Consider the following 56755-nt stretch of genomic DNA (forward strand, 5'->3'; position numbering starts at 1 on the left):
CGGGCCGTGCGGAGTCCTTCCAGGCGGTTGCCGATGCGACGCTGGCATTCCACAAAAAGGGCAGCATTGAGTACATTCCTTTCCCGGAAAAACTCAAAGGCCGCTACCAGGCATTCACCCAGGCCGATATGACCAACCTGCGTGCTGCCGGCTACGACAAGCCATTTAAAACCGTTGCCGAAGGCGTAACGGAATATATGGCCTGGCTTAACCGTGACGCATAAGCAGGTAGACTGACGCATGAAAATACTGGTGATTGGCCCGTCATGGGTGGGCGACATGATGATGTCGCAAAGTCTCTACCGCACGCTCAAGGCGCGCTATCCCCAGGCGATAATTGATGTGATGGCACCGGCCTGGTGTCGTCCATTGCTGTCGCGCATGCCCGAAGTCAACGAAGCGCTCTCTATGCCGCTGGGCCATGGCGCTCTGCAAATCGGCGAACGCCGCCGCCTTGGCCACAGCCTGCGGGAAAGGCGCTACGATCGGGCCTATGTTTTGCCCAACTCCTTTAAATCCGCTTTAGTGCCTTTCTTTGCCAGCGTGCCCCAGCGAACCGGCTGGCGCGGCGAGATGCGCTACGGCCTGCTTAACGATGCCCGCGTTCTGGATAAACAGGCCTGGCCACTGATGGTCGAGCGCTATGTCGCCCTGGCGTATGACAAAGGTGTCATGGCGTCGGCAAAAGACCTGCCCCAGCCGCTGATGTGGCCGAAGCTGCAGGTCAACGAGAGCGAAAAAGCTCAGGCCTGCATGGCGTTTAACCTCGATGCCGAACGGCCGATTATCGGTTTCTGTCCCGGCGCTGAATTCGGCCCGGCAAAGCGCTGGCCGCACTATCACTACGCTACGCTTGCCGGAAAACTTATCGATGAGGGCTATCAGGTCGTCCTGTTTGGCTCTGCAAAGGATAAAGAGGCCGGGAGCGATATTGTCGCTGCGTTAACTACCGCTCAGCAGGCGCACTGCCGGAATCTGGCAGGCGACACCGCACTGGAACAGGCCGTAATCCTTATCGCCGCGTGTAAAGCGGTGGTGAGCAATGATTCTGGCCTGATGCACGTTGCTGCCGCGCTGGACAGACCGCTGGTCGCCCTTTACGGTCCCAGCAGCCCTGACTTCACGCCTCCACTGTCGCATAAAGCCAAAGTCATTCGCCTGATTAGCGGCTATCACAAAGTCCGTAAGGGCGACGCTGCTGAAGGATATCACCAGAGTTTGATTGATATCGCTCCGGAGCGGGTTATGACTGAATTGAATGAACTTCTGCAAGCCGGGACGGAAGCATAATGCGGGTGCTGATCGTCAAAACCTCCTCAATGGGCGATGTGCTTCACACTTTGCCTGCGTTAACAGATGCGATGCACGCGATCCCAGGCATCCGCTTTGACTGGGTGGTTGAAGAGGGTTTTGCCCAGATCCCCACGTGGCATCCGGCAGTCGACAAAGTCCTGCCCGTGGCGATACGCCGCTGGCGTAAAAACTGGTTTTCTGCGCCGATAAAGGCCGAACGTAAATCCTTTTATCAGGCGCTACGCTCCCGGCAGTATGACCTTGTTATTGACGCCCAGGGGCTGATAAAAAGCGCAGCGCTGGTGACTCGAAAGGCCCGGGGCATCAAGCATGGCATGAACTGGGGCAGCGCGCGCGAGCCGCTGGCCAGCCTGTTCTATAACAAGCGACACGCCATCGCAAAACGGCAACACGCCGTGGAACGAACCCGGGAACTTTTCGCGAAAAGCATTGGATACCTAAAGCCAAATCAGCAGGGCGATTATGCTATCGCCCTGCATTTTCTTGCGGTTGCGCCTGCCGATGCGAATCAGTATGTCGTTTTTCTTCATGCCACCACGCGGGACGAGAAGCACTGGCCGGAAGCGCACTGGCGAGATCTTATTCACCTGATGCATAATTCTGGCTTACGTATTAAACTCCCGTGGGGCGCTACGCATGAGCATGAACGTGCCGCTCGCCTGGCTGAAGGGTTTGACTATGTTGACGTGTTGCCACGTTTATCTCTGCAAGAAGTGGCAAAGCAGCTTGCTGGCGCTCGGGCTGTTATCTCAGTCGATACAGGATTGAGTCATCTCACCGCCGCATTAGACAGGCCAAATATCACGCTGTATGGCCCAACCGACCCGGGCCTGATTGGTGGCTACGGACAAAATCAGCATGAGATCACTGGTGCAGGAAACAATATGGCAAACATCAGCGCAGCGGATGTGTTTTCCGCGCTTCAGAAAATTAATCACCTGGCCACAGAATAACGATTAATGAGCTATCTACTTCTCTTTATACTTTTTTTACCCTGCAAGCTTGTGGGGAAACTTTTCTATAAGAAAAACGGTCGTAACCTGCTGATCCAGACGGCAAAGATTGGCGATTTTGTTAACGTCACGCCGCTGCTGGCCCATCTCAATAAAAGCGATGTTTTAATCAGCAAGTCTGTACTGCCTTTGGCCCGCCACGATGAAACAATCGACAAGATTTATCTTATCGAAGAGCACAAAAAGAATTTCTGGAGCAAGATGCTTTTTGCGTTCATGTTGATGAACCGTTACGAGAACGTTTACCTCCTGCAGCCAAACAGCACCAATCTCTTCTTTGCCGCCGCCTGCAACGCGGCCAATAAACAGTTCCTGTCGACCTATAATCGCCGCTGGTATCAATATCTGTTTTATCAGACGGCGACGGGCGTGGTAGAACATGGTAAGTGCACGCTAAGCGTCGATAATTACCTTAAGCTGGCGGATCGCAACCTGACCTGGCGAGACCATCCTAAACACGCCACCAGACCATTAAAAGTACCGGTGAACTATCCCCAGGCACTTGATAAAAAAGATGTCATCAAAATTGGCTTAAGCATCTCCGCTGGAAATAAAGCAAAAACCATTCCACCGGTAATATGGCAGCGGCTGTTCGACTCGCTACAGGATTTGCCCTGCCTGTATTACATCTTCGGCTCAAAGAACGAACAGGTCTGGCTGGATGACTTACTTAAGGTCACGGGGGAACGTGATGACCTGGTAGATATGATCGGTAAGTTTCCACTCGAAGATTTGCCCCACGCCATCAGTAAAATGGACTTTTATATCGCATCCGATTCAGGAAATATTTATATAGCTGATGCCGTGGGCGTGCCAATAATCCTGATTTATGGCCCATGCTGTGTAAAAGAGCAGCGACCATTAGGCAATGTTTTGCTAATTGGGGACGATGCGAATACCAACTCTTATGTCTTTGAGACAAGGTACTACTTTGATAAACCTAAGGAAGAGCTGTTTGAGCTGAGTGGGAATGATTTAGCAACCATTAAAACGTTTATTAACGCCAATCTACAATATAATAATAATCGACTCGACAATTGATATGAGCTCCCAGATGACTGATAGCAAAGTTTTTCTAAGTATCATAATTGCGGCACATAATAGTGAAGGCACACTAGCAGCCACCCTACAAAGTCTGACTGCTGCTTGTAATCATGATCTTTCAGGTACAGAGATCATATTAATCAATGACAGTTCAACAGATAAAACTCAAGATATAATTCAAGATTTCTCTAATTTGCATGCTCAGGTTAAGGCTTATCAAGTTGATTATCGTAACATTGGTCAAGTCAGACAATTTGCAGTAGAGAAATCATCAGGTGATTATATCACCATGCTTGATAGTGATGATTTATTAAAAAAAAGTGCTCTTACCGAAATCATTAAATTTCTTAAAGAGAACAAACCTGATCTGCTTCTGACAAAGCTCGAAGAAGTATGGAATAGAGAAAAAATAAATTACCAGTGGTCCGGCTTAACCCCTGAAAAAATTACCCGGAACGAAGCAATCAGGCGATTTCTTATTCATAAAGATCTTCAGGCGCATTTAATTGGGCAGTTTATTAAACGTGAATTGTATCTGGCTCATAAATTTCCGCCAATGACCTGTTATGAAGACTTTTATATTTTTCCTGGCATGCTTAATAATGCGCATGAAATTTACTTTCAACATCATAGCCTTTATTATTACATTAAACACAGGGGAAGTTTATCATCGTTATTAAACGAGGATAAAATAAGTAACTTAATTATTTGCACAGCAAAAATGGAAAGTATACTTCCAGCTAAATTCAAACAACTCATCCTTTGTCATTGGTTAGATATTTATATTAAACATCGTAAAAAGTTGAATAATGCTGAACAACTGAACCTGGTACAACAGCATGTTCTGATGACGCATACCCCAGCATTCTTTTTTAACAGGTTTGTCCGTTTTAGTTACAAAAAAAAGGCATTGAGTACATTATGGAAAAAATAAAATCGAGGTTATATTTTACCGTTTTCTTTTTTGCAGCACTTTCAATAGCCTTTGCTTTGTTAAGTAACGGACGACAAAAAGATTTTTATTATATTGCTGTCTATGGAAGCATTCTGGGTCTGATCCTGGAAAGGAAAAACGTTGAGTTCAAATTATTTGATATTGCCTACCCTGTAATATTGCTTGGGGCAGTTAAGCTCATCTGGTTCTTTTTACTGGAGCATGAACCTGGTGGTTATAACTTCTATAGCGATCAGTTCAATGGTGGAAAAAAACTCGTCCTGGGTGGGGTAATGATTTTCTATCTCAAACAATTTACAGATTATCTTCGCCCGCTCAATTACAGAAAAATTATATTATATGTTTTAGGGTTTGGTTTTATAGCTGCAACATGCTACGCCTCATGGCAGTCGCTACATGGAATGCAGAGAGTCGAAATGGCTATAAATCGTGCAACAGTGGCAGCCTATGTTTATTCAACTTTAAGCATAATTGTGATTTATCTACTTTATAAACAAGACAAAACCCTATATTACTGTGCCGCAGCCATAGTCATTATAATTTCATTCGTAATACTAATTCTATCAGGAACACGAGCCGCTATTATTTGTCATTTGTTTATTCTGGCTTGCATGACCATTTACCACTTCAGAAAAATACATTTTAAATCTATATTCATAGTTTGTGCTATTTCTGCTATTGCATTTGGCCTGCTATACAACCGCTATATTCATCCTAAAATCGTTCAGACATATAATGAAGTTTCTCTTTATCAAGAGGGTAGAGATAATACTTCGCTGGGCGCTCGATTTTCAATGTGGTCCGTTGGTTTAAAGAATTTCGAAAATGCGCCGTTAGGGCAATCATTTGAGGCGAGAAGAGATTTTACTGAAGCTTATGTTAAGGAGCGTCCGCAATATGTCTCCTCGATGGATTTTATTTCTGTCCACCTTCATGATGAATTAATAGAAACATTATCATTGCAGGGCATTTTTGGTGGTCTGACTTTGTTATGGTTCTACTTCAGCCTCGCGTGGGTTGCGCTCAAAAAAAGAAATATCCCTTTGTTGTTCACCATAAATTGTATGGTCATCTACGGCCTCAGCGATGTAATTCTGCTAAGCTCGGAAGCAATCCTTTTTTACATGTCGCTGATAGGAATCAGCGGCGTTATGCTTAACGAGAAAAGAAAAACGAACTGACACGTAAAGCCGGGCTAAACACCCGGCTGTTTTTTCTTCATCTCGTAATATTCCGCCAGCGTCATACCCACCGTTCGACCCGCAAGCCATGTAAACAGCTTCTCGAGATCCGCGAAAAGACGCTCAATATCTCCCTCGTCCTTAAACGTTGGGCTGCCGCCGGGCATAAACTCCGAAGAGTGAAGCATAAATTCGACGTAATCATTGCCCTGAGCCAGCGTTTTTTCTGCGACGGCAATCATCTGCGCGGAGTTGCCCCCGGATGGGCGTAACCAGTTGACTGAAGGGCTACGGTATTTGCCCCGCAGCCTGTCGTAGCCTTGCTTGAAGCCATTCATTAGCGCGCCGTGTTTGTACTGGATGCTCATAGGCACCTCCAGCAGCGGAGAAACGCCTGGCTGACTAATAGTGTCCAGATCCATAAAGTAAGACTGCGACGGGAACTGCTGATAATTCGTCCCGCCGGTTCCCGCGGGCGATCCTTTCGCATTGCGCCAGTTCACCCGCGGCGTCACCGAACAATCAACTTTATAGCCCAGTTCCACCAGCAAACGGGCGTAGCGGCTGTCGAAAGCCCATCGTCCTGCCCGGTGGCTCAGCATTTTGGTGTTGAAGGTCTCCTCAAGCAGCTCTGTCATAAAGACAACCTTCTTACGGAGGATCTCATCAGGGTATTCGATAAGATAAGGCTGCCAGCGCCAGTCATCCCCGGTTAAATCATAATCAGGGGGGCTGTTCCACGCATGAAGATGCATTCCCACCTCGCCCTGCCCCCGCGCAATAACATCTTTAGCGAAAGCAATGAAAGTGGGATCTGTCGCCATCTCATAGTTGGTTAACCAGACGGGTTTGAAAGCGTACTTCTCACATAAGGTCTGAAAACGGGGCAGAAAGCGTGCGTTTTCCGTCTTAATCTGCCGGTGGTTTTGCCACAGATTATCGCCTTCGGTATCAATGGTGATGATAAATGCGGGAGTAGTCATTACCGTCTCTGCGCTCAGGATGTTTACGCCATGTTACGCAGCCCGTTACCTAAGGGCAAACGTGATTCCAGGAAAACGCCGACTCCACCGGCGAACGGTAGCAACCATACTCAAGGTCTATTAGAATCAGGCATTGGCTAATCACCTAAAGATGATAATGAATAACGCCTTGAATACGCCCGCAGCCGGGCAGCAAACCCGCATACTGGTCATCAAGTTGCGCCATCACGGCGACATGTTGCTTACCACTCCGGTTATCAATGCCCTGCATCAGGCCTGGCCAGAGGCGCAGATCGACGTCCTGCTATATGAAGAAACCCGCGACATGCTGTCCGCAAACCCTTTCATTCATCACATTTATGGTATTGATCGGAAATGGCGCAAGCTGGGCACCCGGCAGCATTTATGCAAAGAGTGGCAGCTGCTCAAAGCGTTACGCCAGCAGAACTATAGCCTGGTGGTTAACCTTGCCGATCAGTGGCGCAGCGCTATAGTCACCCGTTTTACGGGCGCACCGGCGCGCATCGGTTTTGATTTCAATAAGCGCCGGGGATGGTTCTGGAACCAGTGCCACACCCAGCTTGCCTCGGTTGCCGATCATCAAAAACTGCATACCGTTGAGCAAAACCTTTCCGTTCTCTCCCCCCTGGCCATTTCCCCGGTGAACGATGTCACCATGAGCTATCGCCCGGAAGACTGGCAGAAGGTGCAGGAGAAACTGCAGAGTAAAAATGTTGATGCAGCGTTTATCGTCGTTCAGCCAACCTCACGCTGGTTCTTCAAATGCTGGGATGAGAGTAAAATGGCCGCGACATTAACCGCACTTCAGCAGGACGGGCATACCCTGATACTCACCTCCGGACCGGATAAAAACGAAAAAGCGATGATCGACAAAATCCGCGCCTTATGCCCGTCAGAACGCATTCATTCCCTTGCCGGCGAACTTAGCCTGCGGCAGCTTGCCGCGTTAATCGATCATGCAAAACTATTTATCGGCGTTGATTCCGTTCCCATGCATATGGCAGCCGCGCTGCAAACCCCATGCATTGCTCTGTTTGGCCCGTCTAAGCTGACGTTCTGGAGCCCCTGGCAGGTCAGGGGAGAAGTTATCTGGGCTGGCAGCTACGGCCCGCTTCCGGACCCCGACCAAATTAACACCAGTACCAGTGAACGCTACCTCAACGCGATACCTGTGGATGACGTGGTTGCCGCAGCCCGGAGACAATTATTATGAAACGTTGCCGTCTGGCTATCGTTCGTCAAAAATACCGCCCTGATGGCGGGGCTGAACGCTTTGTCTCCCGTGCGCTGGAGGCGCTTAGCGCCCACGATCTTGAGCTGAATGTCATCACCCGCCAGTGGCAGGGTGAGAAGCAGGAAAACTGGCACATCCATCTCTGCGATCCCATGAAATGGGGCCGCATTAGTCGTGAAAAAGGGTTTGCCGACGCGGCCCGCTCGCTGTGGCAGCGCGAGCAGTTCGATCTGGTTCAAAGCCATGAGCGCATCGCAGGATGCGATATCTATCGGGCCGGGGACGGCGTCCATCGCCGCTGGCTGTTGCAGCGCGCCCGTATTCTTCCCGCATGGCGTCAGCAGTGGTTGCTTCGCGACCGCTATCACCGCTATGTTATGGAAGCCGAACGGGCTATGTACCATGCGCCCGAGCTGAAAGCCGTTATCTGCAACGCCGAAATGGTGAAGCGGGAAATAATCGAAGATTTTGCTATACCTGCTAATAAGATACATGTCATCTATAATGCAATTGACTCCTCCCGCTTCGTTCCGGCAACGCCGGAGCAACGGGCAAAATGGCGCAGCGAGATGAATATCCCCCAGCAGGCCGTAGCGCTGGTCTATGTGGGGTCAGGTTTTGAGCGTAAAGGCCTGGCCAGCGCTATTCGCGCCATAGCCAGTACAGATCGTTACCTGATTGTGGTTGGGCAGGATAAAGCAGAAAAGAACTACCGGGCGCTGGCGCAAACTCTGGGGTGTCAGGACCGGGTGGTTTTCACGGGAATGCAGAAAAATACGCTGCCATTTTATCAGGCCGCTGATGGACTATTGCTGCCAACGCTTTATGATCCCTTTCCGAATGTGATCCTTGAAGCTATGGCCTGTGGTTTACCGGTTATTACGTCGCCGACCTGCGGTGGGTCGGAATTTATAACAACCGGACAAAACGGATATGTTTGCGATGCGCTGGATATCAAGGCGTTGGCCGAGGCGGTGATGGCTGTACCCGCCCGTCACCTGAACGACGCCATGGGAGTGCATGCACGTGAACGAGTCAGGGATGCCACACCGGAAAAACTTTCGCAGCAACTTATTTCGCTGTATCAAAACATACTGGATTAGATAATGCGCATCCTGATGATTATTGATGGACTCCCCGGTGGCGGGGCTGAAAAAACCGTACTGACCCTTTCCGAAGGGTTGGTCGGTATGGGCCATCAGGTATCCGTGTTCTCGCTGCGGCGCGTTTGCGACTATGAGATCCCCGAGGGGGTCGATTATCAAATCATTCAGGATCGCTGTAAAAAACCCTGGCGCAAGCTCACCGAGCTTTCGCGTCGTGCCGCATTGCTCGATAAGGCCATCGAACAGGCGCAGAAAAATGGGCACTACGATCTCATTTTCTCCCACCTGCACAAAACTGACCGCATCGTCGCCCATACCCGCACCATACCGCGCGAAAAGCTCTGGTATTGCGTACATGGGATGTTCTCATTTTCTTATCTGCTGCACCGCCACGGCGTCTCACGCTGGATCAAAAGACAGAAAATCAAACGCCTGTATCAGGACAGCAACGTAGTAGCCGTCTCAAAGGCCGTGCTGCGCGATATTACCGGCCGCTTTGATATCTCCCTATCCAGAAGCGCGGTCATTCATAATCCTTTTGATATCGCAGGCATCCAGCTTCGCGCTAAAGAGCCTTGTGAAATGGCAGGCCAGGATTATCTGATCCACGTTGGTCGCTTCCACGAGCACAAACGCCACGACCGTTTGATAAAGGCCTACGCGCTAAGCGGCATTCAGGCGCCGCTGGTGCTTATGGGTAATGGTTCTGAAGAGCGAATCGCAGAGATCAAAGCGATGGCTCATGCCGCCGGCGTCGCGGAGCGGGTGATTCTGAAATCCTTCGTACCGAATCCTTATCCCTGGATTGCTAACGCACGCATGCTTCTGTTGAGCTCCGATTGCGAAGGATTTGGTAACGTACTGGTTGAGGCCTTAATTTGTCAGACTCCCGCCGTTAGTACGCACTGCCCAGGCGGCCCGGAAGAGATCCTCACCGGCCCCCTGGCCCGTGGCCTTTCCGGCATGAGCGATCAAGAACTGGCGGACAAGATGAAAGAGATTTATCAAAATCCTCCGCATATTGATGCCGACACAATTGAGTCCTACAGCATCAGCGCCATTTGCCAGCAGTACTTGTCCCTGGCAACAGAAAAAAGATAACAGCGATTTCAGGTAACTTTATGCACCAGACCCAGCAGCCCTTACTTAGCGTTGTCGTTGCCGTTTATAACGGCGAGCTCTTCCTGGATAAATTCTTTGCCTGCCTGCAGGCCCAGGCCATTGATGAAATGGAAATCATCATGGTGAACGACGGTTCTACCGACGGTTCGATGGCAATCATCGAAAACTGGCGCGAGACGTTTCCAGAGATGCGCGTGATTGAACAGGAAAACCAGGGTGTATCCGTTGCCCGCAACACAGGGCTGGCCGTAGCGACCGGCAAATACCTGTCTTTCCCGGACATTGACGACGATTTCAAACCCGGCATGTACCGTCGGCTGCTCGACCTGGCGCTGGCTGGCGATCTGGATGTAGTGACCTGCAATGGTAACTACGTCTACGAGAACAACAAAAAGCCCACTCGCCCTATCTTCCCGGAAGATAAACTGCGCTCAACCGGCGTGCTGAGCGGCCCGGCCTGGCTGAAAATGGCGCTCGACTCGCGTAAATTTTTGCATGTCACCTGGCTGAACCTGTACCGCCACGATTTCATTCGCGAGCACGGCTTCTCCTTCGAACCAGGCCTGCGTCATCAGGATATTCCCTGGACCACTGAATTGCTGCTGGCGGCCAGACGCGTCCAGTACACCAGCGAAAAATTTTACGATTACTACATCCATTCGGCTTCGGTTTCACACAAGCCGGATACCGACGACACGCTTATTCGCTCGGCGCGCCACTACATCCGCATCCTCGAAATGCTTGAAGAGATAAACCAGCGCTACCCGGAACAGGTCAAAAATATTCCGGCCTGCCAGTGGCAGATTGCAAAAGAAGGGCTGGGTATTCTGCACACTTTCAATAACATGAAAGACCCGCAGAAAAAAAAGATGATTATTCAGGAGTTTTTCGACCGCGGCATCTGGCGGCTGATCTGGAAGAACGCACGCGGCTTCCGTCTGCGCTGGCGCTTAGGCAGAAGGTACTTTAAGCTTAAAAAAGCGACGCGCGTGCCTGGTTAAGCAGATCTCATGCGGGCGGCATCCGCTCTGCCCGCAATCAGCTGAATTCGTTGTCTGCTTACCCGAACCCGCGTTAAAGGCCGTCTAAAGTCACCAAAACAATAGCTTTACGCCCTGCGAATGCTTAGAATTTGCCCGCCGATAAAAAAATACGGAAAATTCGCTTGGAATCGTTGTATACCGCCCTGCTCTATCTCATTCAGCCCTTTGTGTGGCTGCGACTTTTGCTCCGTAGCCGCAAAGCTCCTGCGTATCGTAAACGCTGGGCGGAACGCTATGGCTTTTGTCATGGGAAAGTAGCGCCGGACGGTATCATGCTGCACTCCGTTTCCGTCGGGGAAACGCTTGCGGCTATTCCGCTGGTCCGCGCCCTGCGCCATCGTTATCCGACGATCCCTATTATCGTTACTACGATGACGCCAACCGGCTCCGAGCGAGTTCAGTCAGCCTTTGGTAAAAACGTCCATCACGTCTATCTGCCTTACGATCTGCCCGGCTCAATGAACCGTTTCCTCGACACCGTTCGGCCTAAACTTGTGATCGTCATGGAAACAGAGCTGTGGCCAAACATGATCGCCGCGCTGCACAAACGCAAAATCCCGCTGGTCATCGCCAACGCTCGCCTGTCCGAACGCTCGGCTAAAGGCTACAAGAAGCTCGGCAACTTCACGCGCCGCCTGATGAGCCACATCACGCTGATTGCCGCACAGAACGAAGAAGATGCGGGACGATTCCTGGAGCTGGGCCTTAAACGCTCGCAGCTTACCGTCACCGGCAGCCTGAAATTTGATATCTCCGTGACGCCAGAGCTTGCCGCCCGTGCGATTACCCTGCGCCGCCAGTGGGCTCCTCGTCGTAAGGTCTGGATTGCAACCAGCACCCATGACGGAGAAGAAAGCATTATTCTCGACGCGCATCGCCAGCTGCTGGCGAAGTTCCCGGATTTACTGCTGATCCTGGTGCCGCGCCATCCGGAACGCTTTAAGGATGCCAAAGTTCTGGTGCAGAAAGGCGGCTTTAGCTTCACCCTGCGCAGCAGCGGCGAAATCCCATCCAACAGTACTCAGGTCGTCATTGGTGATTCGATGGGCGAACTGATGCTGCTCTACGGCATTGCCGACCTGGCCTTCGTTGGCGGCAGCCTGGTTGAACGCGGCGGCCATAATCCGCTGGAGCCAGCGGCTCACGCTATTCCGGTGCTGATGGGCCCGCACATCTTCAACTTCAAAGATATCTGCGCCAGGCTTCAGCAGGCGGACGGGCTAATCACCGTCACCGACGCTGAATCGCTGGTCAGCGAAATCACCACCCTGCTGACGGATGAAGACTATCGTCTTTACTATGGCCGTCACGCCGTGGAAGTTCTGCATCAGAACCAGGGCGCACTCCAGCGTTTGCTACAGTTACTGCAACCTTATCTGCCCCAGCGGAGCCACTAATGCCCAACCGTTTATCCGTGGTGATGATTGCCAAAAACGCGGCGGACATCCTGCCGGATTGTCTGGCCTCGGTTGCCTGGGCGGATGAAGTGGTGCTGCTCGACTCGGGCAGTACCGATGCTACCGTTACCATCGCGCAGCAGGCCGGCGTGAAGGTCTTCACTGATGAGAACTGGCAGGGGTTTGGCAAGCAGCGCCAGCGCGCGCAGAGCTATGCTACCGGCGATTACGTTTTGATGATCGATACCGACGAGCGCGTTTCCACGGAGCTGGCCGCATCGGTTAAAGCAGTACTCGCTAATCCACAGCCAGATACCGTCTACAGCATTGCCCGCCGCAACCTGTTCCTTGGCCGCTTTATGCGGCACAGCGGCTGGTACCCGGATCGCGTAACGCGTCTCTATGCACGCAACAGCTATCGCTATAATGACAACCTTGTGCATGAGTCACTTGATGCCCCAGGGGCGAAGGTTATCCAACTCAACGGAGACCTGTTGCACTTAACCTGCCGGGACTTCTCAGGCTTCCAGCGCAAGCAGCTGAGCTACGCGACGGCCTGGGCGCAGGAGCGGCATCTTCGCGGCAAAAAAGTTTCGCTGGCGGGTATTTTCGGCCACACTTTTGGAGCCTTCTGCAAAACACTGCTGCTGCGCGCGGGCTTTCTGGACGGTAAACAAGGCTGGCTATTGGCGGTCGTTAACGCACAGTACACCTTCAACAAGTACACTGAACTCTGGGCCTTAAACCACGGTTACACGGAAAGAGAGCAGCTATGAGCACCCGAGCGATTTACCCCGGTACTTTTGATCCGATCACCAACGGCCATCTGGATATCGTGACGCGCGGCGCCATGATGTTCGATACCGTTATTCTGGCCATCGCCAATAGCCCGCATAAGAAAACCATGTTCTCTCTGGACGAGCGAGTGGCGCTGGCAGAAGAGGTAACGGCACATCTGCCGAACGTAGAAGTGGTGGGATTCAGCGATCTGATGGCTAACTTTGCAAAAGCGCAGCAGGCGAATGTGCTGGTGCGCGGCCTGCGTACGGCGGCAGATTTCGAATATGAAATGCAGCTTGCGCATATGAACCGCCACCTGATGCCGGAGCTGGAAAGCGTGTTTCTGATGCCGTCGAAAGAGTGGTCTTTCGTCTCCTCCTCGTTAGTGAAGGAAGTCGCGCGCCACCACGGCGACGTCGAGCATTTTCTGCCGCAAAAAGTTTGTCAGGCCCTGCTCGAAAAGCTCAACGCTTAACGCTGGCACTTTCGGCAATAAAACGTGCTGCGCTGGGCGTGCTTACCGGCAACGATCGGCGCACCGCACACCCGGCACGGTTCCCCTTCACGGCCATAAACCTGTAGCTCCTGAGCGAAGTAGCCCGGCTTCCCGTCCGACTGCAAAAAGTCTTTCAGCGTTGTGCCGCCCTGCTCAATCGATCGAATCAGTACCGCTTTGATCACTTTTACCAGCAGCGCATATTCCGCACTGGAAAGCGAATTCGCGGCGCGATCGGGATGGATCCCAGCGGCGAACAAAGATTCACTCGCATAGATATTCCCCACCCCCACTACCAGCTTGTTATCCATCAGCCATGGCTTGATAGCGATCTTCTTTTTCGCGGACTTTTCACGCAGGTAGCTGGCGTTAAATTCTTCGCTGAGCGGCTCCGGTCCCAGATGTGCCAGCACGTTGCTGCCCTCCAGCTCTTTAGCCCATAGCCAGGCACCAAAGCGGCGCGGGTCCGTATAGCGCAGCACTTTGCCGTTGCTCATCACCAGATCGACGTGGTCATGCTTCTGAGGCGGCGTTTCTTCGCTGAGTATCCGTAAACTGCCCGACATTCCCAGGTGGATAATTATCCAGCCGTCAGGGAGTTCCAGCAGCAGGTATTTGGCACGGCGCTGCACGCTGAGCACCGGCTTGTCGCTCAGGGCATGGATTTCGTCAGAAACCGGCCAGCGCAAACGGCCGTTACGAACAATAGCGTGCAGAATAGTTTCACCGACCAGATGCGGTTCAATGCCGCGGCGGCTGGTTTCTACTTCAGGTAACTCTGGCATTTCTCCTCCGGGCAGGCTTAAAACAAAAAAACCCCGCCGAAGCGAGGTTTTTCATCAAAGTCACTGAAATTATTTAATTTTAGCTTCTTTGTACAGTACGTGTTGACGGACAACTGGATCGAATTTTTTCAGTTCCAGTTTTTCCGGCTTAGTACGCTTGTTCTTCGTGGTGGTATAGAAGTGACCAGTACCAGCAGAAGAAACCAGCTTGATCTTCTCGCGAACACCTTTAGCCATGACTTAGTTCCTCTTAGTACTTCTCGCCACGGGTACGAAGATCGGCCAGAACCGTTTCGATACCCTTCTTATCAATTACACGCATACCTTTAGCAGATACACGCAGTGTGACAAAACGCTTCTCGCTCTCAACCCAGAAACGGTGAGAGTGCAGGTTCGGCAGGAAACGGCGTTTGGTCGCGTTCATTGCGTGGGAACGGTTATTACCGGTCACCGGACGCTTGCCAGTAACTTGGCAGACTCGGGACATGTCTATTCTCCAAAAATCAAATTAGCTCGAGCTTCGTATAGGGTTATGGCGCCTCGTCAGGCTGCAAGCCTGGTCCCTGGCGGTTCAATGTGAACCACAGTGCCAGGCGCATAATGCCAAACCCGAGATTCTCAAAGGTGGCGTAGTATACGCTGCATAACGCATGTGCTCAAGTCCCGAACAGACAAAGATCCCCAAGGATCGCGCAATTCGGCCTAAATCCACCCACGTTCTGCAAAAGAAACGTACTCTCCGCGACCGATAACCAGATGGTCAAGCACGCGAATTTCCATAAAAAGGCAGGCACTCACGATACGCTCGGTAATCGCCCGGTCAGCTTTACTGGGTTCGGCCCTGCCCGACGGGTGATTATGCGCAAGAATGACCGCCGCTGCATTAGATTTCATTGCTTCACGGACAATTTCTCTCGGATGAACCTCAACATGGTTCAGGGTTCCGGAAAACATGGGGGTGCATTTGATAATGCGATGCTGGTTATCAAGAAAGATAACCATGAAGATCTCACGCTCTTCGGTCGTCAGCTGGCTTTGAATAAATTCCCGCACGGCATCCGGATTTTTGAGCGTCAGCTCTTCCACACCGCGAGAGATGTAATAACGCCTGGCGAGCTCAGCCACAGCATTCAGCTGCGTATATTTTGCCTTGCCGATGCCTTTAATCTCTTTAAATTGTGAATAGTCGGCAGACAATAAACGACTTAGCGAGCCGAACTTGTCTATCAACAGTTTCGCCAGCGTCAGCACGTTCATTTCCCTTGATCCTGTCCTTAAGAAGAGCGCCAGCAGTTCAATATCGGTGAGAGAACCCACGCCGAACTCAAGCAGCTTTTCTCTTGGTAAGCTTTTATTATTGCTGCTAATTATGGCTTCCATCAGACCCTCCATTCCCTTGTGCCGCCCATTCTGCCCCACTCTTTCGCAACCTGCGACTGAGAGATATCCACGCTGCGGCGCGCCTCGCAAACTGCAAAAAGTCCTTCTCTGAGGAGTGTGATAAAATAGACGCAAGATTAAGACTTCCGAATGGGAAAATCATGATGGGGCTTTCCGGCAAAAAAATTGTTCTGTGTGTGAGCGGCGGCATCGCAGCTTATAAAACGCCTGAACTGGTACGTCGCCTGCGCGATCGTGGAGCAGACGTACGCGTGGCGATGACCGAGGCGGCAAAAGCCTTCATTACGCCATTGAGCCTGCAGGCCGTATCTGGTTACCCGGTGTCGGACAGCCTGCTCGACCCCGCAGCAGAAGCCGCAATGGGGCATATTGAGCTGGGAAAATGGGCTGATTTAGTGATACTTGCCCCCGCCACCGCCGATCTCATCGCGCGGGTGGCGGCGGGGATGGCCAACGATCTGGTCAGTACGATTTGCCTTGCCACATCTTCTCCGGTTGCGGTTGTTCCCGCCATGAACCAGCAGATGTATCGCGCGGCGGCAACCCAGCATAATCTTGATGTCCTGTCCTCTCGTGGCCTGCTGATGTGGGGCCCGGACAGCGGCAGTCAGGCCTGTGGCGACGTTGGGCCTGGCCGCATGCTTGACCCGTTAGCCATCGTGGAAATGGCCTTGCAGCATTTTAGCGTCGTCAAAGATCTGCAACATCTTAACGTCATGATTACCGCCGGGCCGACGCGCGAACGCCTTGACCCGGTACGCTACATCACCAACGACAGCTCCGGGAAAATGGGTTATGCCATTGCCGAAGCGGCAGCAGCTCGCGGTGCGAGCGTCACGCTGGTTTCTGGCCCGGTCTCTTTACCCACCCCGCCGTGGGTAAAACGTATTGATGTGACCTCCGCGCTCGAGATGGAAGCTGCCGTTGGGCAAAATGTGGCAGGCCAGCATATTTTTATCGGCTGTGCGGCCGTGGCAGATTACCGGGCAGCAAGCGTCGCTGATGAAAAAATCAAAAAGCAAGGCGATGAAATCACACTAAAAATGGTGAAAAACCCGGATATTGTCGCCGGGGTCGCCGCACTTTCGGTCAACAGACCCTACGTCGTTGGGTTTGCCGCCGAAACAACTAATGTGGAAGAATACGCCCGGCAAAAGCGTATCAAAAAGAACCTTGACCTGATTTGTGCAAACGACGTTTCACATGCAGGGCAGGGTTTTAATAGCGATAACAACGCATTGCACCTTTTCTGGCAGGAAGGAGACAAAGTCTTACCGCTCGAGCGTAAGTCACTCCTTGGCCATCTCTTATTGGATGAGATCGTTACCCGTTATGATGAAAAAAATCGACGTTAAGATTCTGGACCCGCGTGTAGGCCAGCAATTCCCGCTACCGACCTATGCCACCTCTGGCTCCGCTGGCCTCGACCTGCGTGCTTGCCTGGACGACGCCGTTGAACTTGCGCCTGGTGTCACCACCCTGGTGCCAACGGGTCTGGCGATTCATATCGGCGATCCCGGCCTTGCCGCCGTTATTCTGCCGCGCTCTGGCCTGGGTCATAAACATGGCGTCGTGCTGGGTAACCTGGTCGGGCTGATAGATTCTGATTATCAGGGCCAGCTTATGGTATCCGTCTGGAATCGCGGGCAAGATAGCTTCACGATCCAACCAGGCGAGCGCATTGCTCAGATGGTGTTTGTGCCTGTTGTGCAGGCCGAATTTAATCTGGTCGAAGATTTTGATGCAAGCGTACGCGGTGAAGGCGGTTTTGGTCACTCCGGTCGTCAGTAAGCTCACTTTATAAACGTAACCACATAGCGTTCATAACGTTAAAACAGACCGCAGGCGGCATGCCTGCGGGCGCCGTGTGGCTGCTTGCCTGGCAAGTGCTTTATTTCAGGGGTATTTTAGAACATGGCAGAAAAACAGACAGCGAAACGGAACCGTCGCGAAGAAATACTTCAGTCGCTGGCCCAGATGCTTGAATCCAGCGATGGAAGCCAGCGCATTACCACCGCAAAGCTTGCAGCCACCGTGGGCGTTTCTGAAGCGGCACTCTATCGTCATTTTCCCAGCAAAACGAAAATGTTCGACAGCCTTATCGAATTTATAGAAGACAGCCTGATCACCCGCATCAATCTCATTCTCAAAGACGAGAAAGACACTTTTGCTCGTCTGCGGCTGATGGTATTGCTGATTCTGGGTTTTGGGGAAAAGAATCCGGGGCTGACCCGCATTCTGACCGGACACGCGCTGATGTTTGAACAGGATAAGCTGCAGGGGCGCATCAATCAGCTGTTTGAGCGCATTGAGGTCCAGCTGCGTCAGGTCATGCGTGAGAAGAAAATGCGCGATGGGGAAGGCTTCAGTACCGATGAGGCGCTGCTTGCCAGCCAGCTGCTGGCTTTCTGCGAAGGCATGCTTTCTCGCTTCGTGCGGAGCGAATTCCGCTATTCGCCTACGGATGATTTTGATACCCGCTGGCCGCTTATTGCCGCACAGCTTCGCTGAAAAAAGGGCCTGTTTTCAGGCCCTTCAGACTGATGACAAACCTAAACCGAATGGAATTCGAAAAGATCTCACCGAATAAATAACAAGGAAAATCAATTCATTGATTTTCGGCTGCCAACCACAAAGAAGGAAAAACCACGCTTTTTCCTTCTTTGTCAGCAATCTAAGGGCCTGTTTTCAGGCCCTTTTTACTACACGCCGTATTGCGTCCGGTATTCCTTCACGGCCTTCAGGCTTTCCGCCATCTCCGGCTTCTCTTCCAGGTAAGCAATCAGATCTTTAAGCGTGATGATCGAGATCACCTGACACTGATAATCGCGTTCCACTTCCTGAATAGCAGATATTTCTCCGCGTCCACGCTCCTGGCGGTCCAGAGAAATCAGCACGCCGGCCAGTGTCGCATCGTTTGCCGCAATAATTTCCATAGACTCACGAATTGCCGTGCCTGCCGTAATAACGTCATCCACCAGCATAACGCGGCCTTCTAAAGCGCTTCCTACCAGATTACCGCCTTCGCCATGATCTTTGGCTTCTTTACGGTTAAAGCAGTAAGGCACATCGCGTTCGTGATGTTCCGCCAGCGCCACCGCCGTTGTAGTGGCGATAGGGATCCCTTTGTAAGCAGGCCCAAACAGCAAATCAAACTCAATGCCGGAATCCATCAGCGCGGCGGCATAAAAGCGGCCGAGCAGTGCCAGATCGCGCCCGGTATTGAACAGCCCGGCGTTGAAGAAATAGGGACTGGTACGTCCGGATTTCAGCGTAAACTCGCCAAACTTAAGTACCTGCTTGCTAAGCGCAAACTCAATAAACTGGCGCTGATACGGTTTCATGGATTCGCTCCTGTAATGTACGGACATAAAAAAGGCGACTGCTAAAGTCGCCTTATAAATCAGTTTACCAGCGCCGCCTTCTGCGACGCGACAATGGATTCAATTCCCCCTCGCGCCAGCGCCAGCAGCGCCAACAGCTCTTCATGGGAGAACGGCTCACCTTCGGCGGTGCCCTGGATCTCAATCATACGACCGTCTTCCATCATCACGACGTTCATATCGGTTTCAGCCGCGGAATCTTCAACGTATTCCAGATCGCAAACCGCTTCGCCTTTCACAATCCCGACAGAAACTGCGGCAACCATGCCCTTCATCGGGTTGGTCTTAAGCTTACCGATCGCCACCAGCTTGTTCAGCGCATCTGCCAGCGCTACGCAAGCGCCGGTGATGGAGGCGGTACGGGTGCCGCCGTCGGCCTGGAGCACATCGCAGTCCAGGGTAATGGTATATTCACCAAGCACTTTAAGATCGACCGCCGCGCGCAGCGAGCGGGCGATCAGGCGCTGGATCTCCAGAGTACGGCCGCCCTGCTTGCCTTTCGCCGCTTCACGGGCGTTACGGGTATGAGTGGAACGCGGCAGCATGCCGTATTCTGCGGTGATCCAGCCCTGGCCCTGACCTTTCAGGAAGCGCGGAACGCCTTCTTCAACGGTGGCGGTGCACAGCACTTTGGTATCGCCAAACTCGACCAGCACGGAACCTTCAGCGTGTTTGGTGTAATTACGGGTCAGGGTGACTGGGCGCACTTGTTCGGCGCTACGACCTGATGGACGCATGGGTATTCTCCGGCTAAAACGAATGTGGCTGCGCATTATACGGGCTTCGCGCGCTTATTCCTATCCTGCCCGGCCAGGCATGGCTATAATCCTCCCATCGATTGCACAACACGGTTACGAATTATGATCCGCAGTATGACCGCCTATGCCCGGCGTGAAGTAAAAGGCGAATGGGGCAGCGCCTCCTGGGAGTTACGTTCAGTCAACCAGCGTTATCTCGAAACTTATATTCGCATGCCGGAGCAGTTCCGCAGCCTGGAGCCCGTGGCGCGCGAACGCATTCGTACCCGCTTAACGCGCGGCAAGATTGAATGCAACCTGCGTTTTGAACCCGACGCCAGCGCGCAAAGCTCGCTTCTGCTGAACGAAAAGCTGGCAAAACAGCTCGTTGAAGCAGCGAACTGGGTAAAAATGCAAAGCGACGAAGGCGAAATCAACCCGGTTGATATTCTGCGCTGGCCGGGCGTCATGTCCGCTCAGGAGCAGGATCTGGATGCTATCACCGCTGAAATTCTGGCGGCGCTGGACGGCGCGCTGGATGACTTTATCGTCGCCCGCGAAACAGAAGGCCAGGCCCTGAAGGCGCTTATCGAGCAGCGTCTTGAAGGCGTCAGCACCGAAGTCACCAAAGTCCGCGCGCAAATGCCGGAAGTGATGAAGTGGCAGCGCGACCGCCTGGTGGGCAAGCTGGAAGAGGCACAGGTTCAGCTTGAGAACACCCGTCTTGAGCAGGAGCTGGTGCTCATGGCGCAGCGCATTGACGTTGCCGAAGAGCTGGACCGCCTGGAAGCGCACGTCAAAGAAACATATAACATCCTGAAGAAGAAAGAGGCCGTTGGCCGCCGCCTCGACTTTATGATGCAGGAGTTCAACCGCGAGTCGAACACCCTGGCGTCAAAATCCATCAATGCCGATATCACGAATTCAGCCATCGAGCTGAAAGTACTGATCGAGCAGATGCGCGAGCAGATTCAGAATATCGAGTAATTGCCAGCGTCTGAATGAGGCCCGCCGCAAGCGGGCTTTTTTTTCGACTATAAGCCATAAGACAGTAGCTGCTCTGCCGTTATTAACCCCATTTTCTCAAGCTGTATTGCCACCGCCCGCACCGAACGACAGAACTCATGGCTGAGCATTTCCGGTGTTTTTCCAGCCCGGTAATCGGCTTCCAGCCGCTGCTTCTCATCCTCACTCCAGGGGAAAAATGATTTAGCTGGTTTGCCCTGGGCAAGATTTTTCTGCTGCCGCTCTTCTGGCGTCAGCCTGGTTTTCTTTTCTGTCGGGCGCTGAATAAACTCTTCTGCCAACGTAAACAGCTGGCGAATCAGATCCGGGGCATGGGCTATGGAGGTACGGGGCAGTAGCTCTCCGGTATCAGGATTGATGCCGTTCGCCAGCGCTTTTAACATGACTGAGGTATTCATTATTATGACTCCTGTCTTTACCGCTAATTAAACTCATCATTAATTTTTAAATCTTAATAAAAAACCCTATATTTCCTGCTAAATAAGCAACAATCGCATTAATTAAACTAATCCAAATAAGACTCTGTTAGAAAATCTCAATCGTGACACAACGCACAAAACGTTACCCTCTGCTGATAGTTCTGGAGGGATTCATGCTGCTACATATTCTCTATCTGATTGGCATTACCGCCGAGGCGATGACCGGCGCGCTGGCGGCTGGCCGCCGTCGTATGGACACCTTCGGCGTCATTATTATTGCTACGGCCACCGCGTTAGGCGGCGGCTCGGTGCGCGATATCCTGCTGGGACATTACCCACTCGGCTGGGTTAAACACCCCGAGTACGTGGTTATCGTGGCTATAGCCGCCATTCTGACGACTATTTTTGCCCCGGTAATGCCGCATCTGCGCCGCCTGTTTCTGGTGCTTGATGCTTTGGGTCTGGTGGTCTTTTCCATCATTGGCGCACAGATAGCCCTGGATATGGGCGAAGGCCCGGTCATCGCCATCATTGCCGCTGTCGTCACCGGGGTATTCGGTGGCGTGCTGCGGGACATGTTCTGCAAACGCATTCCGCTGGTCTTTCAGAAGGAGCTTTACGCCGGTATCGCCTTTGCCTCCGCCGTTTTGTATGTCGTTCTGCAGCACTACGTTTCCAGCCAGGACGTTGTGGTGATCGCGACCTTAATCTTCGGCTTTACCGCACGGCTGCTGGCACTGCGCCTGCGTCTTGGCCTGCCAGTCTTTCATTACAAGCATGCCGATCACTGATCCACAAAACCCTTAATCCCCTGCCGGGCCAGGTAAGCTGCCAGCGAGCTGACGGTTGGATAGTTAACAAATTCAACCAGCTTTTTAGCCCGCGTTGCCCCTATGCCCGGGAGTAATTGCCAGCTGACTTCATCGCGGGCCAGCAGCTCACGCCAGTGCGAATCGGTCATCATATTTAGCGCAGCTTTTGGTATGGGTAATCCAAACGCCAGCAGCCAGCGACGAAACGGCTGCTGACGCGCCAGGGAGAACTGATGCCAGATTTGTGCCGCTCTGGCAGATGAGATCCCGCTGACCCGGCTGATATCGCCCACGCTTAGCTGTAGCCATGAAAAGAGATGCTCAAGGCCGACGGCAAGATGCAGCTGCTGCCACGTGCCCGCTTTAACGCCGCTGATATTCAGTACGGCGGGTGTGCTTAGCCAGACCAGGCGAGAAAGAAACTGTTCACGACACGCCGACGCGCTGTAGAGGCAGCTCATCGGGGTCAGCCTGAGAGGATCGGGCGGCTCTGGCTTATCACGCTGAGTGACCCGCCATACCACCTCGTCTATGCGGGGGATCCCCTGCCCCGCAAGGCTTATCATCACCTGGTCCCCCGGCGCGATATCCAGCGCCTGCCAGCGTTTTACCGAGCCCACGTTCACGCGCTTGATCTGTTTGTCGTCAAGCTGAAGCGGCTCCAGATCCAGCACCACTGAGATCTTGCCCGTGCGGCCTACAGCGAAGCTTATACCCTTCACATCGGCGAGCTGCTGCGCGGGCGGATACTTCCATGCCGCAAGCCAGGTTGACTGACCGGGCTGCCAGAATTTCCCGCCAGGTTCATTTCCCTGATGGATAACAATACCGTCAGTCACAAACGGCAGCGGCGAGCTAAACCAGCGTTTTCGTAAGTCTGATATCTCATCAAGGGTAGAAACAGGTTTTGACCAGGTTTTGGCGAGCGTAAAACCCGCTTCGGCTAATGCATCAAGCTTCATCCCAAAACTGGCCGGGCCGTCCGGCCATGCCCAGATAAACACGCCGAACTGATTCAGGAAACCCGGCGTGGCATTGCGCATCATGGCGCCCGCGACTTTCCCCCTGGCATTGAGACCCCCCATAGATTTTTGCATATGCCCATCGCGCTTCCAGAACAGTTCGCCCTGCAAAATGCTGTTTGCCAGCGGTCCGGTAACATTGAGGGGTATAGCACTGATTTTTTCGGCTTTCGCTGTCCAGTCCTCGCCTTTCAGGCCATCCCCACGGCTGAGCATCCGGGTAAGCTTTCCGTGTTGATAAACAAGGGTGATAGCGACGCCATCCACCTTCGGCTGTACCCACAGATCCGCCTTATTTCCGATCCATTTAGCAACCGCTGCGCTGTCAGAAAGCTTTTTCACGCCGGTATGCGCAACAGGATGCCGGGCTTTCCCGTACGTAGTGAGTTCGGGCGGCGCTTGCGCCGCGTCTGGCTGATGACAACGCTGCCAGCCGTTAAGCCTGGCCCGCAGCTGATCGTAGACAGCATCGCTCGTCGTGCTGGTGCCATCCCGGTAGTAGGCGATATCCCACTGTGTCAGCTGGGTTTTGAGCTTATTGATTTCCTGACTGGTCTGCCCCGGTGACCAGTCCGGGCATGAAGCCCGTACACCGCCCGAGCTGAAGAAAATTATTAAGAGCAGAGCTTTTAACCACGCCATAGCGACCTCCGTATCAAGACGAGGGAGATATAGCGCGTTGTTGTATCCACGGCGAGAGCGAGGTGTAAACACTGCGGAGCGTTTTCAGAGAAAGCGTTCGCGTTGCATAAACTGAACAAAAAAACTGGAAAATACTGCGCATTTTTCTGCAAAACAGCCCAGGGAGCATGACAAATTCTCCGTGCTGCCGCATCGCCGTGTATAATAGGCCGGTAAATGCTCTTCTTTTATCCTTACCGAATAAGTTAGAACTCATGGCTCAAGGCACGCTTTATATAGTTTCCGCTCCAAGTGGCGCGGGGAAATCCAGCCTCATTCAGGCTTTGTTAAAAACGCAACCGCTGTATGACACGCAGGTTTCCATTTCCCATACCACTCGTGGCGTACGCCCCGGTGAAAACCATGGTGAACACTATTTCTTCGTCAGTAAGGAAGAGTTCAGGCAGATGATTGCCGAAGATGCTTTCCTCGAACACGCGGAAGTATTCGGTAATTATTACGGCACTTCGCGCCATGCTATTGAGCAGGTTCTGGCAACGGGTGTTGACGTGTTTCTGGATATCGACTGGCAGGGCGCGCAGCAAATTCGCCAGAAAATGCCGCAGGCGCGCAGTATCTTTGTCTTGCCGCCGTCGAAAGATGAGTTAGACCGCCGCCTGCGTGGCCGCGGGCAGGACAGCGAAGAAGTCATTGCAAAGCGTATGGAACAGGCCGTTGCTGAAATGAGCCACTACGCCGAATATGATTATCTTATCGTCAACGACGATTTCGACACCGCGCTGTCAGATTTAAAGATTATTATCCGTGCCGAGCGTCTGCGAATGGGCCGCCAAAAAGCACGACATGACGCTTTAATCAGCAAACTATTGGCAGACTGAGCCCAGTTTCAGTATCATGCCCAGTCATTTCTTCATCTGTTGGAGCTTTAAAATATGGCACGCGTAACCGTTCAGGACGCAGTAGAGAAAATTGGTAACCGTTTTGACCTGGTACTGGTCGCCGCACGTCGCGCTCGTCAGATGCAGACTGGTGGTAAAGATCCACTGGTACCTGAAGAAAACGATAAAACGACCGTTATCGCACTGCGCGAAATCGAAGAAGGGTTGATCACCAACCAGATTCTCGATGTGCGTGATCGTCAGGAGCAGCAAGAGCAGGAAGCCGCAGAACTGCAGGCCGTTACCGCTATTGCTGAAGGTCGTCGTTAATTAGCCCTGCGGGTAGCCCTTGTATCTGTTTGAAAGCCTGAATCAGCTGATTCAACAATACTTGCCCGAGGAGCAGATTAAGCGCCTTCGGCAAGCTTATCTTGTCGCACGTGATGCTCACGAGGGACAAGCACGTTCAAGCGGTGAACCCTATATCACCCATCCCGTAGCGGTTGCCTGCATTCTGGCCGAGATGAAACTCGACTATGAAACGCTGATGGCGGCCCTGCTGCATGATGTGATCGAAGACACCCCCGCCACCTACCAGGATATGGAACAGCTGTTTGGCAAAAGCGTTGCCGAACTGGTGGAAGGGGTTTCTAAGCTCGACAAACTGAAATTCCGCGATAAGAAAGAGGCGCAGGCCGAAAACTTCCGCAAAATGATCATGGCGATGGTGCAGGATATCCGCGTCATTCTGATCAAACTCGCCGACCGCACGCACAATATGCGCACGCTGGGGTCTTTGCGCCCGGACAAGCGCCGCCGCATCGCCCGCGAAACCCTCGAAATCTATAGCCCGCTGGCTCACCGTCTTGGTATTCATCACCTGAAGACCGAGCTGGAAGAACTGGGCTTTGAAGCGCTCTACCCGAACCGTTACCGCGTCATTAAAGAAGTGGTCAAAGCGGCGCGCGGCAACCGTAAAGAGATGATTCAGAAAATCCTCTCGGAAATCGACGGGCGTTTACAGGAAGCTGGCATCCCTTGCCGCGTCAGCGGTCGCGAAAAACACCTCTATTCCATCTACTGCAAAATGACGCTTAAAGAGCAGCGTTTCCACTCGATCATGGACATCTACGCCTTCCGCGTTATCGTTCATGACATGGACACCTGTTACCGCGTCCTTGGCCAGATGCACAGCCTCTATAAGCCGCGCCCTGGCCGGGTGAAAGACTATATCGCCATTCCAAAGGCGAACGGCTATCAGTCGCTGCACACCTCCATGATTGGCCCGCACGGCGTGCCGGTTGAGGTGCAGATCCGTACCGAAGATATGGACCAGATGGCAGAGATGGGGGTTGCGGCACACTGGGCTTATAAAGAGCAGGGTGAGAGCAGCACAACTGCGCAAATCCGTGCCCAGCGCTGGATGCAAAGCCTGCTGGAACTGCAGCAGAGCGCCGGTAGCTCATTTGAATTTATCGAAAGCGTCAAATCCGATCTCTTCCCGGATGAGATTTACGTTTTCACCCCGGAAGGGCGAATTGTCGAACTGCCGGCGGGCGCAACCCCGGTCGACTTCGCCTATGCGGTGCATACCGATATCGGCCACGCCTGCGTGGGTGCCCGCGTAGACCGCCAGCCCTATCCGCTGTCCCAGCCGCTGACCAGCGGTCAGACTATCGAAATTATTACCGCACCGGGCGCACGTCCGAATGCGGCCTGGCTTAACTTTGTCGTCAGCTCCAAAGCGCGCGCCAAAATTCGCCAGATGCTCAAAAACCTCAAGCGCGACGACTCGGTGAGCCTGGGCCGCCGTTTGCTGAACCACGCTTTAGGCGGCAGCCGCAAGCTTGCCGAGATCCCACCGGAAAGCATCCAGCGTGAGCTTGAGCGCATGAAGCTCGCCTCGCTTGATGATTTACTGGCGGAGATTGGCCTGGGCAACGCCATGAGCGTCGTGGTAGCGAAGAACCTGCAGGGTGATTCCCCGACCGCGCTGCAACCCGGCACAATGCCGCACAGCCATCTGCCTATCAAAGGCGCGGACGGCGTGCTGATCACCTTTGCGAAATGCTGCCGCCCGATCCCCGGCGACCCGATTGTCGCGCACGTCAGCCCGGGCAAAGGCCTGGTTATCCACCATGAGTCCTGCCGCAACATCCGTGGTTATCAGAAAGAACCAGAGAAGTTTATGGCGGTGGAGTGGGATAAAGAGGCGGAGCAGGAGTTCGTCACCGAAATCAAGGTGGATATGTTCAACCACCAGGGTGCGCTGGCAAACCTGACGGCGGCGCTGAACAACGCGGGTTCCAATATTCAAAGCCTCAATACGGAAGAGAAAGATGGCCGCGTCTACAGCGCGTTCATTCGCCTGACCGCCCGCGATCGTATCCATCTGGCAAACCTCATGCGCAAAATCCGCGTGATGCCGGACGTGATTAAAGTCACCCGCAACAGAAACTAGCTATGAATCCTCAACGTTATGCGCGTATCTGCGAAATGCTCGCCAGGCGCCAGCCTGACCTGACCGTCTGCATGGAGCAGGTTCATAAGCCCCATAACGTCTCGGCGATTATCCGTACGGCGGACGCGGTGGGCGTGCATGAAGTCCACGCCGTCTGGCCGGGAAACCGCATGCGGACCATGGCCTCTTCTGCGGCGGGCAGCAACTCCTGGGTCGAAGTGAAAACCCACCGTACGATTGGTGATGCGGTCGCTCAGCTTAAAAGCAGCGGCATGCAGATCCTCGCCACCAACCTATCTGACAAGGCCGTCGACTTCCGCGAGATTGATTACACGCGTCCGACCTGCATCCTGATGGGCCAGGAAAAAACTGGCATTACGGCTGAAGCCTTAGCGCTGGCTGACCAGGATATCATTATTCCGATGATCGGCATGGTGCAGTCGCTTAACGTCTCCGTTGCCTCCGCGCTTATTCTCTACGAAGCGCAGCGCCAGCGTCAGAACGCCGGCATGTACCAGCGCGAAAACAGCACTCTGCCGGAATCTGAACAGCAGCGCCTGCTGTTTGAGGGCGGTTACCCTGTGCTGGCACGCGTCTCTCGTCGTAAAGGTCTGCCCTACCCCCATGTGAATCAGCAAGGTGAGATCGAAGCTGATGCCGCATGGTGGGCCACAATGCAGTCCGCGGAGTGATCCCATGAAAGGCCGTTTGCTGGATGCCATACCGTTAAGCACGCTTGCCGGGGTCGGCGCCAGCCAGAGCGGCAAGCTGGCCAAAATTGGCCTGCACACCATTCAGGATCTCCTGCTGCATCTCCCGCTGCGCTACGAAGACCGCACGCATCTCTACCCTATCAATGACCTTGTGCCTGGCGTTCACGCCACGGTAGAAGGCGAAGTGCTGAACTCAAACATCAGCTTTGGCCGCCGCCGCATGATGACCTGTCAGATTAGCGACGGCACCGGCATCCTGACGATGCGCTTCTTTAATTTCAATGCGGCAATGAAAAACAGCCTTTCGGCGGGCAAGCGTGTACTTGCCTACGGCGAGGCAAAGCGCGGGACGCACGGGGCAGAGATGATTCACCCCGAATACCGCATTCAGGGCGATCTCAGCACGCCTGAGCTGCAGGAGACGCTGACGCCCGTTTACCCCACAACCGAAGGCATCCGCCAGGCCACGCTGCGCAAACTGACGGACCAGGCGCTGGAGCTGCTCGATACCTGCGCCATTACGGAACTGCTGCCGCCGGAGCTAAGCCAGGGGATGATGAGCCTGCCCCAGGCGCTGCGCACGCTGCACCGTCCGCCGCCGGACATGAAGCTTATCGATCTGGAAACGGGCAAGCATCCGGCCCAGCAGCGTTTGATCCTCGAAGAGCTGCTCGCCCATAACCTGAGCATGCTGGCGCTGCGTGCCGGTGCCCAGCGCTATCACGCCCTGCCGTTGGTGAACCACGACGAGCTGAAAAACCGCCTGCTGGCCGCGCTGCCGTTTAAGCCTACCGGAGCACAGGAAAGAGTGGTTGCCGAAATCGAACGGGATATGGCGCTCGATGTGCCGATGATGCGTCTGGTGCAGGGCGACGTTGGCTCGGGTAAAACGCTGGTCGCCGCGCTCACCGCGCTTCGTGCTATTGCCCACGGCAAACAGGTAGGCCTGATGGCCCCGACGGAGCTGCTCGCCGAACAGCACGCCAGTAATTTCCGCCAGTGGTTTGAACCGCTGGGCATTGAAGTGGGCTGGCTTGCCGGGAAGCAAAAAGGCAAAGCGCGTATCGCCCAGCAGGAGGCCATTGCCAGCGGTCAGGTATCGATGGTTGTCGGCACCCACGCCATTTTCCAGGAGCAGGTGCAGTTTGCCGGGCTGGCGCTGGTGATCATCGATGAGCAGCACCGCTTTGGCGTCCACCAGCGGCTCGCCCTGTGGGAGAAAGGTCAGGTGCAGGGCTTCCACCCGCATCAGCTGATCATGACCGCCACGCCAATCCCACGCACGCTGGCGATGACCGCCTATGCCGATCTGGATACTTCAGTAATAGACGAGCTGCCGCCGGGCCGTACGCCGGTCACCACCGTCGCCATCGCGGATACGCGCCGCAATGAGATTATCGAACGCGTGCGCAGCGCCTGCACCGCAGAAAAGCGTCAGGCCTACTGGGTTTGTACGCTGATCGAGGAATCGGAAGTTCTGGAAGCCCAGGCGGCGGAAGTCACCTGGGAAGAGCTGAAAGCTGCGCTGCCCGATCTTAACGTCGGGCTGGTTCACGGGCGCATGAAGCCGGTGGAAAAGCAGGCGGTGATGAAGGCCTTTAAAGAGGGCAGCATTCATCTGCTTATCGCCACAACGGTGATTGAAGTCGGTGTGGATGTGCCGAACGCCAGCCTGATGATAATCGAAAACCCCGAGCGTCTGGGCCTTGCGCAACTCCACCAGCTGCGTGGCCGCGTGGGGCGAGGCGCCGTGGCATCTCACTGCGTGCTGCTCTACAAGTCTCCGCTGTCCAAAACGGCTCAGCTTCGTTTGCAGGTTCTTCGGGACAGCAACGACGGCTTTGTGATTGCGCAAAAAGATTTAGAAATTCGTGGGCCGGGTGAGCTGCTCGGCACCCGCCAGACGGGGAGCGCCGAGTTTAAAGTGGCTGATTTACTGCGCGATCAGGCGATGATCCCGGAAGTACAGCGGCTTGCCCGCCATATCCATGAGCGCTATCCGCAACAGGCATCCGCATTAATTGAACGCTGGATGCCCGAAACGGAACGCTATTCAAACGCCTGATTAGCCAAACAGCGGCAGAAGCAGGTAAAGCTTAATCACCAGCGCGTTAACGATATCGATAAAGAACGCACCGACCATCGGCACCACCAGGAAGGCCATATGCGAAGGCCCGAAACGCTCGGTGATCGCCTGCATGTTCGCAATGGCCGTCGGTGTAGCCCCAAGCCCGAACCCACAGTGCCCCGCCGCCAGCACCGCCGCATCGTAGTTTTTCCCCATCAGACGATAGGTCACGAAGATGGCATACAGCGCCATAAAGACGGCCTGCACGGTTAAAATGGCCAGCATCGGCAGCGCAAGGGAAGCCAGCTCCCACAGCTTAAGGCTCATCAGCGCCATCGCCAGGAACAGCGACAGGCAGACGTTGCCCAGCACCGACACCGCCCGCTCGAAGACGCGATAGAAGCCCAGCAGCGCCATAGTATTGCTGAGGATCACCCCAACGAAAAGCACGCAGACGAAGGTTGGCAGCTCAAACGCCGAGCCCTGAATCGCCTGTGCAACCAGCTTGCCGACCGTCAGGCAGATGGCGATCATGGCGATGGTTTCCACCAGCACCAGCGAGGTGATCACACGCCCTACCGCTGGCTTTTCAAACGCCGTTGGGATTTCGCTGTCTTCCGGGGTTCCCTCCGGGTTGGAGGAGTGTTTTACGAGGTAGCGCGCAACCGGCCCACCAATCAGCCCGCCGAGCACCAGTCCGAAGGTGGCGCAGGCCATTGCGACTTCAGTTGCGTTCTGGAAGCCGTAGCGCTCGGTGAAGAGCTTGCTCCATGCCGCACCGGTACCGTGACCGCCGGAGAGCGTAATAGACCCCGCCAGCAGGCCCATCAGCGGATCCAGCCCCAGCAGGCTTGCCATACCGATACCAATCGCGTTCTGCATGACCAGCAGCCCAACCACCACGATCAGGAAGACACCCAGCACTTTACCGCCGGCACGCAGGCTGGCGAGGTTGGCGTTCAGGCCGATGGTGGCGAAGAAAGCGAGCATCAGCGGATCTTTCAGGGTCATATCAAAATCGATTTCCCAGCCCATGCTTTTTTTCAGCACCAGCAGGGCTAAGGCAACCAATAGTCCACCTGCTACCGGCTCAGGGATCGTGTACTTTTTAAGAAGCGGTACGGAGTGGACCATTTTCCTGCCCAGCAGCAGCACAAGCGTTGCCGCAACCAGGGTCGAGAGGGTGTCGAGATGAATCATAAGAGTGCTCCTTTTTGCGCGTTTATAGGTCAGCGCTTAGTCATTCCTTCACATATACGCAGGGTCTGGAAAAATCAGCAGCTGGATTTTAACCAAAAAACAGTCATTCGTTATATAAAAACGTCGTTATATGAGATTTAAATATTAAGACCATCACTATGCAATCGTTTGCTTTTACCCTTCAGTCCGCTAAAATCTGCGCTTTTCCAGCAAGAGATTCCTCTGATGTCCGTAAACGCCGTTGAGTCAGAAAATGCGCAACCGATTGCATCGACTCCTCCCAGTGAGCTCATCTACCGCCTTGAAGACAGACCGCCCCTGCCGCAAACCCTTTTCGCCGCCTGTCAGCACCTGCTGGCGATGTTCGTTGCGGTCATCACACCGGCGCTGCTGATCTGCCAGGCGCTGGGGCTACCGGCAACGGACACCCAGCATATTATCAGTATGTCGCTGTTCGCATCCGGCGTGGCCTCTATTATTCAGATCAAATCCTGGGGGCCGGTTGGCTCCGGCCTGCTGTCGATTCAGGGCACCAGCTTTAACTTTGTCTCTCCGCTGATTATGGGCGGCATGGCGCTGAAAAACGGCGGAGCCGACGTGCCCACCATGATGGCGGCGCTGTTCGGTACGCTGATGCTGGCCAGCTGCACCGAAATGGCGCTGTCCCGCGTGCTGCATCTTGCCCGGCGCATTATCACGCCGCTGGTTTCCGGGGTCGTGGTGATGATTATCGGCCTGTCGCTGATTCAGGTTGGCCTGAACTCCATCGGCGGCGGCTATGCCGCCATGAGCGACCACACCTTCGGCGCGCCAAAAAACCTGATGCTGGCCGGTGCCGTATTACTGGTCATCATTCTTCTCAACCGCCAGCGCAACCCTTATCTGCGCGTGGCCTCGCTGGTTATCGCTATGGCCGTTGGCTACGCGCTTGCCTGGGCGATGGATATGCTGCCGCAGGTCACCGCGCCGACGAACACCGATTTGATTATGGTGCCAACGCCGCTCTATTACGGGCTGGGGATTGACTGGAACCTGCTGATCCCGCTGATGCTGGTGTTTATGGTGACCTCGCTGGAAACCATCGGTGATATTACGGCCACCTCCGACGTGTCCGAACAGCCCGTCTCAGGCCCGGTGTACATGAAGCGCCTGAAAGGCGGCGTGCTGGCGAACGGCCTGAACTCCTGTGTTTCAGCCATCTTCAACACCTTCCCGAACTCCTGCTTCGGCCAGAACAACGGCGTTATCCAGCTGACCGGCGTCGCCAGCCGCTACGTTGGTTTTGTGGTGGCGCTGATGCTGATCGTGCTCGGCCTGTTCCCGGCGGTAAGCGGTTTTGTTCAGCACATTCCCGAGCCGGTGCTGGGCGGCGCAACTATCGTGATGTTCGGGACTATAGCCGCGTCCGGCGTGCGCATCGTCTCCCGCGAACCGCTTAACCGCCGCGCAATTATGATTATCGCGCTGTCTCTCGCCGTCGGCATGGGGGTCTCCCAGCAGCCGCTGATTCTGCAGTTCGCGCCAGACTGGCTGAAGACGCTGCTCTCTTCCGGCATTGCCGCCGGTGGCATCACCGCTATCGTGCTGAACCTGATTTTCCCGCCTGAGAAAGATTGATGTCCCTCACGCGCCGGGGAATTGTTTTAACCGGCGCGTGAAACCTGCCCTGACAATCTCATCCTTGAGCTATAACGGTAAATGGGGCATAACACCCGTTACCGAAACTTCATGGGATGGAAGACAATGAAATTTCTCGGAAAGCTAATCGTAGTTATCCTTGTTGCCATACTGGTGCTGCTCGTTGCCGCCTGGCTTTTACTGCAGACCCGCTGGGGAGCGAGCCAGCTCAGCGGCTGGGTAAATGAAAATACCGGTTACCAGTTCTCATTCGAAAGCATGGATAACCGCTGGGCTTCCCCCACCCACGTTACGCTAAATAAAGTCACGTTCGGGCGAAAAGGCCAGCCTGCCACGCTGGTTGCGCAGGTCGTTGATATCGGCCTGAGCACGCGTCAGTTTTCTGAGCCGCTCCACGCGGATACCATTTTGCTGAAAAATGGCACCCTGAACCTGACCCCAACGGCGGCCCCTCTTCCGTTCAGGGCAGACCAGCTACAGCTGAGCGATATGGCATTGAACAGCCCCGGCTCCGAATGGGATTTACGCGCCCAACGCGTGAACGGCGGTATTTCACCGTGGCATCCCGAAGCAGGGAAAGTGCTGGGCAAGACCGCCGATATCCAGTTCAGCGCGGGCTCCATGACGCTTAACGGCGTTCCTGCGAGCAACGTCCTGCTGCAGGGGGCAATTAATAACGACCGGGTGACCCTCTCCAATGTGGGAGCAGATATTGCTCGTGGTTCGCTTACCGGCAATGCCAGCCGCAGCCCGGACGGTTCATGGCAGGTCGGCAGCCTGCGGCTGAACGATATCCGCCTGCAAACGGATAAATCAATTGCCGATTTCCTCGCCCCAGTCACCACCGTCCCCTCGCTGAAAATAGACAGCCTGGAGATAACGGATGCGCGCCTGGAGGGTAAAGACTGGGCGGTGACCGATTTAGATCTGAGCCTGCGCAACCTGACGCTGGCCAACGGCGGCTGGCAGACAGAAGACGGCAGGCTGTCGCTGAATGCCAGCAGCTTTATCAATGGCTCCGTGCAGCTTAACGACCCCATTGTGAATATCGATTTCACGCCGCAGGCCGCCGTGCTGCGCCAGTTCACCTCCCGATGGGAAAGAGGCATCGTGCGCGCCTCAGGCCAGTGGCTTCGTGGGGACAGGAGGCTGGAATTAGACGAGGTGGCGCTGTCGGGGCTGGAGTATACGCTGCCTGCGAACTGGCAGGCGCTGTGGCTGGAGCCGCTGCCGGAATGGCTCAACAGCGTGACGGTTAAAAAGCTGTCGGCAAACCGCAACCTGATCATCGATATCAATCCGGACTTCCCGTTCCAGCTCACCTCGCTGGATGGCATGGGGAATAACTTAACGGTGGTGCGCGACAGGCAGTGGGGGATGTGGGATGGAAATCTTACGCTGAACGCGGCGTCGGCTACGTTCAACCGGATAGACGTACGCCGTCCTTCTGTATCGCTTGTGGCAAACACGAATCAGATTACGGTTTCCGAGCTGAGCGCATTCGCCGGTAAAGGGATGCTGGAGGCGACGGGGGCGGTTTCACAATCACCGCAGCGGAACGCCGCCATCAATCTGCGCGGGCGCTCCGTGCCGGTAAACACGTTGCAGCAGTGGGGATGGCCTGAGGTGCCGCTCTCCGGCGACGGCAACCTGCAGCTCTCGGTGACGGGTAATCTTGCCGCGAAAACGCCTTTAAAACCAACGATTAATGGCACATTACACGTCACAGGGGCAGACGGTAAGCAGGTTGAGCAGAAAATGCAGAACGGAATGGTGCCAACGGAGCCAGCCACGGCTCCGGACAGCTACTCCTCTTCGTTACCGCCCTCTTCCAGCGGCCCGAACGGCTTAGCGGGAAGCACCAGATAGACCCCCTCGAACACGGCACCCATGGTGTCGTCGCCGTAAAGCTCAACCTGCAGGGCAACGCGAGCTTTACGGCCCCGCGCCAGGCGGTCCAGATCGCCGCTCAGCGATCCCAGATCCGCTATCGCGCCCGGCCTTCCGGTAATCGGGCTGCTGTAACGGATATGCGCATCCGCAAGTATTATCGTGCCGCCCAGATGGCGCTCGCGCAGCATCAGCCAGATAAGCCCCCAGCCAGTTAGCGTCGCCAGCGAGAAGAGGCTGCCTGCAAACAGCGTCTGGTGAGGATTTTGATTGCCCGCTTCCGGCATAGTGGTAATGAATTTCTGGCCGGTGTACTGCTGGATGCGCACGCCCATTTTCTCGCTGAGCGGGATATGTTCGTACCAGGCCTGCTGCAGCTGCCCGCACCAGTCGGCGCGATGCAGGATATCGTCCAGAGAAGCCACCGGTTTGATCATCAGGAAATGGCGAACGGGCGTCGTTTGCGGGGTGGTGATCTCACCCTGATTCTCAAAGCCCAGCTTGGCAAAGAACTCCACCGCGTCTTCGCGGGCGCTGCACACGACGCGCTTCACCCCTTCCTGACGCGCAACGGATTCCAGGGTCATCGCCATCAGCGTCCCCAGGCCTTTATCCTGCACGGATGGATGAACAGCCATAAAGCGAATGGCCGCTTCGTTATCGGCATTGATATACAGACGGCCAATGGCAACCGTATTGCCCTCTTCGTCCACCACCATCTGGTGATGGGCCATGGCATCCCAGGCATCGCGCTCTGAGCCCTTCGGCTGATGCAGCGGCTTGCGCAGCATTTCCCAGCGGAACTGGTAGTAGCGCTCAAGTTCTTCTTCGGTTTCTGGTACGCGAAGGTGATACATACATGCACTCTCTCTTGTTGCGCGGAACCGTCAAAATAGCGGCGTAATCAGACCTGCAGCCAGAACGTCACCGGGCCGTCGTTAGTCAGCGATACCTGCATATCCGCAGCAAAGCGCCCTGTTTCAGCTACGATTCCCTGGCTTCGGCAGCGGGCGACAAAATACTCGTACAGCTCTTCTGCCTGCTCGGGCGCAGCACCACCCGAAAAGCTCGGGCGCATGCCACGTTCGGTGTCTGCCGCAAGCGTAAACTGGGAAACCACCAGCACGCTGCCGCCAGCTTGCTGAACGTTCAGGTTCATTTTGCCGTTTTCATCGCTGAAAATTCGGTAGCCTAAAACCCGCTCGCACAGGCGGTTGGCTTTCTGTTCGTTGTCTTCTTTTTCGACACCCAATAACACCAAAAGTCCCGGACCAATTTCACCCGTGGTTTCACCCTCTACGGTAACGCTGGCGTGGGTGACGCGCTGAATTAATGCAATCATGGTTCTTCCAAATCTTCCTGCTGCGCTTCAATGCGAAGCTTACGATACTCCCCGAGGGTGACAGTAATTTCCGCCCCGAGCAACACGATACACCACGTCCAGTAGACCCAGACAAACAAAATCGGGATCACCGCCAGCACGCCGTAAATCAGCTGATAAGAAGGGAACATAGTGATGTAAAGCGCGAAGCCTTTCTTACCTAATTCGAAGAGCAGGGCAGCAACCAGCGAGCCAATCATGGCGTCTTTCACCGGTACGCGGGCGATGGGCACGATGCTGTAAAGCATCCAGAACGACAGCCAGGAGAGCAGCAGCGGGAAGATGCGCAGCACCTGGTCGATCATGCTGTTAAAGCCCGTTATCCAGTACATGGAAAGCAGGTAGGAGCTGATAGCCAGGCTCGCCCCGGCCAGCAATGGCCCGAGCGTGAGGATCATCCAGTACACGGCAAAAGAGTAAATTTTTGGCCGGGTCTTTTTGCTGCGCCAGATGGTATTCAGCGCGCTGTCCACGGCATACATCAGCAGTAAAGCCGTGACGATAAGCCCACAGGCGCCAACTGCCGTCATCTTGCTGGAGTTAGCGACAAACTGCTCGATATAGCGCTGGATAATGTCGCCGGTGGAAGGGATAAAGTTCGAAAAGATAAAGTGCCGCAGCTGAACGCTGACGTCTGAGAACATCGGAAATGCGGCAAACAGCGCAAACACGACGGCGATAAACGGCACCAGCGACAGCAGCGACACGTAGGCGAGGTTACCCGCGAGGGTCGTCATGTTGTCCTGGTCTATACGCTGCCAGAGCAGTTTGCCCCAGGCAACGCATGGCCTGAGGCGTGTAGCGGTAGTGCGACGAGCGTCTTTTAGCATGGATTGTTCGCGAAATATGCGGGTATCGTCTCTTTGCCGGTCACCAGAATGCTGGTGATACCCACCTGTTGAGCACCTTTTATATTATCGGCGTTATCGTCAAAAAAGATCGCCCGATCCGCAGGCGTTCCCTCTTCCTGAAGGAGTTTAAGGTAGATTTCTGGCTCCGGCTTGCGCGTCCCCATCTCCTGTGAGAGATAGATTTTATCCGCCGCTTCGGCAATTTCCGGGTATTCCCCCGGCCAGAAGTTCGTGTGTAAACGGTTGGTATTGGACAGGACTACCACGCGATGCCCTTTCTCACGCAGCTGCTTCATCACGGCAATGACTTCCGGGCGCAGGGCGACAAACACCGCCTGCCAGCCTGCCGCAAACTGGTCAAAGCTCAGCGCCATCCCCATCTCATCGCAAACGGCGGCGGCAAACTCTTCATCCGTAATCTGCCCTCGCTCGTGGCGGTGGAAAGCCTCACCCATCACAAAGCTGTTCTGTAAATTCGCCAGCGGCACCCGGCTGAGATCGCTCCACACCCCCATGACGCGGTTGAAGTCGATATCAACAATGACGTTACCTAAATCAAAGATATACAGCATAAGCCTCTCCTTTGCGCATGGACAAATAACTGTAGCGGTAAAGGGGAGCTTTGACTATCGATGACGTCGATAAGCGAAAATAAACATCCTTGCATATCTTCATTGCTTATCACTTCCCGCCGGAAGGTTTTATGTCCGTCACAAGGCTAAAATCCACGGCCATCCCACTGCTGTTAAGGGTGTATGACATGGATTCCGTCAGCCAGTGCTGATCTTCGTTTACGCCAAATCCTTGTGTTGTCACGCGGCTTTCAGCGGTAACAGGCAGTAGTGATAAGCGCGCGGGCAGCGTGATGTTCATCGTGCGGCTATTGCGCTTCATCTGCGTGACTTTGGATTTTGCGCTGGCTTTGGCGGATTGCTCATCGGACTGCGTATAGGGGTGCTGTTTGTCCGCGCCGCCGGGATGCTCAACCTCTACAGCTTTTGTTTCTCCCGTTGTCTTGTCGTGATAATTCACGCTCACCTTCCCCTTCGACTGGCCCGCAGACGTCCCCTCACGCTTGCCTTCACCGTAGCTCCAGCGGGTAACCATATCAGGCGTGATGGTGACTGCGGGCAGCGGTTTACCGCTCACCGTGGTGCCCTCACCCTGCACCAGGAACATCCAGTACCCCCCGCTGGGTTTGCTTACGGCGTCGTATTTTTTTGCAAGGCGGGTCAGCAGTGCGGCATCCGATTCTCTGACCTGATCGATATGGCTTATCGGAATTTCGGCGAGCTTCGGCGAAACCCGGGGTATCAGGCTATTATCCGTCGCAATGGTTTTGACGATATCGCCCAGCGTGACGTCGTTGAAAGAGCGGTTTTTCTGACTGGTCACGTCGCCAGGCTGTCTGGCGCTGTTCATCGGTGCGGCCGTTGCGGTGATAATAATCTGCCGGGGAGGCCCGCTGCTCTGCACCTGGCTTACCACAAACCAGCCTTTATCCTGGAAGGTGCCGTTAAATCCCAGCCCCAGCTGCAGACGCGCCCCTTTTGTAGGAAGGGCGAGCGTTTCTGAATACAGGGTAATGGTCAGCGTATCGCTTCTGCCGGTGGCACCGCCGTAATCAGCTAATTTAATCTCACTCAGCCCCTGCGCGATGGCATGGGTAATGTCCTGCCCTTCGGCTTTCAGACTAAAATCGGGTTTATATTCCATTTGTTAATCCCACAAGCTTTGCGCACTGTTCTCGGCCACCGGCGTCCAGTCCGGCAACAGAATTGCGATGCCTGCGGGATAAACGGCGCCGTAGTTGGCGAGCCCTCGGTTGGCCTCCAGAACAGCAACCATAGACTGATTCAGCGCCTGAGCGCCGTAGTTGCGGACACAAATTGCATCCAGTACATCGCCCTCACGGGTTATCCAGGTTGTCGCCATAATGTTGTATCGTCACTGAGAAAGTTTTATGTCGCGGCCCACCGCCGGGGATGAACTGGTTTATCGAGTCATTAAAAGCCTTCACGACCCAATACCCGAGTACATCCCCTTCACTGGTGACCAGTTGTTGTGGCTTTGCCTCGTCGGCCAGCAGGTAGAGATCATCAATGGCTGAAATGCCATTGCGGAACGCCTGATAGGCTTCGCCGTCAAGCTTGACCGTGCGCCCGGATTTACCGGTGTACTGCAATAAATCCTGCTTGCCGATGCGCTGCTGTTCCTGCCAGCGCCAGCTGGCATCCCGCACCAGCGTCTGGTAGGCCACCGTATCGATTGAAAACTCGAAGGAGCCAAGGCTAAGCATGATGCGCGGCGCATCGCTGGGCTGCGGTCCCTGAGCCAGGGAGTAGCCCTGGTTAAAACCGTCGAAAATTTCGCTAAACATTATCCCCCCCATCCGGCAGGCAGATCGCCGAGAATATTTTGCATGCTGGAGAACCCAGGATTCTGAGCATCAGCAATGCTCTGTGCCAGCGCTTCCTGAGACTGGCCCGGCAGCTGGTGAACTTCGATAGTGGTGTTATTGGTCTGGTTTATCTGGACAGGGCCTTTCCCGGCTACGTTTGCCGTACCCTCCAGCTCTTTTCTTAGCTCAGCCGTTGAGGCGCGCGGCGAATCCAGGAGTTTCTTGAGAGCGTTAACATCAAGTAAGCCATCCGTTCCATAAGGCTGGACGATATCCATCAGTTTTTGCTGTTCTGCGGGGGCCGCCGTTCCGCCAGGCGCGCTTTTGCTTTCCAGCCACTGGGTCCGCAGCTGGCTAACGGTATCCGGGTTGTTGATAGCCGTGTCGAACCAGTCTCGTAAACCTAAAGACTCCGACATATACCCGACGGTTTCCAGGGAGGAATTTCCTGCAGCAACCTGCGTCAAAAGCATCTGCTTATTGTTATTTTCTTTTTTCTTATCGGGTAGCACCCAGTCCAGCTTTTCAGCCAAAGCAAACAGAACTTTACCGACTAATACTGCCCCGTTCATCACTGCTACCAGGGCCGGATAAATCGTTCTGGTCATGAAGCTTTTCAGCTTTTCAATACCTCCACCTTTGAACCAGCTCGCCAGATCCTCTGTCAATGCACGAACTTTAGGCGCCAGCTCCGCACTCAGGGCGCTGGTGATTTCCTGCGCGCCAGTGGTAAAGACAGCCCAGAGGTTAGTAAACGCGCGGTTGCCCTCAAAGGCGCTATCGGCCCCTTGCTGGGTAACCATATTGTAGCGGGCCTGTTCATCAATTAATTCCTGATAGGATTGCCCGGACATGCGCATATAGGTCTGCAGTTTGTTAGCTTCGCCGCCAAACAGCGTGTTGGCTATACCGGCGGCATGCTTCTCGTCCTTCATATGCAAAAGACGATCGATGATTTCACCCGCCTGTCGATCGCTACTTTTGCTTTTCAGGTCTTCGGTCTTTAAACCCAGCGCAGGCAGCGCCCCTTTCACGGCCTGAGATTTCAGCCCATGCGCCCGAAAAGTGGCGAGCATGTCTCCAATATCATTACCGTTCAGACCCGCCTGCTGCCCCATACCTTGCCAGCTCTTGAATGTCTCAATGCTAACACCGTAAGCCCGGGCATCAGCCGCTTCTTCAGCGGTCTTCCTGTTGGTGTCATACAAGGTGGTGACTGCCCCCACAAAAGCGTTCCCGATAGTTGAAAGCGCCGGTAACAACGCGCTTTTCCCACCGCTGGTGCCGCCAGAGCTCCAGTGCTCATTTATCTGCGCTTTTTTTATCTCGACGTTAAGCTGCTTTTGTTGGTTGGTTGTCCTCCGAATCTGGGTGGACAAACCTTTATATTGCTCACTCAGTTCAGCGATACCGCCGCTGGCGGAAAGCGTCAGCTTCTGCTGCTGCCTTGCCAGCCTGGATAACTCCTTTCCCAGCCCCTTTAGCCTGTCCCGCATCGACTGAACCGAGCGACTCCAGCTGGGATCGATGGTGCCAACGAAACTCATGTTTAACCTGATAGCCTGGTCAACTGTTGCCATTATTTTCTCCTTGCCTCAGCGATCTGCTGACGCTCATCCCGTTCATCAACAATTAGCTGAACGAAAGTGTCGAACGGCAGGTCGAGGATTTGATCGGGCTGCCACCCGAACCAGCCTGCCAGGCGACGTATACCGGTCAGGATGTCGCTTTCATCCGCTGACTGACCGGCGTTAAAAAAGCATTAAATTGCTGCTCCAGACGCAGGTAGTCACAGCCTTCCATGTTCATCAGGTCGTCAAAGGAAAGATTGCACATGCTGCCAATCATATGAATATCAGCCTCGATATCAGGACGTTTGTCTTTATTGCGAAGCACACGATCGCGCACCGTTGGGGAACGCATGGTAACCGTGCCAATTTCGATGCCACCGGCAGTGGTAAAAGGAAAGTCGAGAGCGATCTCTACGGTGTTGGTTGGATAAGTCATATTGATTCCATGAAAAAGGGCACCGCCCGGGTGCCCTGTAGAGTAAAGAAGAGGTTTAGAGGCGTACTTTGCTGCGCAGACCCGCCAGCACATCCACACCGTTCACACGGCGAACAAACTGTTCCGGGATAATTTCAAACAGTTCGCGGCCGTCGACGGACGAGCGATAGTAGTTCAGGCTCATTTCCAGCGTGACGGAGGCTTCTGACATATTAGTGTTAGGGCGGGCATCAGCGGTGATTTTGGTAATCATCCCTTCCATTTCGTCGATTTTTCCGTATGAACCACCGGTATATTGATAGCCTTCATAGGCCGTGATGCGCGGAGATTTACCGCCGACCTGCATCCCAAACAGGGCCAGCGCATCCGTATCCACACCGTAAATTTTGAACGTGCAAACCATCGGCTCCATCCCGGTGTCCATTGGCACGGACATATCCATGCCGCCGGAGCGTACTTCTACTTTGGTGATGGCCAGTTCAGGTGGGGTATATTCATGCGCCCCTTCAAGGCGCTGAGCGCCATTTACAAACAGCGTCCACGCACGCAGGTTATTCTTTTTCATCAGGCTACAAGCTCCACAACAGCATATTTATTGTTAATACGCACCTGCATAACCAGATGCTCCAGAGGTGACTTCGGACCAAAGTCATAGTTGATATACAGCACGCCGGACGCGATGCTCTCTTCGGTATTCAGCTCTTCATCAAGCCATGCCTTGCCGCCAAAAATGGCGCCCAGACCTTTTAGTTGACGCATGTAAGAGTTGATGGTGCCGATGATGTCGTCCGCAACTTGCTTGTCCAGCGGGCGGTCGATGTACTCCAGCATGGTTTGTTCAATGGAGTCTTCGATAACGTCGGCGGTGCGACGTACGGATTCAAAGCGCCACTGCGGGTCGGAGGTACACAGGCGATTGCCCCAGTGGCGGAAACCGTCGCTGCGCATGATGGTGGAGACGTTATCCATGTTCAGCAGGTTGGCGGTGCAGTTCGCATCGTTAAGAGAGAAGCTGTCCACCTGCTCGACGCCGAGGATGTTATAGATCTCCTGATTCGACTTGCTCCACCACCAACCGTTTTGGCGGTCAATGCGCGCACGCAGCCCAGCGGCACAGGCTGAATAAGGGCGGTAAATGATCGCGCCGTCTTCACTGGACTGGGCTACTCGTGGACGTAACAGTTCAGCACGAGTTCCGAACATACTGCGGCGCTGGACCACGTCCTGAACGCTCGCCATGGATGCGGAGTCGATGTAGGCAATCCCCCGCAGTTTTGCCGCGGTCGCTTCAAGCGCCTTAGCAACTGCGTCATCTTCGGTAAAGCCGGTAGCCACAAGAATACGAGGCTGATAGGTGGTAATGGATTTGCTATTTTCCAGCGCGCTTACGGCAGCAATGATACTGGCGCGCTGTGCTTCTTCGGTGATACCCGCATCCGCACGCACAACAACAACCAGCGCCCCTTCCTGGTCAAAGATATCCGCCAGCGCAGCGGGTAGCGATCCTGCGCTACCCAGCTTCTTCGCCTGGCTAATGCCGCCTGCGACCACCACAGGAACATTTAGCGGATAAGGTTCGTCGCTGCCCCCTGAGAGTTTTTCGTTAAACGGTGCGACTATGCCCAGCCCTGTACCGCCGGCAGGTAACGCTGCGGTAATGTCACTGGTTGCCAGACCGTTGACTAACGTCACCAGTTCAGCGGCGGTAGAAACGACCTTGCCAGTTTCGTCAATTCCCAGCGCAATATTCAGTACACCATCCTGAAAATCCGCAACGGCGGCAAGCGCCGTGGGCTCTTCAGCATTTAATTTACTGGCAACGGCGTTAACGAGCAGTTTGTTACCCGCCACGCCAGGTTTTTTAGCACTAAACAGCAGCAGTGTATCCAGCAGAGCAGAGCCCGTTTGCAATGAAGCGATAGCACCAGCTTCCGCATCCGGAGCAGTACCCACCAGCCCAATAACGGCCGTGCGGATAGTCGACACCGCCACCGTTCCCTGGGTAAGTTCAATTGTTTCAACGCCGTGTAATTCGGCCATAGTTATCTCCATAAATAAAAAAACCGCTTATCAGCGGCCATATGAGGTGTTAATTAAGGTTGAGGATCAGTAAGGCTTTTCCGGCCAGCTGATATTAGGTGCAGTCGAAGTGTCAATACGATTCAGTAAAACACGGTATTTTTTCCATGCATTGAGCCGGGCTATTTCTTCTTCGGTGGCAATATTAAGATCGACGGCGTCTTGCAGGGGGGCTAATATTATTGATGCTTCGGAAAGTAGTTCGTTTCTTTCAAAAATAGCATTTTCGAACTCCTTATTCATTCCCACTTGAATATCGACGACCCACGCCCAACCATTCCACATCACATTAGATCCATCAGGCACAGTCGGTGGTTTAATCGTTGTGCAATATGCAGGAAGACCGGTATTGGCGGGAATAAAAATATTATTCCTTCCAATAAATTCACCAGTATCAGGCATAAAATGATAAACCATAAGTACTTGCGAGACATCCAACATTATAAATGTCACTAGGCAAGCCTCACCAGGTAATTAAAAGCAATGTTTTTCACCGTATTTTCGATATTCCCAATTGCAGCAATAGCAATAGTGTGTGCGTGAGCACCAATGGCAACAGTATGGCTATGCGCACCAATAGCAGTCGTGTGAGCATGAGCTCCTGCGCTGGCTGCATTTCCACTGAAAGTATGAGTATGCGCCCCTGCATTTAAGGTATAGGAGGATGTATCAACATTTCCATTAGTATTATAGATGTTGCGATCAATATATACTCCATTTCCACCGCCGCCATTCCGCCACGCTCTTTGAGCATGACTATGGTCACCAGCTGATGCCGTGGTGCCATTTATTGAATGCGTATGGCTCCCAGTGCTATTAGACGTTTTAGTTCCGTAATCAAATCCGGAAGACGATTTAGTGCCTAAGTCCGCCGATGAGGCTGTTGCCGTATGATTGTGTGATTTAATTCCATCTTGTTCTTGAGAAAGAACCACACGTCCAGACGATGGCTTTCCTTTTACAATCCACCCTCGCATATCCGGGATAACACCAGATGGATAGGCGATCGCAAGTTTAGGATAAGTATTTTTGTTGAACGTCTGCCCTTGCATTAAAGCATAACCCGCAGGTGTCACGTCTGATGGCCATGGTATAGGTGCTCCAACAGGATAAACATCGTTGATATTGAACGTTGCTAACTCGCCAAGTCCTAAATTCCCCCGAGCCTTCGCCTTATCTTTTACATCACCCAGGTTTGCATCCTGACGCAGAAACAGTCCGTCGCCCGTGGCAACAATCAGCGTAACGTCGTCGGTGGGGGATACGGCAAGGCGGAAGTTTACGGTGACGTTAACGCCGTTTTCTGGCTTCTCAATCGCAGCACAGTTGCCAATCGCGAAAAGTTCTCCGGCGTCGGTAAGCAGCCCCAGCTCCCGAATGGTGAAGCCACCAACATCCGCAGGTAAAACCAGCTGGGCGACTGTTTGATTTGGCTGTTCAGGGGAAACTGTCTTACCCGAAATATCCCCGCGGTAGACTTCGTGAACCAGTTTTGTTGAGGCTGGATTTGGCACCTGAAACTGACCGTTCCCATCGCCAACCACAAACTTAGTAAGGTTAACCTTACCGCCACTGGCTATAGCGGCTGCTTCCAGCGCGGCGCCTTTGTCAGTAATTACACTGTAATAATCTGCCATCTATTGTCCTCCGGCAGTAATGTCGATTTCGATATATGCCGTTGCGGCACCCGCGATATACACCTGGCCTTTACTCCCCACGTCAGTGATCAGATCGATTGCTGTCAGGTAACTGCGTAAATTTTTGGCGTGGTTTACCTGGCGATGTATCTGTTGATAGAGATCACCTGAAATGGGACTGGTGCTGTAGATCTCGATACGAAACGAGTACGGCTCCGCCTTTGGTGCGTCTTCAAACCACTCAATAACTTTTGTTGGATAGCCGACCGCACCAAGCGAGCGCCGCACGGCGCCAGACGTTCCCCGGTGCTTATGTATGTAAGCGGCATCTTTTACGGTCTGCCGCTTTTGCTCTGCGCTCCAGGCAGGATCCCAGAAATCAACGCCGTACTCCCACGCCAGCCAGGGAAGCAGGTTCATCGGGCATTGATCCGGGTTTTTAACCTCCTGAATACGAAGTGGCACGTCAATTACCGGCTTATTGTTGGCCTGCTCAAGCGCACGCTCGGCAGTCGTCGAGTTGGGCGGCAGCAGGCTGTTATATGCCATCATCCAGCTCCTTTATCGCCACCTTAGCTCCTGAGCAGTACGGCGCAACGCCGGTTCCCGGTTCTATATCCTTCACAGGCTGAATTAGATTTACGCGGACCACGCCAGGCTGCTGAAGGGCGCGATATATGCCGGACAAAGGGACAATGGCACCAATTCTGTGCTGTCCGGCAAGATAGGCCGTCAGCTCGGTTTGCGCATTGGCCAGCACGGTGCTCGAGTCTGGCCCGGCAGGTATTTCAAGCGTTGCCTCTACGGTAAAGAGGCTTTGGGTAGCGCTATAGGTCAGGACACGATCGGTCAAGGGGCGAACTTCATCGTCGTTTAGCGCGGCATTGACCTTCGCCAGCAGGGCCGATGTTGCGGTACCATCCCCGGTGCGGGAAAGAATGTAGACATCTACCTCACCGCCACGCCCGTGGGTTTCTGGCCCATAGACTGCCGCATCCAGCACATCCGCATCGGCGGATTTGGCATGGAAACGGTATGAGTTGTATGCGCCAGCGGTATTTAATTGCGACCACGACAGCTGAATACGCTCGCGGTATTCATCATCTGCTTCATAGACCGCTTCTAGCGGAGGGATGGCGTCCGGCTGCGCCGGGGTAATCAACAACCGGGGAACATTAAAATTCCCGCCCAGCTGATCGAGGTCGGCCCCGCCTGCGCTGGCCAGCAGTACTGCCCGCACGGCGTCGTTCATCTTCTGATAGAGCAACGTGGTGTTGTACGAGACGATTTCGCCCTGCTTCCAGGCCGGGTCCGATGCCACCAGCGCATCATAGGTTTCATCCGCAGCCTGCAGCTGGGCAAGCCACCGGGCGAAAAGTTCGCTGCTGTCCGGTACCTCTACCGCATCCGGCACCGGGAGTTCTGAAAGGTCAATTATTGCGGTACTGGTTGCCATTGATAGTCAACTCCGTAAGTCTGACGGGGTAGCCGGTTTCCCGGTTAAGCCCCGTAATGTTCAGTTCAAACTCCCCGGGTGCGGTGAAAAACACATCAACGTGCTCAAGCTGCAACCGGGGTTCCCATGCCGCCAGCGCGCCAGCGGTATCCGCAATAATGCGGGTGCGCGTCACGCCATCCTGCGGATTGTCTACTCTTGAGGGCAGATCGCTGCCGTAAAGCCTGTTGAGTACGCGCCTGCCCGTCGGCGTGCTTAAAATATCCAGCACCGACTGGCGCAGGTGCGCATCACCTGACAGACGTTTGCCGTTAGTTGCATCAACACCGTTCATCGTAAATTTTGCCCGTAAAAAAACCGCCGTAGCGGTGGTTACATGGATTGATTAGGCGTGCCGGTTGTCCCACCGGAATCTCCTTTATGATTGTGGCCGTTATAGGTTGTACGGATTTGGTTCATCGTCCCTTTTGCGTCCAGCACTTCACCTTTAGCAGTCACGTTACTGGCGACGTCCAGGCTTGCCTGCAGCATGGTATTACCGGCCACCGTCAGGTTTTTCGTGATCAGCACCGGCCCGTCCAGCGTGCCTTCACCAACAATTTTATAGGTGCCGCCTTGCGCCAGAGCGATCGTGAGCGCATGAACCTTGCGGTCATAGCGGATCTCGGTACCGTCCTCATAGCGCGTGATATGGGTATTTTTATCGCCAGAGGGAATGGCTACCGCATCGGTATTCCAGCCCGGGAAAACCCGGCCATTGTTCAGATCTCCCGCCTCAGAGATAACGGTAACCGCGTCGCCCGCCGCTGCCGGATGAAAATCCTGCTGGTACTGACTTGCGCCCCATTGGCAAAGAGGAAGCCAGTCAGTTACGTTATTCCCCAACCTGACCCTGCAAGTTGGGCGCGGACCGGCAAGATTTACGTCACTAATGACGCCACGGCGAACCATATTGGCCACGCGCCGCTGAAGATCGCCAAGCAGGTCATCCATTTCTCCCCTCCTTATTGCCATAAACTAACTGGTAGTCATCAATATGATCGGAACCTGTCTCTGGGGCGCAGCCCAGCCAGGCCTGCCTTAAAGGTGTGCCATCGTAGGCAAGTGGATCAGCGCCTACGGCTACATCCTGCGTGAAGTTAACCGCCCACGCCGCGTAGTCATTCAGTGCAGGTACAGTTGTATCGGTCTCTGGACTGTAAGGAGCGGCACTGGTAAACACAGCGGGCTCCACACCTTCAAGACCAAACTGCTGTCCGGCAAGCCACTGGGTGAGTTCCGCCGCATACCCCTGCACGGCAACGTCTGGTGACGAGGCTGAGCGATCTGTCAGCACCAGCATTTCGCCACTCAGCACGATGGAGATCTGACCGCTGGTATCCCGGCTGCCCGGCGTCCAGCCTTTCAGAGAGAGGAAAACCGCAGGGGTGCTCAGGTTTGTGAGGGTCTGTGGATAGCTCTCCGCCGTTTTAATCCATGGGATCTGACGAAGCGAGCCGAGCACGGTCTGGTAATAATCGGGAACTGTTACTGGCTTAGCCAACTTCCACCCCCCGATGAATAAAATGTTAAAAGGCACATAGATAACTCCTTTGCGTGAATTCTACTGGAGGGCTGAGCGCTTAAGGTTTCAGCGCTCCTCATGCTTTGCTGTAGCCTGCTGAACGGTCTTCAGGGTCATTAATACCGCCGTTAATCAGTCAGATGTCTTCTCGCTTCCCGGCCAGCGCAGATCATGACGGTGGGCGTCGCCCAGGAAAATAGATTGCAAAAGTTACCCCTTTCGTTGCTGGGGTCATCTCTGTTGCAGTCAGAATGGGACCGGACATTTAATCTTGCTTTACTGGCAGCCATCCCGAACGAAGGGCATAAAAAACCCCGGCGTGAGCCAGGGTGAAAGGATTCGAGGTCGCTCAGTAACTGGAAACGTTAACGGTGACCGCAGAGATATACATGGAAATTAAGGCTGCCAAGGTGGCGGAGTACACGTTCAGTGAACTTTGATGATGGTAGCAGGATGAAAAAAAAGAAAACGTCGGTGACCATCTCAAAGCACAATGCTTTAGTGCTTTACCCTTTTTCAGGGTGCTATGTTAATGAGCATTCACCATCCTGGTGAGCAGCGCGTCCTTCCGACGAGCCAATTAAACACAATGTGGATTTTAATGTCAACAACAAAATCTTTTTTGTGGATTATTGTGGATTTAATCACTTTTTGACCTTACTCCCACAAGGTTGAGGTCCAGAAAACCTTGCCGATAATCTCAACCTTATCCAGATCTACTTCTTCTTCCGGATACTCCTGGGCGTTATAGCTCCTGATGCTCAGTTTGTTTGGACCGGTGCGATAGAGGATTTTTATTCGTTTCCAGCCTTCCTGATTGATGGCGTAAGTTTTGCCATCAACAATTTTTTTGTTGTTGCAGTCCACCGCCACCGTTGCCCCGTTAGGTATTACCGGCTCCATGCTATTGCCATGTGTGGGGAAGCACAGCACGCCTGAGCCATCGCTGTTGGCCCCCACGCGCCGCAGAGTGGACTTAGAGAAGCGGAGCCGAAAGCCGTTGTAGTCGTCTTCACAGAAACTTCCGTCCCCTGCCGCCAGCTCGATATCCCGCAAAAATGGCACTTCAACTTCGTCATTTTCCAGCGGAGTTTTGCTATCCCAGGCATCGACTCGCTGCCAGCTGCTTTGTGGCGGGATCGTTGACTCATGGTGACTATCCACTTTCGGGTTGCCATTACCGTTGAACAGCCAGTTTAAAGAATAGCCGTACTTTTCGCCGATTTGCTGTGCGGCTTCCCGACTGATGCTGTTGCGCTTAAGCCAGTTATTGACGGTCTGCGGCGTTACGTTCAGCCCGGCGGCCAGCGTCTTTTGCTTTAATCCTTCGGCATCCATCAGATACTGCAGGCGCTCGGCGATAGTATTCACTTGTTTCTCCCGCTTGGTAAAGATAAACACTTAGTTTATTTCCACCCTCATTATGTTTATTTTTTCAGGCGACCAACAGTATAGCGATCTGGTTTATAAACGCAAAAAAGCCCCGCCAGTAAACTGACGAGGCTTTTAGTTGGAGCCGAAGGAGCGTTAAATCTTACGCTTCTTTGCCGCCACGACCCGCGCGTTTGCGGTCGTTTTCAGTCAGGTGACGCTTACGAATACGGACGGAGGTAGGAGTAACTTCTACCAGTTCGTCGTCATCGATGAACTCCAGCGCCTGCTCCAGGGACATTTTCTGTGCCGGAACCAGAGTAGTCGCTTCGTCAGTACCGGACGCACGCATGTTGGTCAGTTTCTTACCGGTCAGGCAGTTCACGGTCAGGTCGTTAGAACGACTGTGAATACCGATGATCTGGCCTTCGTAAACTTCCGCACCGTGGCCCAGGAACAGCTTACCGCGGTCCTGCAGGCTGAACAGCGCAAACGCAACTGCTTTACCCTGACCGTTAGAGATCAGTACGCCGTTCTGACGCTGACCGATTTCGCCAGGCTTCACGTCGTCGTAGTGGCTGAAGGTGGAGTACAGCAGACCGGTACCGGAAGTCATGGTCATGAACTCGGTACGGAAGCCGATCAGGCCACGTGCCGGGATCAGGTAATCCAGACGGATACGACCTTTGCCGTCAGGGATCATGTCTTTGACATCGCCCTTACGCTCGCCCATTGCCTGCATCACAGAACCCTGGTGCTGTTCTTCGATATCCAGCGTCACGTTTTCGAACGGCTCCTGCATGCGGCCATCGATCATACGGTTGATAACTTTCGGACGGGACACAGCCAGTTCGAAGCCTTCACGACGCATGTTTTCGATAAGCACGGACAGGTGCAGTTCACCACGGCCGGATACACGGAACGCATCCGCATCTTCGGTTTCTTCAACGCGCAGCGCAACGTTGTGCACCAGCTCTTTGTTCAGGCGGTCAAGGATCTGACGGGAGGTAACGTACTTACCTTCTTTACCACAGAACGGAGAGGTGTTGACGTTGAAGAACATGGTCACGGTTGGTTCATCTACGGACAGCGCTGGCAGCGCTTCAACGTTTTGCGTGTCGCAAAGGGTGTCGGAGATGTTCAGTTCGCCCAGACCGGTGATAGCGATGATATCGCCCGCTTCGGCTTCGGTGGATTCAATACGCTCCAGACCGAGGTGAGTCAGAACTTTGCCGACTTTACCGTTACGAGTTTTGCCTTCGCTGTCGATGATAGTGATCTGCTGGTTAGGCTTCACTTTACCGCGCTTGATGCGACCGATGCCGATAACACCAACGTAGTTGTTGTAGTCGAGCTGGGAGATTTGCATCTGGAACGGACCATCAAGGTCAACGCTTGGTGCTTTAACGTGGTCAACAATCGCCTGGTACAGCGGAGTCATGTCTTCCGCCATCTCATTGTGATCGTTACCCGCGATACCCATCAGTGCAGATGCATAGATGATTGGGAAGTCGAGCTGCTCGTCGCTTGCGTCGAGGTTCACGAACAGGTCGAAGACCTGATCCACAACCCAGTCAGGACGCGCGCCAGGACGGTCAACTTTGTTGATAACCACGATTGGCTTCAGACCATGGGCAAATGCCTTTTTGGTCACGAAGCGCGTCTGCGGCATTGGGCCATCCATTGCGTCAACGACCAGCAGAACGGAGTCTACCATGGACATTACACGTTCAACTTCACCACCGAAGTCGGCGTGCCCAGGGGTATCAACGATGTTGATACGGTAGTCATTCCATTTGATAGCGGTGTTTTTAGCGAGGATGGTAATCCCACGCTCTTTCTCCAAATCGTTGGAGTCCATCACGCGTTCGGTAGCTTCAGCACGTTCGTTACTGAAAGTACCAGATTGCTGCAGCAGCTTATCAACCAGGGTAGTTTTACCATGGTCAACGTGCGCGATGATGGCGATGTTACGCAGATTTTCGATCACAACTTTGCCTCAGGCATTAGAAATAGCGCGTTATTGTACACGTATTAATCGAAGGACAGAACAGGATCACAAAGAACCTTTACAAACAATGTTGAAAGTAAGGGATTGTGATCGCTTTCACGGAGCTAAAAAGGGAGCCAAAACGTAAATTGCACCAATATGGTGCCCATTTTTCACACTGGAGCACTATATTGGTGCAAGTTATCCATCATGGTGCAGCCCTTTTGCACTATAGTGCGCATGATAACGCCTTTTTGGGGTGATTTAAAAGTTGGCACAGATTTCGCTTTATAAGTTTCAGGGCGAAAAGCCACTTTTAATAAAATTATCAGACCTCGTTACCACGACGACAATGACCAATCCGGGAGAGTTAAGTATGTCCGCTGAACACGTTTTGACGATGCTGAATGAGCATGAAGTGAAATTTGTTGATTTGCGCTTCACTGACACCAAGGGTAAAGAACAGCACGTTACTATCCCTGCTCACCAGGTGAATGCTGAATTCTTCGAAGAAGGCAAAATGTTTGACGGCTCCTCGATTGGTGGCTGGAAAGGTATCAACGAATCCGACATGGTGCTGATGCCAGACGCGTCTACCGCGGTCATCGACCCGTTCTTCGCCGATTCTACCCTGATCATTCGTTGTGACATCCTTGAGCCAGGCACGCTGCAGGGTTACGACCGTGACCCGCGCTCCATCGCGAAACGCGCTGAAGATTACCTGCGTTCTACCGGTCTTGCTGATACCGTCCTGTTCGGGCCAGAACCAGAGTTCTTCCTGTTCGACGACATCCGTTTCGGCAGCTCCATCTCCGGCTCCCACGTTGCTATCGATGATATCGAAGGCGCATGGAACACCGGCACCAAATACGAAGGCGGCAACAAAGGCCACCGTCCTGCAGTGAAAGGCGGTTACTTCCCGGTTCCACCAGTCGACTCCGCACAGGACCTGCGTTCTGCAATGTGTCTGACCATGGAGCAGATGGGCCTGGTTGTTGAAGCTCACCACCACGAAGTGGCAACGGCTGGTCAGAACGAAGTGGCAACCCGCTTCAACACCATGACCAAAAAAGCTGATGAAATTCAGATCTACAAATACGTCGTGCACAACGTTGCTCACGCTTACGGCAAAACTGCGACCTTCATGCCAAAACCAATGTTTGGCGACAACGGTTCCGGTATGCACTGCCACATGTCCCTGTCCAAGAACGGCGTAAACCTGTTCGCTGGCGACAAATATGCGGGCCTGTCTGAGCAAGCGCTGTACTACATCGGCGGCGTTATCAAGCACGCTAAAGCGATCAACGCCCTGTCTAACCCGACAACTAACTCCTACAAGCGTCTGGTCCCGGGTTACGAAGCTCCAGTTATGCTGGCTTACTCTGCCCGTAACCGTTCAGCTTCTATCCGTATCCCGGTGGTTGCGTCCCCGAAAGCACGTCGTATCGAAGTGCGCTTCCCGGACCCGGCGGCTAACCCATACCTGTGCTTCGCCGCGCTGCTGATGGCTGGCCTTGACGGTATCAAAAACAAAATCCATCCGGGTGAAGCGATGGACAAAAACCTGTATGACCTGCCGCCGGAAGAAGCGAAAGAGATCCCACAGGTTGCAGGCTCTCTGGAAGAAGCACTGAGCTGCCTGAACGAAGACCGCGAGTTCCTGACCGCGGGCGGCGTGTTCACTGACGACGCTATCGATGCCTACATCGCTCTGCGTATGGAAGAAAACGACCGCGTACGTATGACACCGCACCCGGTAGAGTTCGAGCTGTACTACAGCGTCTGATTAAGTTTTTTTGTTGCCGTGGAAACTTTCAGCCCATCTTCGGATGGGCTTTTTTCTCCACAAAATAACTGGTTAAACAGGGATTTTTACCAGCGGACAACTATAATGCACCAACATAGTGCATAACCCGGAGACGGCTGTATGGCAACCGGCACGCTGCCCGATGCTGGGCAGATCCTCAACTCCCTGATTAACAGCATCCTGCTGGTGGATGACGAGCTGGCGGTTCATTACGCGAACCCTGCCGCACAACAGCTGCTGGCCCAAAGCTCGCGCAAGCTGTACGGCACGCCGTTGCCGGACCTGCTGAGCTACTTCTCGTTAAATATTGGCCTGATGCAGGAGAGCCTGATTGCCGGCCAGGGGTTTACCGATAACGAAGTGACCCTGGTAATTGACGGTCGCTCCCATATTCTTTCTCTGACGGCACAGCGCCTGCCGGAAGGGCTGATCCTGATGGAAATGGCGCCGATGGATAACCAGCGTCGCTTAAGTCAGGAGCAGTTACAGCACGCCCAGCAGATAGCTGCACGAGACTTGGTGCGCGGGCTTGCTCACGAAATAAAAAACCCGCTGGGTGGACTGCGCGGGGCAGCACAGCTGCTGGCAAAAGCATTGCCGGACGCGTCGCTGAAGGAATACACCAACGTCATTATTGAGCAGGCAGACCGCCTACGTAACCTGGTGGACAGGTTATTAGGTCCCCAGCAGCCCGGCATGCACGTCACCGAAAGCATTCACAAAGTGACCGAGCGCGTGATGAAACTCGTGTCGATGGAGCTGCCGGATAACGTCATCCTGGTACGCGATTACGACCCAAGCCTGCCTGAGTTCCCGCACGACCCGGATCAGATTGAGCAGGTTCTGTTGAATATCGTACGTAACGCGTTACAGGCACTGGGCCGCGATGGCGGAGAAATAGTCCTGCGTACCCGCACCGCTTTCCAGCTGACGCTGCACGGGACGCGCTACCGCCTGGCGGCCCGAATTGATATCGAAGACAACGGCCCGGGCATTCCGGCCACGCTCCAGGACACGCTGTTTTACCCGATGGTCAGCGGACGTGAGGGCGGCACGGGCCTTGGCCTTTCCATCGCGCGCAGCCTTATCGATCAGCACTCCGGGAAAATAGAATTTAACAGTTGGCCAGGTCATACCGAATTTTCCGTTTACCTGCCTATTCGCCAGTGAGGTTTTTATGCAACAAGGGATAGTCTGGATCGTTGATGACGATAGCTCCATCCGTTGGGTGCTGGAACGCGCGCTGACTGGAGCAGGTTTAGTCTGCACAACCTTTGAGAGTGGCAATGAAGTTCTGGACGCGCTGGCGACGAAAACACCGGACGTGCTGCTGTCGGATATCCGCATGCCGGGCATGGACGGGCTGGCGCTGCTAAAACAGATCAAACAGCGGCACCCGATGCTTCCGGTCATCATAATGACGGCGCATTCGGATCTGGATGCAGCAGTCAGCGCTTACCAGCAGGGCGCGTTTGATTATCTGCCGAAGCCTTTCGATATCGACGAAGCGGTTGCTCTCGTTGAACGCGCCATCAGCCACTATCAGGAACAGCAGCAGCCACGCAACGTGCAGGTGTTCGGCCCGACGACAGATATTATCGGCGAAGCGCCCGCAATGCAGGATGTGTTCCGCATCATCGGCCGCTTGTCCCGCTCCTCTATCAGCGTGTTGATCAACGGTGAATCGGGTACGGGTAAGGAGCTGGTCGCGCATGCGCTGCATCGCCATAGCCCCCGCGTGAAGTCCCCTTTCATCGCGCTGAATATGGCGGCCATCCCGAAAGATTTGATTGAGTCAGAGCTGTTCGGCCACGAGAAAGGCGCCTTTACCGGCGCTAATCAGATCCGTCAGGGACGTTTTGAGCAGGCCGACGGCGGTACGCTGTTCCTCGATGAAATCGGGGATATGCCGCTGGATGTGCAAACGCGTCTTCTGCGCGTGCTGGCAGACGGGCAGTTCTACCGCGTTGGCGGCTATGCGCCGGTGAAAGTGGATGTGCGCATTATCGCCGCAACCCACCAGAACCTCGAACTGCGCGTACAGGAGGGAAAATTCCGCGAAGACTTGTTCCACCGCCTGAACGTGATTCGTGTCCACCTGCCGCCGCTGCGCGAGCGCCGTGAGGATATTCCTCGCCTGGCCCGCCACTTCCTGCAGGTTGCGGCTCGTGAGCTTGGCGTTGAGGCAAAGCTGCTGCATCCCGACACCGAAAATGCGCTTACGCGAGTGGCCTGGCCGGGCAACGTGCGCCAGCTGGAGAACACCTGCCGCTGGCTGACCGTCATGGCAGCAGGCCAGGAAGTACTGGTTCAGGATCTGCCAGGTGAGCTGTTTGAAACGACTACGGTGACGGAAAGCAGCACCACGCAGGGCCTGCCGGATAACTGGGCTACGCTGCTCGCGCAGTGGGCAGACCGGGCTCTGCGTTCCGGTCATCAAAACCTGCTTTCAGAAGCACAGCCAGAAATGGAGCGTACTTTGCTCACGACGGCGCTGCGCCACACCCAGGGTCACAAGCAGGAAGCGGCTCGTTTACTGGGCTGGGGTCGCAACACGCTGACTCGTAAGCTAAAAGAGCTTGGAATGGAGTAACAAAAAAGGTGGATGACGCTGACGCTTATCCACCCTACTCAGCTGAATTAAACGTAGGTCGGATAAGCGCAGCGCCATCCGACACAAATCAGATAACCCGTGAGAACTGCTGAAGCCTTGCTTTCTGCCGCAGGTAAACATCGAAGCACATGCAGATGTTACGGATCAGCAGACGGCCTTTCGGCGTGACCTGAACGCCGTGCTCGTCAACCTCCACCAGCCCGTCTTTGGCCAGCGGGGCTAACAGCTTCAGGTCTTCTGCGAAGTATTCCGCAAAATCCACGTCCCACAGTTTTTCTACGTCGGCAAAGCTAAGCTGGAAGTTACAGATAAGCAGCTTAATCACGTCGCGGCGGATGCAGTCATCGCGGGTCAGGGCCAGACCGCGCCACAGCGCATCACCACGCTCATCGACCTGCTGATAATAAGTCTTAAGCTCTTTCTGGTTCTGGGCGTAACAATCCCCGATCATACTAATCGCTGAGACTCCCATGCCGAGCAGGTCAGTATCGCCCTGCGTGGTGTAGCCCTGGAAGTTGCGGTGAAGCTTACCTTCACGCTGGGCCACGGCCAGCTCGTCGTCCGGGCGGGCAAAGTGGTCCATGCCGATAAACTGGTAGCCCGACGCGGTCAGCGATCCGATGGTTTCCTGCAGGATATCCAGCTTCTGCTGGGCGCTCGGCAAATCCGCATCTTTGATTTTGCGCTGTGCGGCAAACAGGGTTGGCAGGTGCGCGTAGTTAAAGACGCTCAGACGATGCGGGCTCAGTTCGGCCACGCGCTTCAGGGTGAAGGCGAAGCTCTCCGGCGTCTGCTTTGGCAGACCGTAAATCAGATCGATATTGGTGGAAGTG

58 protein-coding genes and 2 pseudogenes (2 of these 60 only partly in view) are annotated in these 56755 nt (G+C 54.0%); 28 read left to right on the top strand and 32 right to left on the bottom strand.

Annotated features, from left to right (window positions below):
• The 6 genes in view from rfaD to AAE045_RS20465 are tightly spaced (at most 16 nt apart) and all read left to right on the top strand, a layout consistent with a single transcriptional unit that may run on beyond the window.
• Window positions 1-224 carry the final stretch of an ADP-glyceromanno-heptose 6-epimerase gene (gene rfaD, locus AAE045_RS20440; protein WP_455426267.1) on the top strand. 709 nt of this gene lie to the left of the window's left edge, so only the last 224 of its 933 coding nucleotides appear in the window; the start codon falls outside the window, past its left edge; it ends in the stop codon at window positions 222-224.
• Window positions 225-240: 16 nt separating this feature from the next.
• On the top strand, window positions 241-1290 hold the full coding sequence (rfaF, locus tag AAE045_RS20445; RefSeq protein WP_455549265.1) for an ADP-heptose--LPS heptosyltransferase RfaF: 1050 nt from the start codon (window positions 241-243) through the stop codon (window positions 1288-1290).
• Window positions 1290-2267, top strand: coding sequence for a lipopolysaccharide heptosyltransferase RfaC (rfaC, locus tag AAE045_RS20450; protein ID WP_455549266.1), 978 nt, complete (start codon window positions 1290-1292; stop codon window positions 2265-2267). Before rfaF ends, rfaC begins: the two co-directional genes overlap by 1 nt.
• A 6-nt stretch (window positions 2268-2273) precedes the next feature.
• On the top strand, window positions 2274-3368 hold the full coding sequence (locus tag AAE045_RS20455) for a glycosyltransferase family 9 protein (RefSeq protein ID WP_455549267.1): 1095 nt from the start codon (window positions 2274-2276) through the stop codon (window positions 3366-3368).
• A gap of 13 nt (window positions 3369-3381) precedes the next feature.
• Window positions 3382-4305 (top strand): glycosyltransferase family 2 protein, encoded by a 924-nt coding sequence (locus AAE045_RS20460; protein WP_455549268.1) that lies wholly within the window; start codon window positions 3382-3384, stop codon window positions 4303-4305.
• Window positions 4293-5507: an O-antigen ligase family protein gene (locus AAE045_RS20465; RefSeq protein WP_455549269.1), complete on the top strand. Its 1215-nt coding sequence runs from the start codon at window positions 4293-4295 to the stop codon at window positions 5505-5507. Before AAE045_RS20460 ends, AAE045_RS20465 begins: the two co-directional genes overlap by 13 nt.
• A 14-nt stretch (window positions 5508-5521) precedes the next feature.
• On the opposite strand, the gene AAE045_RS20470 is transcribed toward AAE045_RS20465, so the two are convergent.
• Complete coding sequence (locus AAE045_RS20470; protein WP_455549270.1) at window positions 5522-6490, bottom strand: polysaccharide deacetylase family protein; 969 nt, start codon at window positions 6488-6490, stop codon at window positions 5522-5524.
• Window positions 6491-6641: 151 nt separating this feature from the next.
• Between AAE045_RS20470 and rfaQ the strand changes: the two genes are divergently transcribed.
• The 7 genes from rfaQ to coaD all read left to right on the top strand — a co-directional run bounded on the left by rfaQ (window position 6642) and on the right by coaD (window position 13668).
• Window positions 6642-7724, top strand: a complete 1083-nt coding sequence (rfaQ, locus tag AAE045_RS20475; protein ID WP_455549271.1) for a putative lipopolysaccharide heptosyltransferase III — start codon at window positions 6642-6644, stop codon at window positions 7722-7724.
• Entirely contained in the window at window positions 7721-8848 is a 1128-nt protein-coding gene (locus tag AAE045_RS20480; protein WP_455549272.1) for a glycosyltransferase family 4 protein, read from the top strand. The genes rfaQ and AAE045_RS20480 overlap by 4 nt, the downstream gene beginning before the upstream one ends.
• A 3-nt stretch (window positions 8849-8851) precedes the next feature.
• Window positions 8852-9952 (top strand): glycosyltransferase, encoded by a 1101-nt coding sequence (locus AAE045_RS20485; protein ID WP_455549273.1) that lies wholly within the window; start codon window positions 8852-8854, stop codon window positions 9950-9952.
• A gap of 20 nt (window positions 9953-9972) precedes the next feature.
• Window positions 9973-10974 carry a glycosyltransferase gene (locus AAE045_RS20490; protein WP_455549274.1) on the top strand — a complete coding sequence of 334 codons (1002 nt, stop codon included), beginning with the start codon at window positions 9973-9975 and terminating at the stop codon, window positions 10972-10974.
• A gap of 164 nt (window positions 10975-11138) precedes the next feature.
• Window positions 11139-12413 (top strand): lipid IV(A) 3-deoxy-D-manno-octulosonic acid transferase, encoded by a 1275-nt coding sequence (gene waaA, locus AAE045_RS20495; RefSeq protein WP_455549275.1) that lies wholly within the window; start codon window positions 11139-11141, stop codon window positions 12411-12413.
• Window positions 12413-13189: a glycosyltransferase family 2 protein gene (locus AAE045_RS20500; protein WP_455549276.1), complete on the top strand. Its 777-nt coding sequence runs from the start codon at window positions 12413-12415 to the stop codon at window positions 13187-13189. Before waaA ends, AAE045_RS20500 begins: the two co-directional genes overlap by 1 nt.
• A complete protein-coding gene (gene coaD, locus AAE045_RS20505) occupies window positions 13186-13668 on the top strand; it encodes a pantetheine-phosphate adenylyltransferase (protein WP_455549277.1) in 483 nt (160 codons plus the stop codon). Before AAE045_RS20500 ends, coaD begins: the two co-directional genes overlap by 4 nt.
• Here the strand turns inward: coaD and mutM are convergent.
• From mutM to radC, 4 genes are all read right to left on the bottom strand, one after another.
• The gene (gene mutM / locus AAE045_RS20510) at window positions 13665-14474 is read right to left on the bottom strand and encodes a bifunctional DNA-formamidopyrimidine glycosylase/DNA-(apurinic or apyrimidinic site) lyase (RefSeq protein ID WP_455549278.1); all 810 of its coding nucleotides are present in this window, start codon (window positions 14472-14474) and stop codon (window positions 13665-13667) included. The genes coaD and mutM overlap by 4 nt on opposite strands.
• 69 nt (window positions 14475-14543) lie before the next feature.
• Window positions 14544-14711 (bottom strand): 50S ribosomal protein L33, encoded by a 168-nt coding sequence (gene rpmG / locus AAE045_RS20515; RefSeq protein WP_002208990.1) that lies wholly within the window; start codon window positions 14709-14711, stop codon window positions 14544-14546.
• 13 nt (window positions 14712-14724) lie between these two features.
• Window positions 14725-14961 carry a 50S ribosomal protein L28 gene (gene rpmB / locus AAE045_RS20520; protein ID WP_004154798.1) on the bottom strand — a complete coding sequence of 79 codons (237 nt, stop codon included), beginning with the start codon at window positions 14959-14961 and terminating at the stop codon, window positions 14725-14727.
• A gap of 215 nt (window positions 14962-15176) precedes the next feature.
• Window positions 15177-15842, bottom strand: a complete 666-nt coding sequence (gene radC, locus AAE045_RS20525; protein WP_455549321.1) for a RadC family protein — start codon at window positions 15840-15842, stop codon at window positions 15177-15179.
• A 176-nt stretch (window positions 15843-16018) separates the two neighbouring features.
• On the opposite strand from radC, the gene coaBC reads away from it, so the two are divergent.
• From coaBC to slmA, 3 genes are all read left to right on the top strand, one after another.
• Window positions 16019-17230: a bifunctional phosphopantothenoylcysteine decarboxylase/phosphopantothenate--cysteine ligase CoaBC gene (gene coaBC / locus AAE045_RS20530; RefSeq protein ID WP_455549322.1), complete on the top strand. Its 1212-nt coding sequence runs from the start codon at window positions 16019-16021 to the stop codon at window positions 17228-17230.
• Entirely contained in the window at window positions 17208-17666 is a 459-nt protein-coding gene (gene dut, locus AAE045_RS20535; protein ID WP_455549279.1) for a dUTP diphosphatase, read from the top strand. The genes coaBC and dut overlap by 23 nt, the downstream gene beginning before the upstream one ends.
• A 123-nt stretch (window positions 17667-17789) precedes the next feature.
• On the top strand, window positions 17790-18386 hold the full coding sequence (gene slmA / locus AAE045_RS20540) for a nucleoid occlusion protein SlmA (RefSeq protein WP_455426283.1): 597 nt from the start codon (window positions 17790-17792) through the stop codon (window positions 18384-18386).
• A 191-nt stretch (window positions 18387-18577) separates the two neighbouring features.
• Here slmA and pyrE read toward each other — a convergent pair whose 3' ends face one another.
• On the bottom strand, window positions 18578-19219 hold the full coding sequence (pyrE, locus tag AAE045_RS20545) for an orotate phosphoribosyltransferase (RefSeq protein WP_455549280.1): 642 nt from the start codon (window positions 19217-19219) through the stop codon (window positions 18578-18580).
• Window positions 19220-19278: 59 nt separating this feature from the next.
• Entirely contained in the window at window positions 19279-19995 is a 717-nt protein-coding gene (rph, locus tag AAE045_RS20550; RefSeq protein WP_455426285.1) for a ribonuclease PH, read from the bottom strand.
• 123 nt (window positions 19996-20118) lie between these two features.
• Between rph and AAE045_RS20555 the strand changes: the two genes are divergently transcribed.
• Window positions 20119-20982: a YicC/YloC family endoribonuclease gene (locus tag AAE045_RS20555; protein WP_455549281.1), complete on the top strand. Its 864-nt coding sequence runs from the start codon at window positions 20119-20121 to the stop codon at window positions 20980-20982.
• 47 nt (window positions 20983-21029) lie between these two features.
• Here AAE045_RS20555 and AAE045_RS20560 read toward each other — a convergent pair whose 3' ends face one another.
• A complete protein-coding gene (locus tag AAE045_RS20560; protein ID WP_455549282.1) occupies window positions 21030-21419 on the bottom strand; it encodes a hypothetical protein in 390 nt (129 codons plus the stop codon).
• Between the two features lie 194 nt (window positions 21420-21613).
• Here AAE045_RS20560 and AAE045_RS20565 point away from each other — a divergent pair, with 194 nt between their 5' ends.
• A complete protein-coding gene (locus tag AAE045_RS20565; RefSeq protein WP_455549283.1) occupies window positions 21614-22231 on the top strand; it encodes a trimeric intracellular cation channel family protein in 618 nt (205 codons plus the stop codon).
• Here AAE045_RS20565 and ligB read toward each other — a convergent pair.
• Window positions 22225-23916 carry an NAD-dependent DNA ligase LigB gene (gene ligB, locus AAE045_RS20570; RefSeq protein WP_455549284.1) on the bottom strand — a complete coding sequence of 564 codons (1692 nt, stop codon included), beginning with the start codon at window positions 23914-23916 and terminating at the stop codon, window positions 22225-22227. The two genes, AAE045_RS20565 and ligB, sit on opposite strands and share 7 nt — an antisense overlap.
• Before the next feature lie 254 nt (window positions 23917-24170).
• Here ligB and gmk point away from each other — a divergent pair, with 254 nt between their 5' ends.
• Genes gmk through recG form a run of 5 tightly spaced genes read left to right on the top strand, consistent with a single transcriptional unit; the run spans window position 24171 to window position 30033 of the window.
• Window positions 24171-24794 (top strand): guanylate kinase, encoded by a 624-nt coding sequence (gmk, locus tag AAE045_RS20575; RefSeq protein ID WP_455426289.1) that lies wholly within the window; start codon window positions 24171-24173, stop codon window positions 24792-24794.
• Between the two features lie 54 nt (window positions 24795-24848).
• Complete coding sequence (gene rpoZ, locus AAE045_RS20580) at window positions 24849-25124, top strand: DNA-directed RNA polymerase subunit omega (protein WP_034461476.1); 276 nt, start codon at window positions 24849-24851, stop codon at window positions 25122-25124.
• A 19-nt stretch (window positions 25125-25143) separates the two neighbouring features.
• On the top strand, window positions 25144-27255 hold the full coding sequence (gene spoT, locus AAE045_RS20585; RefSeq protein ID WP_455426290.1) for a bifunctional (p)ppGpp synthetase/guanosine-3',5'-bis(diphosphate) 3'-pyrophosphohydrolase: 2112 nt from the start codon (window positions 25144-25146) through the stop codon (window positions 27253-27255).
• Window positions 27256-27257: 2 nt separating this feature from the next.
• Window positions 27258-27947 carry a tRNA (guanosine(18)-2'-O)-methyltransferase TrmH gene (gene trmH, locus AAE045_RS20590; RefSeq protein ID WP_455549285.1) on the top strand — a complete coding sequence of 230 codons (690 nt, stop codon included), beginning with the start codon at window positions 27258-27260 and terminating at the stop codon, window positions 27945-27947.
• Window positions 27948-27951: 4 nt separating this feature from the next.
• Entirely contained in the window at window positions 27952-30033 is a 2082-nt protein-coding gene (gene recG, locus AAE045_RS20595; RefSeq protein WP_455549286.1) for an ATP-dependent DNA helicase RecG, read from the top strand.
• On the opposite strand, the gene gltS is transcribed toward recG, so the two are convergent.
• Window positions 30034-31236, bottom strand: coding sequence for a sodium/glutamate symporter (gltS, locus tag AAE045_RS20600; RefSeq protein WP_455549287.1), 1203 nt, complete (start codon window positions 31234-31236; stop codon window positions 30034-30036).
• 225 nt (window positions 31237-31461) lie between these two features.
• Here gltS and AAE045_RS20605 point away from each other — a divergent pair, with 225 nt between their 5' ends.
• Together AAE045_RS20605 and AAE045_RS20610 are read left to right on the top strand one after the other, a co-directional pair.
• Window positions 31462-32853: a nucleobase:cation symporter-2 family protein gene (locus AAE045_RS20605; protein WP_455549288.1), complete on the top strand. Its 1392-nt coding sequence runs from the start codon at window positions 31462-31464 to the stop codon at window positions 32851-32853.
• A 126-nt stretch (window positions 32854-32979) separates the two neighbouring features.
• Entirely contained in the window at window positions 32980-34743 is a 1764-nt protein-coding gene (locus AAE045_RS20610; protein ID WP_455549289.1) for an AsmA family protein, read from the top strand.
• Here AAE045_RS20610 and fabY read toward each other — a convergent pair.
• From fabY to typA, 21 genes and pseudogenes are all read right to left on the bottom strand, one after another.
• Complete coding sequence (gene fabY, locus AAE045_RS20615; protein ID WP_455426296.1) at window positions 34680-35621, bottom strand: bifunctional GNAT family N-acetyltransferase/hotdog fold thioesterase; 942 nt, start codon at window positions 35619-35621, stop codon at window positions 34680-34682. The two genes, AAE045_RS20610 and fabY, sit on opposite strands and share 64 nt — an antisense overlap.
• A 47-nt stretch (window positions 35622-35668) precedes the next feature.
• Window positions 35669-36106 carry a D-aminoacyl-tRNA deacylase gene (gene dtd / locus AAE045_RS20620; RefSeq protein WP_455549290.1) on the bottom strand — a complete coding sequence of 146 codons (438 nt, stop codon included), beginning with the start codon at window positions 36104-36106 and terminating at the stop codon, window positions 35669-35671.
• Window positions 36103-36975, bottom strand: a complete 873-nt coding sequence (locus tag AAE045_RS20625; RefSeq protein ID WP_202305857.1) for a virulence factor BrkB family protein — start codon at window positions 36973-36975, stop codon at window positions 36103-36105. Before AAE045_RS20625 ends, dtd begins: the two co-directional genes overlap by 4 nt.
• On the bottom strand, window positions 36969-37568 hold the full coding sequence (gene yihX / locus AAE045_RS20630; protein ID WP_455549291.1) for a glucose-1-phosphatase: 600 nt from the start codon (window positions 37566-37568) through the stop codon (window positions 36969-36971). Before yihX ends, AAE045_RS20625 begins: the two co-directional genes overlap by 7 nt.
• Window positions 37569-37677: 109 nt before the next feature.
• A complete protein-coding gene (locus AAE045_RS20635) occupies window positions 37678-38712 on the bottom strand; it encodes a contractile injection system protein, VgrG/Pvc8 family (protein ID WP_455549292.1) in 1035 nt (344 codons plus the stop codon).
• 3 nt (window positions 38713-38715) lie between these two features.
• Window positions 38716-38931, bottom strand: a complete 216-nt coding sequence (locus AAE045_RS20640; RefSeq protein WP_455549293.1) for a tail protein X — start codon at window positions 38929-38931, stop codon at window positions 38716-38718.
• Window positions 38906-39376, bottom strand: coding sequence for a phage tail protein (locus AAE045_RS20645; RefSeq protein WP_455549294.1), 471 nt, complete (start codon window positions 39374-39376; stop codon window positions 38906-38908). The genes AAE045_RS20640 and AAE045_RS20645 overlap by 26 nt, the downstream gene beginning before the upstream one ends.
• A complete protein-coding gene (locus AAE045_RS20650; RefSeq protein WP_455549295.1) occupies window positions 39376-40977 on the bottom strand; it encodes a hypothetical protein in 1602 nt (533 codons plus the stop codon). The genes AAE045_RS20645 and AAE045_RS20650 overlap by 1 nt, the downstream gene beginning before the upstream one ends.
• 136 nt (window positions 40978-41113) lie before the next feature.
• Entirely contained in the window at window positions 41114-41404 is a 291-nt protein-coding gene (locus AAE045_RS20655; RefSeq protein WP_455549296.1) for a phage tail assembly protein, read from the bottom strand.
• 55 nt (window positions 41405-41459) lie between these two features.
• Entirely contained in the window at window positions 41460-41969 is a 510-nt protein-coding gene (locus AAE045_RS20660) for a phage major tail tube protein (RefSeq protein WP_455549297.1), read from the bottom strand.
• Window positions 41969-43444, bottom strand: coding sequence for a phage tail sheath C-terminal domain-containing protein (locus AAE045_RS20665; RefSeq protein WP_455549298.1), 1476 nt, complete (start codon window positions 43442-43444; stop codon window positions 41969-41971). Before AAE045_RS20665 ends, AAE045_RS20660 begins: the two co-directional genes overlap by 1 nt.
• Window positions 43445-43510: 66 nt before the next feature.
• Window positions 43511-43936: a tail fiber assembly protein gene (locus AAE045_RS20670; RefSeq protein WP_455549299.1), complete on the bottom strand. Its 426-nt coding sequence runs from the start codon at window positions 43934-43936 to the stop codon at window positions 43511-43513.
• A pseudogene (locus AAE045_RS20675) lies at window positions 43936-44595 on the bottom strand (phage tail protein); the annotation flags it as partial. The gene AAE045_RS20670 and the pseudogene AAE045_RS20675, both read right to left, overlap by 1 nt.
• Before the next feature lie 132 nt (window positions 44596-44727).
• Window positions 44728-45120, bottom strand: a pseudogene (locus AAE045_RS20680) (phage tail protein); the annotation flags it as partial.
• Window positions 45121-45672, bottom strand: coding sequence for a phage tail protein I (locus AAE045_RS20685; RefSeq protein ID WP_455549300.1), 552 nt, complete (start codon window positions 45670-45672; stop codon window positions 45121-45123).
• Complete coding sequence (locus AAE045_RS20690; protein ID WP_455549301.1) at window positions 45659-46576, bottom strand: baseplate assembly protein; 918 nt, start codon at window positions 46574-46576, stop codon at window positions 45659-45661. Before AAE045_RS20690 ends, AAE045_RS20685 begins: the two co-directional genes overlap by 14 nt.
• Window positions 46551-46910 (bottom strand): GPW/gp25 family protein, encoded by a 360-nt coding sequence (locus AAE045_RS20695; protein WP_455549302.1) that lies wholly within the window; start codon window positions 46908-46910, stop codon window positions 46551-46553. Before AAE045_RS20695 ends, AAE045_RS20690 begins: the two co-directional genes overlap by 26 nt.
• Before the next feature lie 38 nt (window positions 46911-46948).
• On the bottom strand, window positions 46949-47569 hold the full coding sequence (locus AAE045_RS20700; protein WP_455549303.1) for a phage baseplate assembly protein V: 621 nt from the start codon (window positions 47567-47569) through the stop codon (window positions 46949-46951).
• Window positions 47562-48119 carry a hypothetical protein gene (locus tag AAE045_RS20705; protein ID WP_455549304.1) on the bottom strand — a complete coding sequence of 186 codons (558 nt, stop codon included), beginning with the start codon at window positions 48117-48119 and terminating at the stop codon, window positions 47562-47564. The genes AAE045_RS20700 and AAE045_RS20705 overlap by 8 nt, the downstream gene beginning before the upstream one ends.
• 678 nt (window positions 48120-48797) lie before the next feature.
• The gene (locus tag AAE045_RS20710; RefSeq protein ID WP_455549305.1) at window positions 48798-49511 is read right to left on the bottom strand and encodes a LexA family transcriptional regulator; all 714 of its coding nucleotides are present in this window, start codon (window positions 49509-49511) and stop codon (window positions 48798-48800) included.
• 163 nt (window positions 49512-49674) lie between these two features.
• On the bottom strand, window positions 49675-51501 hold the full coding sequence (gene typA / locus AAE045_RS20715) for a ribosome-dependent GTPase TypA (RefSeq protein ID WP_455549306.1): 1827 nt from the start codon (window positions 51499-51501) through the stop codon (window positions 49675-49677).
• 376 nt (window positions 51502-51877) lie between these two features.
• Between typA and glnA the strand changes: the two genes are divergently transcribed.
• The 3 genes from glnA to glnG all read left to right on the top strand — a co-directional run bounded on the left by glnA (window position 51878) and on the right by glnG (window position 55901).
• Window positions 51878-53287 carry a glutamate--ammonia ligase gene (gene glnA, locus AAE045_RS20720; RefSeq protein ID WP_455549307.1) on the top strand — a complete coding sequence of 470 codons (1410 nt, stop codon included), beginning with the start codon at window positions 51878-51880 and terminating at the stop codon, window positions 53285-53287.
• Window positions 53288-53428: 141 nt separating this feature from the next.
• Window positions 53429-54478, top strand: a complete 1050-nt coding sequence (gene glnL, locus AAE045_RS20725; RefSeq protein WP_455549308.1) for a nitrogen regulation protein NR(II) — start codon at window positions 53429-53431, stop codon at window positions 54476-54478.
• Window positions 54479-54485: 7 nt separating this feature from the next.
• On the top strand, window positions 54486-55901 hold the full coding sequence (gene glnG, locus AAE045_RS20730) for a nitrogen regulation protein NR(I) (RefSeq protein WP_455549309.1): 1416 nt from the start codon (window positions 54486-54488) through the stop codon (window positions 55899-55901).
• 88 nt (window positions 55902-55989) lie between these two features.
• On the opposite strand, the gene hemN is transcribed toward glnG, so the two are convergent.
• A protein-coding gene (gene hemN / locus AAE045_RS20735; protein WP_455549310.1) for an oxygen-independent coproporphyrinogen III oxidase crosses the window boundary here: on the bottom strand, window positions 55990-56755 show its 3' portion. It continues 608 nt past the right edge of the window; the window shows 766 of its 1374 coding nt (coding positions 609-1374); its start codon lies beyond the right edge, outside the window — the gene reads right to left on this strand; the stop codon is at window positions 55990-55992.

Source organism: Dryocola clanedunensis (assembly GCF_038405435.1).
In the GTDB taxonomy this organism is placed as follows: domain Bacteria; phylum Pseudomonadota; class Gammaproteobacteria; order Enterobacterales; family Enterobacteriaceae; genus Dryocola; species Dryocola clanedunensis_A.

Excerpts from the sequence above, each read along its gene's own strand:
- rfaF (WP_455549265.1), top strand. The coding sequence starts at position 241 with ATGAAAATACTGGTGATTGGCCCGTCATGGGTGGGCGACATGATGATG.
- rfaC (WP_455549266.1), top strand. The coding sequence starts at position 1,290 with ATGCGGGTGCTGATCGTCAAAACCTCCTCAATGGGCGATGTGCTTCAC.
- AAE045_RS20455 (WP_455549267.1), top strand. The coding sequence starts at position 2,274 with ATGAGCTATCTACTTCTCTTTATACTTTTTTTACCCTGCAAGCTTGTG.
- AAE045_RS20460 (WP_455549268.1), top strand. The coding sequence starts at position 3,382 with ATGACTGATAGCAAAGTTTTTCTAAGTATCATAATTGCGGCACATAAT.
- AAE045_RS20465 (WP_455549269.1), top strand. The coding sequence starts at position 4,293 with ATGGAAAAAATAAAATCGAGGTTATATTTTACCGTTTTCTTTTTTGCA.
- AAE045_RS20470 (WP_455549270.1), bottom strand. The coding sequence starts at position 6,490 with ATGACTACTCCCGCATTTATCATCACCATTGATACCGAAGGCGATAAT.
- rfaQ (WP_455549271.1), top strand. The coding sequence starts at position 6,642 with ATGATAATGAATAACGCCTTGAATACGCCCGCAGCCGGGCAGCAAACC.
- AAE045_RS20480 (WP_455549272.1), top strand. The coding sequence starts at position 7,721 with ATGAAACGTTGCCGTCTGGCTATCGTTCGTCAAAAATACCGCCCTGAT.
- AAE045_RS20485 (WP_455549273.1), top strand. The coding sequence starts at position 8,852 with ATGCGCATCCTGATGATTATTGATGGACTCCCCGGTGGCGGGGCTGAA.
- AAE045_RS20490 (WP_455549274.1), top strand. The coding sequence starts at position 9,973 with ATGCACCAGACCCAGCAGCCCTTACTTAGCGTTGTCGTTGCCGTTTAT.
- AAE045_RS20500 (WP_455549276.1), top strand. The coding sequence starts at position 12,413 with ATGCCCAACCGTTTATCCGTGGTGATGATTGCCAAAAACGCGGCGGAC.
- coaD (WP_455549277.1), top strand. The coding sequence starts at position 13,186 with ATGAGCACCCGAGCGATTTACCCCGGTACTTTTGATCCGATCACCAAC.
- mutM (WP_455549278.1), bottom strand. The coding sequence starts at position 14,474 with ATGCCAGAGTTACCTGAAGTAGAAACCAGCCGCCGCGGCATTGAACCG.
- rpmG (WP_002208990.1), bottom strand. The coding sequence starts at position 14,711 with ATGGCTAAAGGTGTTCGCGAGAAGATCAAGCTGGTTTCTTCTGCTGGT.
- rpmB (WP_004154798.1), bottom strand. The coding sequence starts at position 14,961 with ATGTCCCGAGTCTGCCAAGTTACTGGCAAGCGTCCGGTGACCGGTAAT.
- coaBC (WP_455549322.1), top strand. The coding sequence starts at position 16,019 with ATGGGGCTTTCCGGCAAAAAAATTGTTCTGTGTGTGAGCGGCGGCATC.
- dut (WP_455549279.1), top strand. The coding sequence starts at position 17,208 with ATGATGAAAAAAATCGACGTTAAGATTCTGGACCCGCGTGTAGGCCAG.
- slmA (WP_455426283.1), top strand. The coding sequence starts at position 17,790 with ATGGCAGAAAAACAGACAGCGAAACGGAACCGTCGCGAAGAAATACTT.
- pyrE (WP_455549280.1), bottom strand. The coding sequence starts at position 19,219 with ATGAAACCGTATCAGCGCCAGTTTATTGAGTTTGCGCTTAGCAAGCAG.
- rph (WP_455426285.1), bottom strand. The coding sequence starts at position 19,995 with ATGCGTCCATCAGGTCGTAGCGCCGAACAAGTGCGCCCAGTCACCCTG.
- AAE045_RS20555 (WP_455549281.1), top strand. The coding sequence starts at position 20,119 with ATGATCCGCAGTATGACCGCCTATGCCCGGCGTGAAGTAAAAGGCGAA.
- AAE045_RS20560 (WP_455549282.1), bottom strand. The coding sequence starts at position 21,419 with ATGAATACCTCAGTCATGTTAAAAGCGCTGGCGAACGGCATCAATCCT.
- AAE045_RS20565 (WP_455549283.1), top strand. The coding sequence starts at position 21,614 with ATGCTGCTACATATTCTCTATCTGATTGGCATTACCGCCGAGGCGATG.
- ligB (WP_455549284.1), bottom strand. The coding sequence starts at position 23,916 with ATGGCGTGGTTAAAAGCTCTGCTCTTAATAATTTTCTTCAGCTCGGGC.
- gmk (WP_455426289.1), top strand. The coding sequence starts at position 24,171 with ATGGCTCAAGGCACGCTTTATATAGTTTCCGCTCCAAGTGGCGCGGGG.
- rpoZ (WP_034461476.1), top strand. The coding sequence starts at position 24,849 with ATGGCACGCGTAACCGTTCAGGACGCAGTAGAGAAAATTGGTAACCGT.
- trmH (WP_455549285.1), top strand. The coding sequence starts at position 27,258 with ATGAATCCTCAACGTTATGCGCGTATCTGCGAAATGCTCGCCAGGCGC.
- recG (WP_455549286.1), top strand. The coding sequence starts at position 27,952 with ATGAAAGGCCGTTTGCTGGATGCCATACCGTTAAGCACGCTTGCCGGG.
- gltS (WP_455549287.1), bottom strand. The coding sequence starts at position 31,236 with ATGATTCATCTCGACACCCTCTCGACCCTGGTTGCGGCAACGCTTGTG.
- AAE045_RS20605 (WP_455549288.1), top strand. The coding sequence starts at position 31,462 with ATGTCCGTAAACGCCGTTGAGTCAGAAAATGCGCAACCGATTGCATCG.
- AAE045_RS20610 (WP_455549289.1), top strand. The coding sequence starts at position 32,980 with ATGAAATTTCTCGGAAAGCTAATCGTAGTTATCCTTGTTGCCATACTG.
- fabY (WP_455426296.1), bottom strand. The coding sequence starts at position 35,621 with ATGTATCACCTTCGCGTACCAGAAACCGAAGAAGAACTTGAGCGCTAC.
- dtd (WP_455549290.1), bottom strand. The coding sequence starts at position 36,106 with ATGATTGCATTAATTCAGCGCGTCACCCACGCCAGCGTTACCGTAGAG.
- AAE045_RS20625 (WP_202305857.1), bottom strand. The coding sequence starts at position 36,975 with ATGCTAAAAGACGCTCGTCGCACTACCGCTACACGCCTCAGGCCATGC.
- yihX (WP_455549291.1), bottom strand. The coding sequence starts at position 37,568 with ATGCTGTATATCTTTGATTTAGGTAACGTCATTGTTGATATCGACTTC.
- AAE045_RS20635 (WP_455549292.1), bottom strand. The coding sequence starts at position 38,712 with ATGGAATATAAACCCGATTTTAGTCTGAAAGCCGAAGGGCAGGACATT.
- AAE045_RS20640 (WP_455549293.1), bottom strand. The coding sequence starts at position 38,931 with ATGGCGACAACCTGGATAACCCGTGAGGGCGATGTACTGGATGCAATT.
- AAE045_RS20645 (WP_455549294.1), bottom strand. The coding sequence starts at position 39,376 with ATGTTTAGCGAAATTTTCGACGGTTTTAACCAGGGCTACTCCCTGGCT.
- AAE045_RS20650 (WP_455549295.1), bottom strand. The coding sequence starts at position 40,977 with ATGGCAACAGTTGACCAGGCTATCAGGTTAAACATGAGTTTCGTTGGC.
- AAE045_RS20655 (WP_455549296.1), bottom strand. The coding sequence starts at position 41,404 with ATGACTTATCCAACCAACACCGTAGAGATCGCTCTCGACTTTCCTTTT.
- AAE045_RS20660 (WP_455549297.1), bottom strand. The coding sequence starts at position 41,969 with ATGAAAAAGAATAACCTGCGTGCGTGGACGCTGTTTGTAAATGGCGCT.
- AAE045_RS20665 (WP_455549298.1), bottom strand. The coding sequence starts at position 43,444 with ATGGCCGAATTACACGGCGTTGAAACAATTGAACTTACCCAGGGAACG.
- AAE045_RS20685 (WP_455549300.1), bottom strand. The coding sequence starts at position 45,672 with ATGATGGCATATAACAGCCTGCTGCCGCCCAACTCGACGACTGCCGAG.
- AAE045_RS20690 (WP_455549301.1), bottom strand. The coding sequence starts at position 46,576 with ATGGCAACCAGTACCGCAATAATTGACCTTTCAGAACTCCCGGTGCCG.
- AAE045_RS20695 (WP_455549302.1), bottom strand. The coding sequence starts at position 46,910 with ATGAACGGTGTTGATGCAACTAACGGCAAACGTCTGTCAGGTGATGCG.
- AAE045_RS20700 (WP_455549303.1), bottom strand. The coding sequence starts at position 47,569 with ATGGATGACCTGCTTGGCGATCTTCAGCGGCGCGTGGCCAATATGGTT.
- glnA (WP_455549307.1), top strand. The coding sequence starts at position 51,878 with ATGTCCGCTGAACACGTTTTGACGATGCTGAATGAGCATGAAGTGAAA.
- glnL (WP_455549308.1), top strand. The coding sequence starts at position 53,429 with ATGGCAACCGGCACGCTGCCCGATGCTGGGCAGATCCTCAACTCCCTG.
- glnG (WP_455549309.1), top strand. The coding sequence starts at position 54,486 with ATGCAACAAGGGATAGTCTGGATCGTTGATGACGATAGCTCCATCCGT.